We start from the raw sequence: 55830 nt of genomic DNA on the forward strand, positions 1-55830 counted from the left end.
GGCCTCGAACTCCTGCCGTAGTTGCAGGCCGTACTTCGATCCCTCGGTCAGTAGAGCCAGCAACGCATGTCGAATGCTCATGGTCCACCACCCAGCGTCAGTATACCGGGTATAATACTCAGTATTATCATGGCGTCCAGCCACTTCGGACATGAGTTGTCAGCTCACCGACGAGGGTCAGGCCGTCAGGGGATGGCGAAGAAACCGAGGAACCGGAAGGCCAGCCACGGCCTGCGACCCCACGCCCGCAGCCTCCCGCGCGCGATCAACAGCCACTGGCCACTCAGGCCCGCGCTCAACAGGAAGAAGGACACCGGGTCGACCGAGATGGTGCAGTCCACCCGCCCCGGCGCGGTGTCGCCGACCGCGGCGACCCCGTCGGTGAACCGCACCCAGAACCGGGAGACGCCGCGCAGTCGCAGCTCGTAGCACGCGCTCAGGCCTCGCACGGCGGCCTGGTCGACGAGGCGGGGCATCGTGGTGTGGATGAACGGCAGGATCAGCTCGACGTGCCGCGGCCGGACGATCGGCGGCTGCCGGAGGGCGGCGGCGATCGCGGTGCCGTGGCTCAACATGTGCGCCAGCAGGTAGCAGCCGAACACGCCCAGCGGCATCGGACCCATGGGCGTGTCGACGATCTCGGCGGCGGGCCGGACCCGAGCCGCCTCGACGAACGCGGCGGCCTGCCCGGCGATCCGCTGCGCGAGCACGGCCGGTTCGCGTTCGGTGTCCTCGCTCAGCGACCGGGCGTTCGCGGCGGCCAGCCCGGCCTTCGTCCCGTCGCCGTGCGTCGCCGGTCGGCCGGCGGCGATCGTCGCCATGAGCTCGTTTGCCATCGCCAGGTGGGCCGCCGCTTCGGCGACGGTCCAGTCCGCACCGGGGATGGGGACATCGGCGCGGGGCAGCCCGCCGATCAGGTCGGCCAGCCGCCCCGCCACGGCGAGGATCTCGTCGGGCAGTTCGCCGCGCTCGGTGGGGTCAGCCGTCGTGGGGGCCATGACGGCTGATCCTCACCGATCCCGAACCTCTTGTCCAGGGCGACGACCGGAGCCCTGAACACCCTCTGGCGGCGGACGCTCAGCGGGTCGCTCTCGCGATCAGCGGGATGCCCTCGCGGTAGGTCGGCACCGCCGGAGTCCAGCCCAGCTCGCGCTTGGCCTTGGCGTTGGAGACGCGCATCGAGGTGGTCATCATCGCGTGGGCGTACGGGATGGGCCGCAGCATCCAGCTCGGGACCCGCCACGGCCGGCGCGCCCCGAACGCGGCCGCCATGGTGTCCAGGTAGTCCCCCCAGCGCACCGGCTCGTCGTCGACGATGTTGTACGCCTGCCCGGCGCGTCCCTTCTCCAGGGCGGCCACGGTCGCCGCGGCGGCGTCCTCGAGGTAGATGAAGTTGGCGAAGCCGGCGGACGAGGGCACCGGCAACCGGCGCTTGCGCACCAGGTTGACCATCATCCTGGTCATGCTGTCCTGGCCGTAGAAGAAGCCGTAGCGCAGCGCGACGCCCTCCATCTCGTCGGCCGAGAAGGTCTGCTCCTCGGCCGAGCGCATCGCCGCGACGGCGCTGCCGAGCATGCCGCTCACGGGCTCGCCGAACGGGGCGTCCTCGGTGATCACCTGCGGGCCGTGGTCGCGGTATCCGTACCCGAGCATGATCGACTGGGTGACGAAGCGGTGGGCGCCGACCGCCCGGGCCGCCGCGAGGAGGTTGGTGGTTCCGGTGGTACGCAGGGCGTTCGTGCCCTGCAGCGCGTCCCGCATCTTCGTGGTGCCCAACGCGGTCAACTCGTGGATGACCGCGTCGGCCCGCACGTCCCGTACGGCGGCGAGCAGGTTCTCGCGGTTCATCACGTCGGCCACCACGGCCTCGGCGCCGGCGTTGCGCAGCCGCTCGGCGTTGGTCTGGCTGCGGCTGATGCCGACCACCTCGTGGCCGGCGGCGATGAGCTGGCGGGTCAGCGGTGTACCAACGGCGCCCGAGGCGCCGGCGAGCAGAACTCTCATGGTTTCGGTTCCTCTCTACAGGTCTGACCATGTAGACGGCGTACCGGTCGGGCGTGTGATGACCTGGCGGTGTGTTGTCCCGCACAGCCGAAAACGGGCTCGTGGCGTCCGGTGGTGGTGCATACGATCGGGCCATGGGCCGGACCTTCGACATCATCGCCCCGCCGCGCTCCTGAGCGGGGCGCTTCTGCTCATCGTGTCCAGCCGGTGCCGGCTGGCCGCGCGGTCCGTGCAGCGCTGAGTTCGGTACGCCCCGCTTCCGCGACCCTCATTCCTCTCGTCGCAGGAGCGACTTTTCATGCTTGTCTTCGAACAGCCGGTGGCTGCCGTCCGACGCCGCGCCGCCGGCCTGTGGTCGCTTGTTCTCGCCGGCGTGCTGTGGGGCACCGGTGGCCCCACCGGCAGCCTCCTCGCCCACGAAACGGGGCTGTCACCGCTGGCGGTGGCGGCCTACCGGCTCGCCGTCGCCGGCGTCCTCGTCATCAGCTGGCTCTGCGTGACCCGGCAACCGCTGCCACGCGGTGGGCACGCCTGGACCCGGATGGCCGTGAACGGGCTGCTCGCCGCGGTTTTCCAGGCCTGCTTCTTCGCCGCGGTGTCACTGACCAACGTCAGTCTCGCCACCCTGCTCACCATCGGCGCCGCACCAGCCCTGGTCGTGTCCGCGGAACGGGTCGCAGGCCGGCGGCGGGTCGGCGCGTCGGTGCTCGCCGCGGTGGCGCTGGCCGTGGGTGGTCTGGCCCTGCTGGTCGGCACGCCGGCCGGCGGCATCACCACCACGGGGGCGCTCACCGGGGGCGGGCTCGCGTTGCTGTCGGCAGCCGGCTTCGCCGCCATGACATTCATCGGCGCCCGGCCCGTCGCCGGCCTCGACGACCTCACCGCCACCGGCGTGAGCTTCGCGATCGGCGGTACCGTGCTCGCCGCCGCGTCCACAGTGACATCCGGCATGGCCTTCGTCCCCACCCCGAAATCAGTGGGATTGCTGCTCCTGCTGGGCGCCGTACCCACCGCGATCGCGTACGCCCTGTACTTCCGGGGCCTGCGCACCACCCCGGCCGGTACGGCAGCGCTGATCGCGCTGCTGGAACCACTCGTGGCCACCCTCCTGGCCATCCTGTTCCTCGGCGATCGACTGAGCTCGACCGGGCTCATCGGCGCCGGGCTGATCACCACCGCCATCGTGCTGAACGCCCGCGGCGCGCACCGCTGACGGGAGGGGCCCGGTCAGGACCAACAGGACCTGGCCGGGCCCACGGGTGTCGGGCGTCAGCGCTTCGCCCAACAGCAATCTTCAGGCGCCTGCCGTGGCCGGCCCGGGGGCCGGCTCGTCGTCCCAGGCCAGCGAGCTCATCTTCCAGCCCGACGGGGTCCTGACGAACTGGGTCGTCTTCATGCCCCGGCCCTCGAACCACTCGCCGTTGAGGTAGCCCGACTTGCGGTACTCGCTGAACCGGTGGGCGATCGAGCCGAAGATCTCGGTGGTCTCCGAGGTCTCCCACTCCTGGAACTCGGTCAGCGTCCCGTCGGTGAGGATCTTCTCGCGCGGTTCGACGAACCGGCGCAGGTCGTAGATCACCGGGGTGGTGCCGGCGCTGCTGATGATCATCCCTTCGGGGATGAACACCTCGTCGATCGCCTCGACGTTCGGTCTGGCGCCGCCCAGATTGGCGAAGGCGCCCAGGAAGGTGGCCATCAGGCCGTCGAGTTCGGCCTTCACCTCAGCGGACATGATGCCCTGGCTGGTGGCAGGGCCTGGCCGGCCGGCGCGGCGGGCCCGCCACTCGTCGGCCAGCACCGACCAGATCTCGAGATCGGTCCGGCCGCCCTCGCCGTCCGGGTAGACCTGACGTAGCGTGCCGTCGCGGCTCATGCCCAGCCGCCGCGCCACCGCGATGCTGCGCGCGTTGCGTGACTTGGTGCGCCACTCGACGCGAGCGATGCCGCGTTCCTCGACCGCCCAGTCGATGATCTGCTCCGCGGCGCGGGTGATCAGGCCTTGGCCCTCTGCGCCGGGCTCCAGCCAGCAGCCCGCCTCGCAGACGCCCTGCGCGGTGTCGAAGGAGACGAACATGACGCCGCCGACCAGGCGGCCGTCCAGCCAGATGCCCCAGATGCCGCCGCTGTCCTGAGCCCGCTTGTCCGCGTACCGCCGCAGGACCGCGCGGGCCTCGCCGATGTCGCGGGCGACGAACGCGGGGGAGACCCACGGCGCGATGTGCTCGCGCGCCCGGTCCAGGTGATAGAGGAACTCTTCGGCGTGCCACGGCTCGAGCGGGCGCAGCACGGCCGAGGGGGTGAGGGGCAGCGCGAACATCACGGACCTCCGTACATAACAAACGTTTGGCATGTACGCTAACAGACATGCCCCCCGCGCGAACCGACCACGACTCCCGCCGCCAGGACGTCTCCGAGGCGGTCTGGCAGGTCCTGGCCGAGCACGGCTTCGGCGGCCTCACCATGCGCGCCGTCGCGGCGGCCCTCGGCTCCTCGACCGGACTCGTCACCCACTACTTCGCGGGCAAGCGCGAACTGATCGCCCACGCCCTCGACATCCTCGAGGTACGCACCGCGCAGCGCCCCCGGCAGGCCGCCCCCGCGCCCGGGCTGGCCGCCCTGCGCACGCAGATGCTCAACATCCTCCCGCTGACGCCCGACGCGGCGGCGATGAACCGGATCTGGGTCGGCTCCTGGGACGTCGCCCTGTCCGACCCCGACCTGTTCGCCGCCCAGACCCTCCGCTACGAACGCATCCGGGCAGGCCTGCGCACCGCCATCGAGGAGGCGCAACGGCTGGGCGAGCTTCCCGACGGTGACCCGGGCCGGCTCGCGACGACCGTGCTGGCGTTCACCCACGGCCTGGTGGTGCAGGCGCTGTTCGACCCCGAGCGGCTGCCTGCCGCGACGCAGACCCGACTCGTCGACGACTTCCTCGCGACCCTCACCCGCTGAACCGTGACGGCCAGCGCGCTGGTGCCGCCACCGGTCAAGGCGTCGGTGCGACCAGATCCCGAGGCCGCGAGTCACGCGTCGCGCAGCTGCAACGAGAGCAGCCCCGCCAGCAGTGCACCCGCCGCCCACAGGGCGAGGACACCCAGCCCCTGCCACGGTCCGATCGTCAGCTCGTCCAGCGCCGTCGTCGCCTGGATCTTCAGCCCGGCGGACATCGGCGACACCCGCTCGATCCGCTGCAGCCACCTGGGATCCGACACGAATGAGGTCAGGATCGGACCGAGGTACAGCAGGAGGAGCATCGCGGCGATCGACCCGGCGCTGTCGCGCAGCACCGCGGCGACGCCGTAACTCAACAGCGCCACGAGGGCGAGGTAGAGCACGGTGCCGTACGTTGCCCGCAGCGTCGGTTCGTGTCCGAGCGAGAGACCGAGGTCGCCGTTGGCGGCGCTGAACGCGGTGCCGGGCAGGATCCGTCGGGCGAGGAGCAGCGAGCCGAGGACGCCGAGGGAACCGACGACGACCACCACTCCGGTGAGCACAACTGCCTTGCTCAGGTACAGCCGCCACCGGCCCGGCACCGCTGTCAGGCTCACGCCGATCGAGCGCGTGCCGTACTCCTCGCTCATCACGAGGACGCCGAGCACGACCACGAGGGCCTGCCCGTACTGGGCACCGGTAAGGCTGAGCTTCGGCAGGTCACCGAGGCAGGCCGACGTTACTGGGCAGGTGCGGTTGCTGGCCGCGTTCGTGACCGTCGCGCTGATGCCGGCGGTGACGGCGACGGCGGCGAACAGCAGCCACGGAGTGCTCACCACCGTCCGTAGCTTCGTCCACTCGGCGCGGATCGCGTGCACGGTGCTCACGCGTCCCTCCGGCGCAGTAGCCAGAGCGCCACGACCATCGTCACCAGCGCGTACACGCACACGACCGCGATCCCGGCCCACGGATGGTCGTAGACGCAGCCGTCCTCGGGTATGCAGATCCGCGGCACCTGTTCGTAGTGCGGGACCGTCTGCTGGACCGAGAACCCGGCAGCCGGGGTGAGCCGCATCAGCCACTGCCCGGTCGTCACCGGCAGAGCGCTGGCGAGGAGTTGCGGTAGGAGGATGAGCACGATGACGATGGTGACCGCGCCCGCGGCGCGACGCAGCACCGTGCCGAGGGCCAGGCTGAACACCGCGATCGCGGCCAGCGCGGCGGCGGTGCCGACGATCGCCCGCAGGACCGTGGGGTCGGCCAGTGACCAGTCCGGGTAGACGGGGGGCACGAAGCCGTTGTCGCGTGTGATCGGCAGGGTGATGAGCAGCGCGGCGACACTCGCCACCAATCCGATGACAAACGTGACCGCGCCGACGACCATCGCCTTGGCCACCAGGACCCGCCCACGTCTGGGGCTTGCCGTGAACGTCGTGCGGAGCATGCCGCGCCGGTACTCGGTGGTGACGAACAGGACCGCCACCGCGACGAGCGCCATCAGTCCGGCATACGCGCCAGTGAGGCCCAGCTTGATGACGTCCTCCGACCTCGTTCGCGGCGCGATGTCGCCGACACCGACCAGCGTGAGCCGGTCCCCCGCCCATTCGGCGGCGGGCGGCCCGGCCTGCGGCGTTTTGTCCGGCCGCGCGCCAGCGGGCAGTGGCGGGCCCGAGTGACCAGCTTCGTCGTTGACCTCGTCGTCCCACCAGCCGTCCTGCGGCTCGCCGGACGCGGCGCCCGTGGCTCTGGCCGGCTCCAGCGTGGGCCGCTCGAATACAGCTCGGGTCGTGGTCGGGTACCGCTCGGACTGGACGGTGCCGAACTGCCGCTCCCCCATCAGGATCCCGGCCGGCGAGGCGACAAAGGGCCCGACTTCGACAGTCTGCGGCAGGCCCGGAACGGTGACTGTTCCGACGGGTGTCCAGGAGACTCCGTCCGATGACTGGAAGGCGCTGATCGTCGAGTCGGCGCGAGTGAGCCTGAGCCAGGTCGGTGCGCCGACAGCTGGGCCGGCGATGTCGGTCGTGAAGTTCGACTGCAGCCGGACGCCGTGCCCGGGGGTGACCATCACCGCGGCATATCGCGAGCCGGGCCGTAGGCCGTCCTTGACCATCAGCCCGGCCTTGGACCAAACGGTGCGTTCGACGTCCTGCGCCCGTCCGTCGCCGTCATCCTGCTGCGGCACGCTCAACTCAAGCGTCGTCGAGGCGACCCGGGTCGTCACGCTGCCGTCGCCGGTGAGCGGGCGGTGGACGAAATGGAACCGGTCCTGCACCCAGGTGCCGTCCGGGCCGCTGACGGTCGAGTCGGGGTTGCCGGCTTGGCTGCTCGCGGCGGACAGGAGGCCGACGAGGATGGTCAACACGGGCGCGGCCAGCAGGGCGATCGTCCAGCGGCGGACCGAGCGCAACTTCGTCCATTCCGACAGCAGGAGCCGACCGAAGCCGGGGCGGCCGGTGTCCAGCCGAGGGGCGGCGGTCCGGTGCGCGGTCGCGGTCATCGGGCAGCCCACCCCTCGCCCCCGGCGACGCCGAACTCCACCGCGTCGCGAGTCAGCTCCATGTACGCCTCTTCCAGCGAGGCCCGGTGCGCGGACACGCCGGTGAACGTCACCTTGTGGCGGGTAAGCAGCTCGACGACGCGCTCGACGGGCAGGCCGGAGACGGTCACCGTCTCCCCGTCGGTGATGGTGGCCAGCGCGCCCGCGTTGGCGAGCGACGTGACCGCCTCGGTGCGCATGCCGGTACGGACGGCGACCCGGTCCCCGGACGCGGCGGCGACCAGCTCCCGGACGCTCGTGTCGGCCAGGAGCCGGCCGCGGCCGATGACCAGCAGGTGATCGGCGCTGCCCTCCAACTCGCTCATCAGGTGGCTGGAGACCAGGACCACTCGACCGTCGTCGGCCAGGGACCGCAGCAGGCCGCGGATCCACTGAATGCCCTCGATGTCGAGGCCGTTGATCGGTTCGTCGAAGATGACCACCGCGGGGCCCCCGAGCAGCGCGGCGGCGATGCCGAGCCGCTGCCGCATGCCGAGTGAGAATCCACCCACTGTCCGCTTTGCGACCGTCGCGAGCCCGGCGAGGTCGAGGACCTCGTCGACGCGGCGGCGCGGGATCCCGTTGGACTGGGCGAGCCAGAGCAGATGGTTGCGGGCGCTGCGGCCCGGGTGCACGGCGGAGGCATCCAGCAGCGCGCCAACCGTGCACAGCGGGCGGGCCAGCGCCCGGTACGGCCGGCCGCCGATCAGTGCGGTGCCCCCGTCGGCCGTGTCAAGCCCGAGGATGATCCGCATCGTGGTGGACTTGCCGGCGCCGTTCGGCCCGATGAACCCGGTCACCATGCCGGGCTCGACGGTGAACGACAGGTCGTCGAGAGCCACCGTCGAGCGGTACCGCTTGCGCAGCCCGCGCACCTCGATCGTCATGGCCCCGCCAGGTGGGGATTCGGTCATGGCAGCGACGCTAGGCGGCCGGCGACGCCTGGTCGTCCCGCCGCGGAGCGGTCTTCGGGTGCCGGGCCCCGGGTGACGACGCCACAGCGAATCCCCCGCGTGGGTGACGGGCGCCGGGGGACGCGGCCGACCTGCTGTGCCGCGAGAATGGCGACATGGCGGGGGATGCGCACGCCCGGCCGACCGGCGTCGGGCGGTTCGTCGGACGGGTCAGCGGTGTGCCCGAACTGCCGGCGGTCGTCGCGGCGCTGCTCGGGTTCGCCGCGATGGTGGAGACCGTCCTGTACGGGGTGGTCTCCGGTGCTCTGCTGCCCGCGGCGCTGCTCCTCGCCGTCTGCGCCACCGCGCCGGTGGCGCTGGTGCGCGCCCAGCCGGTGTGGGCCGCCGCGATGACGACGGCGGCGACGTCCCTCACCCTCGCGCTGCAACCCCGGCCGCCGCTCGCGGTGCTCGTCGCCGAGGCCGCCGTGCTCCACATGGTGGGGCGGCGTCGCCGGGCCACCGTGGCAGGTTGGTTCGCGCCACCGTTCGTGGCCTACGCGATCCTCGGTCCGCCCGGTGGTGGCCTGGCCGGGCGCATCTTCGCGCTGGTCGTCGCGGCGGCGACAGTCGGTGCGGCCGGCGCCGGCGCCGCGATGCGCGCCCGCGCGGAGGCCGCGGCCCGCGACAAGTCCCGCCAGGCGATGGAACGGACCCTGCTCGCGTACGCGGCGCGGGGCGAACGCGCCCGGATCGCCCGCGAGCTGCACGACGTCGTGGCCCACCACATCTCGATGATCGCGGTACAGGCCGAGACGGCCCGGTTGACCACGCCCGGGCTTCCAGCAGACGGGGCGAAGCGCCTGCTCGCGATCGGGGACACGGCGCGGGCGGCGCTCACCGAGATGCGACGGCTCCTCGGGGTCCTGCGCGAGGACGCCGAGGAGTCCGGCGTGACCGGCCCGAACCGCACACCACAGCCCGGCCTGCGGCAGCTCACCGACCTGCTCGACGAGGCGCGCGACTCGACTGGGGCGGGCGTCCGGCTGCTCGTGCGCGGCCGGGTCCTCCCGCTCGATCCGGGGGTGCAGCTCACCACGTACCGGATCGTGCAGGAGGCGCTGACCAACGTCCGCCGGCACGCCCCGGGCGCGGCGGTCGACGTCGAGCTGACGTACACGAGCGGGGTCCTGCGCGTACGCGTCCGCGACAACGGCCCTGGGCCCGTGCCGGGCCGGCCCGCCGGCGCGGGACACGGGCTGCTCGGCATGCGCGAGCGGGTCGCCACCCTGGGCGGCGAACTGTGGACCGGCCCCGCGCCGGGTGGCGGCTTCCTGGTCGACGCGGTGCTGCGCCTCCCTGCGGAGGCAGCGTCGGCGGCACCGGCCGGGGCCGCGACCGACGGTCAACCGTCCGGCCGTACGCTGGTCGGATCGAGCGAAACCACGGTGGACCAATGACCGGGCCGGTGCGGGTCGTCGTCGCTGACGACCAGGAGGTTGTCCGGGCCGGCTTTGCCGCGCTCCTCGACACGCAGCCGGACCTCGCCGTGGTGGGCAGCGCCGCGGACGGCGCCGAGGCGTTGCGGGTCTGCCGAGAGCAGCGGCCTGACGTGGTCCTGATGGACGTGCGCATGCCGGTGATGGACGGCATCGAGGCCACCCGGCATCTCGCCGCCGGCGACGGCCCTCGGATCCTCATCCTCACCACATTCGACCTGGACGAGCACGTCTACGACGCCCTCGGCGCTGGGGCGAGCGGCTTTCTTCTCAAGGACGTCACCGCCGAGCGGCTGTTCGACGCGGTCCGGGTCGTTGCGGCCGGCGAGGCGCTCCTCGCGCCCACGGTGACCCGGCGGCTGATCCAGGAGTTCGCCCGGCTGCGCCCACGACCGCCCCGGCACCCGGCCCCGCTCACGGTGCTCACCCCGCGGGAAACCGAGGTGCTGTGCCTGGTCGCGGAGGGCCTGTCCAACCCGGAGATCGCCGAGCGGCTCGTGGTCAGCGACGAGACCGTGAAGACGCACGTCAGCCGGCTGCTGAGCAAGCTCGGCCTGCGAGACCGGACGCAGGCGGTCGTCGTCGCCTACGAGACCGGGCTGGTCGTCCCGCGCGGCAACCGGAGCGAACGGTGAACGACGACGCCCTCGCCCCCGTCGCTGGCGGCGTACCTGGACCGGCTCACGTTTCTGGATCGGTCGACCGACGAGGTCACCGCGCTACTCGTCGACGCGGTCGCCGCGGGTGAGCCCGTCGAACTGCCGCTGACCAGGCACTGACCATCGGGCCCGTACGGCCGGCTCGAGCGGTAAGCCGGGTCCGGCCCTCCCCGATTACCTGGCCGAGGCTCCGACGATCGCTGCGAATGAGTCCGACTGGCTCGATGGATATTGCGCGGGGCGCTGCTGTTCGGGGGGCTTCGCCGCGACGTGGGGGCTTGTACCAGGCAACGGCCACCATCGCCGCGCTACTGCAATGGCTGTAGAACCGTTGAAGACATTGCCTAGCACGGAAATCTCGGCGGCAGTCTGCGACTCCGAGCAGGGGTCCCTCACGACTCCGGTTCGGCGGGCAGGCTGTCCATGAACGAGCTGACCGAGAAGACCGCGCGGCCGGGGCCGGCCGGGCCGTACCCGGGCGGGCTGGAGAGGCCGTTGGCCTTCATGGTCGCGGCGTAGGCCTCCAGCAGCCGGATGTGATATTCCAGCGGCGCGCCCTGCGGGTTGGTCCGGCCGAGCGGGGTGGTCGGCTCCGGGCACCAGGTGGTGAACCGCGGGGTGATGCCCCGGGACATGAAGTACTGCAGGCCCTCGGTGGTGGAGTCGATCGCCTCGTCCACGCTGGTGAAGCCGTACGGGGCGGCCATCTCCACACCCGCGACGAAGTTCGGGATGACGTTGCGCGGCCCGAAGATCTCGGCGGAGTCGAGGATCCGGCGGTGCCACTCCTCCCGGCCCACGTACCGCTCCTTGCCGGGGCAGTAGAGCTCGAACAGCCGCTTGTCCCACACCTCGTAGTTGGGGTGGTAGATCCGGATGCCGTAGTCGTGGAACCGCTGCACGTCCGCCCGGGGCAGCGCCTGCGCGACCACCTTGCCGATCCACCGGCCCGGGAACCGCTCCTCGATCGCCTGCGCGTACCGGCCGTAGAAGTCGGCCTCGGCCAGCCCGTCGACCTTCGAGGTGATGCTGCCGCCGGTCAGCGTGTACGCCTGCGACGCGCCGGTGGCGTCGTACCGGTCGATGATCTCCAGCGCCTCCAGCACCTCCTCGACCGGCTTGACCCCGGTGTACGGGCGGCCGGCCTGCTTGTGCTGGCGCCAGTTGTGGTTGATGTCGCAGTACTGGCACTCCTCCTTGGCGCCGAAGTACTGGCAGACCCGGAACACGGTCAGGTAGATCAGGTAGCCCCACTGGATCGTCGGCGCGACCTCCATCACCGACTTCCCGTTCGCCAGCGTGTGCCGGTAGTAGTCCGGCATCGGCGGCAGCCCCACATCGGCGATCGGCCGGCCGTCCAGGAACAACCGCAGGCGACCGTCGCCGTCGTCCTTCACCCGGTACGGCGAGTCGGGATTGGTGCGGACCGAGACGACCGTACGGCGCAGCCCGTACGGGCCGCCGGTGAGCACGATCTCCTCCGGCGGCCTGCGCAGCGCGGCGGTGCCCAGGTCCGGCAGGGTCCGGTGGTCGAAGGAGAAGATGAAGTACGACTTGGGCTTGACGGCCCCGCTCTCGTTGTCGGTCAACGCCGAGTCGTCGAAGGCCAGGCCGCCACGCAGCAGGTCCTCCTTGATGACCGCCTCTTTCGGCACATGGGGGAAGCGCCCCATCAGGTCCTCGATGAGATCGGTGCGCGACTGCATGCGCCCTCCCTGGGCGGTTGTGCACGAAGGCCCCGAGGTGGTGCGTGAGGCCTGAGGTGGGTCGGCGACTCCCTGCTGCCTCCAAGCTAGTCAGTCGGCGCGGGCCGGCAGGAGCGGCCGGCCGAAGGTTGTTCCCTACGTCACGTCTACCGCCGGGTCAGCCGGTGAAGGCCTGGGGGCCGAAGCGCCCCCAGGCCACGACGACGGCCAGGGCGAACAGGACCAGGGTCACCACGATTCCCTGGGCCTCGTGCCGGCGCAGGTGCGCGACGAACGCGCCGACCATCAGCAACACCAGACCGACGGCGGCCAGCGGCACCAGAACCGGCGCGATGCCGAGCGCGGCGGGCAGGATCAGGCCCACCGCAGCCAGGATCTCAAGGGCGCCGATGGCCTTGAGGCTGCCGGCGCCGAAGTCTTCGAGGACCGGCATGGAGCCGGCCAGCTTCTCCCTGGGCTGGATCAGCTTCATGACGCCGCTGGCCAGAAAGGTCAGGGCCAGCAGTCCCGCAATGATCCACAGCGCGATGTTCATGACGTTTCCCCTTGCCGAGTTGATCGCGTCTCAGCAGTCCGACGACATGACTCCCCGGAATGTGAGGTGCTGGACCCCTACTTCCCGTGCGGGTCGGCCCGGTTGAGGGTCGCGACGACCTGGTCGTAGTCGCCGCGCGCCTCGCCGTACCGGAGGAACTTCACCCGCTCGACCTGGATTTCGTTGGCGTCGGGCTGCGCCTCGATCAGCGCGACCACCTCCGCCACGAACTCGTCCAGCGGCATGGCGAACTCGCTGGTCTCCTGGCCGGGCAGCAGCGCGGTGCGCACGGCCGGCGGTTCCAGCTCCACGACCTTCACGCTGGTGTCGGCGAGCTGAAGCCGGATCGACTCGCTGAGCATGTGGATCGCGGCCTTCGACGCGTTGTAGCTCGGCGTGGCCTTGAGCGGCGCGAACGCGAGGCCCGAGGAGACGGTCATGATCGTGGCGTCCGGCTGCGCCCGCAGGTGCTCGATGAACGCGGCGATCAGGCGGATCGGGCCGAGCACGTTCGTCGTGATGATCGACTCGGCGGAGGCGAGGAACGACTCCGGCTGGTGCCAGTCCTCGACGCGCATGATGCCGGCCATCGTGACCAGCACGTTGAGGTCCGGGTGCTTGGCCAGCACCTGCTTCGCGGCCGAGTCGATGCTCGCGGGATCCGCCGTGTCGATCCGTACGGTGTCGATGCCGGGGTAGTCCGCGGCGATGATGTCGAGCAGGTCCGTGCGCCGGCCGCCGACGATGACGGTGTTGCCCTTCGCCTGCAGCTCCAGCGCGAGAGCGAGACCGATCCCGCTCGTGGAGCCAGGGATGAAGATGGTGTTCCCGGAGATGTTCATGCTCCGAGCTTCGCCGGTCACCCCAGGCCGGGGGCAGAGATCGGTTATCGGGGGATCGGCGATCCCTGGTTCGCGCCCGCCGCAGCCGGATACTGGGCGCATGGACCGTGCAGCCCTGGCCGACTTCCTGCGCCGCCGCCGCGAGGCGCTGCAGCCCGGCGACCTCGGGCTGGCCCCGGGTGCCCGCCGGCGGGCACCCGGCCTGCGCCGCGAAGAGGTCGCCGCCCTCGCCGCCATGTCCACCGACTACTACACCCGGCTGGAACAGCAGCGCGGCCCGCAGCCGAGCGCACAGATGCTCGCCTCGCTCGCCCGGGCGCTGCGGCTGAGCGGGCAGGAGCGCGACTACCTGTTCCGGGTGGCGGGACACAACCCGCCGACCCCCGTGTCCGCGGCGACGCACGTCGCCCCGGCGCTGCTGCGGGTGCTGGACCGCCTCGACGACACCCCGGCGCTGATCCTGTCCAACCTCGGCGAGACCCTCGTGCAGAACCGGATGGCGGAGGCCCTGTTCGGCGACAGGTCCGGCTACACCGGCCTCGCCCGCAGCGAGATCTACCGCTGGTTCACCCAACCCGCCGAGCGGCTGCGCTACCCGGAGGACGACCGTGACCGGCAGAGCCGCGCCCAGGTCGCCAACCTGCGCGCCGCGTACGGGTCGATGGGTCCGCAGTCACGGGCCGGCGAGCTGGTGCGCGCCCTGCAGAAACTGAGCCCGGAGTTCGCCGAGCTGTGGGAGCGCCACGAGGTCGCCCAGCGCTTCGCCGACCACAAGACGCTCGTCCACCCCGAGCTCGGCCCGATCGAGCTCGACTGCCAGGCACTGTTCACCGAGGACCAGTCCCAGGCGCTGCTGGTGCTCACCGCCCCGCCGCGCAGCGAGGGCTACGAGAAGCTGCGGCTGCTCGCCGTACTCGGGCACGAGCGTTTCCCGGCCGACCCGAGCCGCCTGTAGTTCCTGCTGTTGACCGCCTCGGTGGTCGGGATTGTGCGGCCGTAATACCTAGAGCTATTATGCATTGTAGTTCTAGGGTTGGGTGGTCACATGCGCATCACCAAGGACCTGGTCGCAGCGTCCGCGACACCGCTCGTGCTGGGGATCCTCGCCGATGGGGAGAGCTACGGCTACGCCATCCTCAAGCAGGTCAACGAGCTGTCGGGCGGGCAGTTGGAGTGGACCGACGGCCTGCTCTACCCGCTGCTGCACCGTCTGGAGCGGCTCGGCCACGTGGAGTCGGCCTGGGAGACCCCGCCCGGCGGGCGCCGCCGCAAGTACTACCGCATCACCGACCAGGGCCGGGCCGAGCTCGCCGAGCAGCGCCGCCAGTGGGCCGCGGTCGTCGATGCCCTGCACGGCATCTGGAGCACGACACAAGCCATCAAGCCGATCCCGGCACCGGCCTGGGAGGCGGGACGATGACCATCGAGCGCGACCACGATCTGGAGGGCCAGATCGCCGAGTGGCGGGCCTACATGCACCGCCGCCAGGAGCTGCACCACACCGACGTCGAGGAGCTGGAAGACCATCTCCGCAGCCGGATCACCGAACTGACCGAGGGTGGCCTGCGGGACGACGAGGCGTTCCTCATCGCCGTCAAACGCATGGGCAGCCTCGACGAGCTGTCCCGGGAGTTCGCCCGCGAGCATTCCGAACGGCTGTGGAAGCAACTCGTGCTGCCCGGCGAGCCCGACGCGCCCAGCGCCGCCCGTACCCGTCGGGAACTGCCGGTCATGGTGCTGTGCGCGGCCGTCGCGGCGCTCGCCATCAAGGTGCCGAGCTGGTTCGGGCTCGACCTGTCCGACGATGACGGCGCCTTCTACGCCCGCAACATCAGCCTCTTCGCGCTGCCCGCGCTGGCGGCGTACTTCGCCTGGCAACGCCGGGTGGGTCCGCGCGTCATCGGGGTGCTCGCCGCGCTGTTCGTGCTCGGCGCGGTCGCCGCGAACGCGTACCCGCTGGCCGATGACTCGCAGAGCATCGTGCTCACGGCGATCCACCTGCCGATCGCGTTGTGGCTGGTGGTCGGCGTCGCCTACGTGGGCGGTGACTGGCGCTCGGACCGGCGGCGGATGGACTTCATCCGGTTCACCGGGGAGTGGCTGATCTACTTCGCCCTCCTCGGGCTGGGCGGCGGCGTGCTCACCGCCTTCACGGCCGGCACCTTCAACGCCATCGGCCTCGACGCGGAGGGATTTATCCAATCGTGGCTGCTGCCGTGCGGCGCCATGGCCGCGGTCATCGTGTCCGCCTGGCTGGTGGAGGCCAAGCAGAGCGTCATCGAGAACATGGCGCCGGTGCTGACCCGCGTCTTCACCCCGCTGTTCGCGGCCACGCTGCTGGCCTTCCTGGCCGCCGTCATCTGGACCAACAGCGGCATCGACGTCGAGCGCAACGTGCTCATCCTCTTCGACCTGCTGCTCGTCGTCGTGCTGGGCCTGCTGCTGTACGCCATCTCCGCCCGTGACCTCACGACCCGGCCCGGCCTGTTCGACCGTCTGCAGCTCGCGCTGGTGGTCAGTGCTCTGATCATCGACGTCCTGGTGCTGCTGGCGATCACCGGTCGCATCACCGAATGGGGCTTCAGCCCCAACAAGACCGCGGCCCTGGGCGAGAACCTCGTCCTGCTCACCAACCTGGCGTGGTCGGCATGGCTGTTCCTCGGCTTCGTACGTGGCCGCCTGCCCTTCGCCCGCCTGGAACGCTGGCAGACCCGCTACGTGATCGTGTACGCGGTCTGGGCCTGGGCCGTCGTCCTCGCCTTCCCGCTCGTGTTCGACTTCGCCTGAGCGGGATCGGGTCCGCTCGTCCCGCCACCGACACCACGCCCGGTCAGCCCCGCTCCCACCTGGTTGCCATTCATTGCCATCATTTGAGTGTGGCGTGGAACGACATGGTTGATCACAGAGCAACCCAGCCGGAGCAGCTCGCGGCAGGCGCCCGGACGGACAACCGGACCAACCTGCTCATCGCCGAGTACAACTCGATCCGGGCCGTGGTGGCGCAGAAGTCGTCGGCGTCGCACGCGCTCGTCGGCGCGTACCTGACCGTGGTGGCCGTGCTCCTCGGATTCGTGGTGGCGAACCGCGCCGATCCACGGCTGCTGGTCAGCGTGCCCATCCTGGCCGCCGCCTCCGGCATCACCATCCTGCGACGCCGCCGGGACCGGGAGGCGGCGAACCGGTACATCATCGAGGTCCTGAGACCCATCGCCGTCGAGTGCACCGGCGACGAGCGGATCCTCACCTGGGAGGACTTCTACGCGCTGCACCGGGACGAGCGGTCCTTCCTGTACGAGTTCGGGTTGCAGCTGGTCTTCCCGCTCTCCGCGGCCGCCGCCCTGATCGCCACCCTGCCGCTGCTGGACTCGTTCGGCGACTGGCTGGCGTGGCTGGCCGGCTTGATCTTCCTCGGCGTGCTGCTCTCCACGTACGTCCGGCAGAACCGACCCCATCTCGGCCGGGCCGTCCGCGGCGCCCGCACCTCCTGCCTGAAGATCCTGCAAAGGCTGGGCGGGCGGTAGCACCGGATCCTCTGACTGACGGGGGCCAGCTCCCACGGAAATCCATTACATCTTGCCGCCACCTGTATAGGATTTCCGTGTGTCGTCTGCCGAGAGCCCAGACGCCGGGGGCCCCCTGCCTGACACGCTTCCGGCTACCTTCAGCTACTCCCAGGCACTCGCTGCGGGTCTCACCGAGTGGCAGCTCTACCGGTTGCGTGATCGGCGGCTCATCGAGCTTGTCGGCCGGGGCCTCTACCGGCGCCGCGAGGCTGAGGCGGCCGACCTCGACCTTGTCGAGATCGCTCGGCGCGCCCCGTACGCCACGCTCTGCCTGGCCACGGCGCTGGCCCGGCACGGCCTCACCGACGAGATCCCGTCCCGGATCGATGTCGCGCTGCCCCGCGGGCGGCACCGGCCCGTCACCACCGCGCCGGTCGCCTGGCATTCATTCGACCCCGCGACATTCGAGGTCGGGCGCACCAACCTGCCACTCGAAAACGAGACCTCGATCGGGATCTACAACGCCGAGCGCAGCATCATCGACGCCATCCGGCTCCGCCACCGTGAGGGCCCGGATCTGGCGTACGCGGCGCTCAAGCGATGGCTGAGGCAACGCGGCGGGGCACCGTCGAAGCTGCTGGCGATGGCTCGACACTTTCCACAGGCCGAGCGGCCACTCCGAGAGGCGCTGGAGATCCTGCTGTGACCACCCGACCGACCCGAGCCACCGTCGCCGGCCGTGCCTACCTCGATCTGCAGAACCTCGCCCGCCGCACCGGCCGGCCGACCGACGAGTTGCATCAGGTGTACGCCCTGGAGGGCTTTCTGGCTCGCCTGGCCCTGTCACCCAACGCGGACAGGCTCGTGCTCAAGGGCGGGGTCCTGATGGCCGCCTATGCCGCCCGCCGGCCCACCCGGGACGTCGACCTGCAGGGCCGATGGATCTCGAACGACACGGACCAGGTGCTCACTGTTGTCCGCGACGTGGCGAGCCAGCCTCTCGACGACGGCCTCGTCTTCGACCCGGCCACCGCGACTGCGGAGACGATCCGGGACGACGACGTCTACAGCGGGGTCCGGGTCAACCTCACCGGCAGCCTCTCCGTGGCACGACTGGCGTTTCACGTTGACGTCAACGTCGGCGACCCGATCTGGCCCGACCCGCAGCCCATCAAGCTGCCCCGCCTGCTCGACGGGGAAATCGTGGTCACCGGTTATCCGCTCCCCATGGTGTACGCGGAGAAGCTGGTGACGGCATTGCAGCGGGGCGAGGCGAACACCCGCTGGCGCGATTTTGCCGATGTGTACCTGCTGTCCGGCCAGCACGACGTGGACGGGGATGAACTCGCGACGGCCCTGCGACGGGTTGCTGAGTATCGAGAGGTGATGGTGACATCGCTGAGCGAGGTCCTCGACGGCTACGCAACGTTGGCCCAATCACGGTGGGCGGCCTGGCGACGCAAACATCGTCTTGAGGACCGGCTGCCGCAGGATTTCGGAGCGGTGTTGCAGCGTGTGTTCCTGCTTGCCGATGGGGCACTGTCTGGAGCCTCGCTAGGACAGACCTGGCACGCGGCATCCACCGCGTGGGTGGCGAGGTGACTCCGGTGTGAGGTGATCCTGGTGGGTTGTGGCCCGGTGACCGGTCACAACCCACCAGCAACCGCTCAGCTGATCGCGGCGGTTCACCCGGTCTTGCGGAGGCCGGCGAACTGCAGGACGGTGAAGCCGGCGACCACGACCGCCTGCACGATCACCAGTGCGGTGCCGAGTCCGGTCAACGGGAACCAGCCGGCGACGAGCAGTTCGGCGCTCGCGGCCACCCAGGCGATGTTGACCGCCATCACCGCGCTCACGGCCGCCCTGCTCACCGTCTCCCGCGAGGCGAGATAGAGCAGCGCGGCGGCCCAGGCGACCAGGAAGGCGCCGATCGGGTAGAGGAAGGCGGCGGGGAGGCCGAACAGCTCGCCGAAGATCGCTGCGGCGGCGACGTAGACGACCCCGTTGGCACCGGAGCCGATCGCATCCTGCTTCAGGGCGAAGCGGAGCAGCTTGGCGTCGGCGGCGGGGTGAACGGTGCTGGCGACGGTGGCCATCGTAGGGGTCCCTTCGTAGTGCTGACGTGCGGTTGATCACGAAGCTACGGAGGTCCACGCAGAGCCGAATCAGTCATCGTGACGGTAGCTTCCTGGCTGTGTTGCACGGACGAGCCGGGGAGCAGGCAGAGATCGAGCGGCTCCTGGCGGAGGCCGGGGCCGGCCGGAGCGGAACCCTGGTCATCCGAGGCCCGGCGGGGATCGGCAAGTCCGCGCTCCTGGACCACGCCGCCGAGCGGGCAGCGGGTCTGCGTGTGTTGCGCGGCGTCGGTGTCGAGTCCGAGGCCACGTTGCCCTTCGCCGCGCTCCACCTGCTCCTGCGCGCCGGTCTCGACCGGATCCACACGCTGCCCGCGGCGCAGGCCACCGCGCTCAACGCCGCCTTGGGGTTGGGTGACGTCGCTCCGGAGAGCCGATTCCTGGTGGGGCTGGCGACGCTGAGCTTGCTCGCCGAGCTTGCCGCGGACGGCGCGCTGCTGTGCCTCATCGACGACGCGCACTGGTTCGATCAGGCGTCCATCGACGCGCTCGTGTTCGCCGCCCGCCGCCTCGAGGCGGAAGGCGTCGTCATGATCTTCGCCGCCCGCACGGGTTTCCCTGCCGTAGGGCTCCCCGAACGCCGGCTGGGCAGGCTGGACAGGGCGGCCGCCGCCGCCCTGCTGCCCGCCGACCTTCCACCGCAGGTGCGCGAACGCCTCATCGAGGAATCGGACGGCAACCCGCTCGCGCTCGTCGAACTGCCCGCCGCGCTCAGCGCCGAGCAGCGGGCGGGACGACTGTCACCGGTGGGTGCGATACCCGTGGCCGATCGGGTCCAGGAGGCGTTCCAGGCACAGATCGCCGCTCTGCCCGAGCCGGCGCGAACCGCGCTGCTGGTCACGGCGGCGGACGGCCGTGGTGAGCTGGAGACGCTGACCGCCGCTGGCGCCACCCTCGACGGGCTGGGAGCGGCCGAGCGACACCGGCTGATCGAGATCAAGGGGAACGTCGTCGGCTTCCGTCACCCCCTGATCAGGGCAGCCGCCTACCAGAGTGCCCCGGCCACGCGACGTCTTGCCGTACACCGGGCCCTTGCCGGCGCTCTCACGCGCTCACCGTCCGCGGACGCGGCCGACCGGCGGGCGTGGCACCTGGCCGCCGCCGCGGTCGGGGCCGACGAGGACATCGCCCGGGAGTTGGCGGACGCGGCGGAACGCGCTCGCACCCGCGGTGGCCACGCCGCGACCGCGGCCGCCTACGAGCGCGCCGCCGAACTCACCCCCGATCCGGTACGACGGTCCGGGCGCCGGGCCGCCGCCGCGCTGGCGGCGAGCGACGCCGGACTGACGGTTCGGGCCGCCGCGCTCGCCGACCGCGTCACCCCCGACGTGGACGACCCGGACCTGGTCACCGCGCTCATCCAGGTACGCGCCCACCGCGAATTCGAGTTGGGCGCGCCGCTCGCGGCGGGCCGGGCCATCATGGACGGCGTCCCCCGCGTGGCGGCCCGATCCGCCGAGCAGGCCACCTGGCTGCTGGTGGAGGCCATCCGCTGCGCCTGGTTCGCCGGGGACACGCGGCTGGCGAAGGAGGCCGCCACCCGACTCCGCACGCTTCCCGAGCGGGACTCACCGCTGCCCGTCGGCGCACTCGGGCTGGCCCGCCTGATGGACGGTGACATCGGCGGCGGGATCACCCTCATGGCCGAGGCCGTGGCCGGACACGAGCAGGCTGGGCTGGGGATACCCGGCCTGACCTTCACCGCCTCGCTGTGTCTCGCGCTGGGCCGAGCCACCCTCGCCGAGGAGATCACCGGCCGCCTCGTGGCGGACTGCCAGAAGAGCGGGATGATCGGCTGGCTCGCCTACGCGCTCCAGGATCACGGGTTCGCGCAGGGATGGCTCGGCCGGTACGGCGAGGCCACGGCGACCCTGAACGCAGGGTTGCGGCTGGCCACGGACCTGGGTCACGAGCACCGGATCGGTCACCTCACGTGCTCGCTCGCCTGGGTGCTCGCGCACCTCGGCGACGTGCCGGGCTGCCGCGCGAAGGCCGAAGAAGGCGTGGCCAGAGCCGACAAGCAGGGCATGGTCCTTGCCGCAGCCATCGGCCGCTGGGCACTCGGCCTGCTCGAACTCGGCCTGGGCCGGACGGACGCCGCCCTGCGGCAGCTGCAGGCCATTCCGGTGACCGGAATCGCCGTCCTCTCCGCCCCCGACCAGGTCGAGGCAGCCGTCCGCAGCGGCCGGCCGGCGCAGGCAACCGAGCCGCTCGCCCGGTACGTGGCCTGGGCACGGCACGCCCGTCAGCCGTCGTCGGACGCGATCGCCCTGCGCTGCCGCGCGCTCGTCGAGGAGGACGAAGCGCACTTCGCGCAGGCCGTACGCCGGCATGAGGACGACCCCCAGCCGTATGAGCTGGCAAGGACGCGGCTCGTCTACGGCGAGTGGCTGCGGCGGGCGCGGCGCCGGGCCGACGCCCGGGCGCAACTGCGCGGCGCGTTGGAGATCTTCGACCGACTCGGTTCGCAACTGTGGGCCGAACGCGCTCGCGCGGAACTGCGCGCGAGCGGCGACGTGCCGGCGGCACCGCGCCAGGCCGGCGACCCGCTCAGCGTGCTCACCCCCCAGGAGCGGCAGGTCGTCCGGCTCGCGGCCGGTGGCGCCTCCAACCGCGACATCGCCGCGCAGCTCTTTCTCAGCCCACGGACCGTCGGCTACCACCTCTACAAGGCGTTCCCCAAGCTGGGTGTCACGTCCCGCGCCCAACTGGGAGCGATCGTCCGGCCCTCCACGGGGCGCGGCTGACGGTCAGTATTTGCCTGCAGGCACACCTGGCGGGTTGTGGCCAGGGTCGGCCACAACCCACCAAGGGCCCTCCTGAGCGCTGCTCAGGGCGTGGCGAGCGCCTCCGTCGGCGCGAGCCGGGCCGCCCGGATCGCCGGGTAGAGCCCGGCCAGCGCCCCGATCAGCAGCGTCGCCCCGATCCCGCCGGCCACCGCCCACACCGGCACCACCGTCGGCCACGCCTGGGAGAACGCGTACGCCGTTGTTACCCCGCTGCCGAGCAGCACCCCGCCGATCCCGCCGAGGGCGGACAGCAGCAGCGACTCGGCCAGGAACTGGGTGCGTACCTGGCCGCGGGTGGCGCCGAGCGACCGGCGCAGGCCGATCTCCGGGCGCCGCTCCAGCACCGAGATGACCATCGTGTTGGCCACCCCGACCCCACCGACCAGCAGGGCGACCGCGCCGAGGCCGAGCAGCAGCCCGGTGAACGCCTCATCGGTGGCCTGCTTCGCGGCGAGCGCGTCGGACGGCCGCGCCACCTTCACCTCGTCCGGCGCCTCCGGGTTGGCCGTGGCGCCGAGCACCGCGCGGACCGCCTCGACCGCCGTGTCCGACGTGCGGGCGTACACCGTGGTCGGGTGCCCGTCGAAGCCCAGGTACGAAGCGGCGGCGTCCCAGCCGACCAGCGCGGACAGGTCCAGCTCCGGGGCCAGCGGCGCGGGCGCCAGGATCCCCACCACGGTGAACCACCGGTTGCCGATCTGCACCTGCACATCCGGCCCGGCGGCGCCGACGCCGAGCCGCCGCGCCGTGGTGGCCCCGAGCACCACCGCCGGGAAGCGCGCGGTGGCGGCGTTCAGCCAGGTGCCGCTGGCCACCGCCAGCCCGACGGTGTCCCGCAGCTCCAGGCCGGTGGCCCGGGCGGCGATCCCGCCGCTCTCGCCCCGAGAGATCAGGTCCGACCGGTACACCCGCGCGTCGGCCAGCAGCCCGGTGGCGGCGACCTTCCGCACCGGCCCGATCCGCCCGATCATCGCCACCGACTCCGTCGGCAGCTGGGCGTTGTCGCCGAAGAGCGTGTTGCCCGGGCTGACGGTGAGCAGGTTGGTGCCGAGCCGGGCGAGCGTGCGGTCCAGCTCCGCCCGGGACGACGCGGAGATGCCGACCACCGCCACCATCGCGGCGATGCCGATCGCGATGCCCAGCGCGGACAGGAACGCCCGCAGCGGCCGGGTACGCAACCCGACCCCACCGACCCGTAGGACGTCCCTCGGCCGCAGCCGGGCCGGCACCAGCCGCGGCGGCCTGCGCCCGCCGTCCCCCCGATTCGCCGCGGGGGCGCCGTCCAGCACGCTGAGCTGGCTCATGCCGGCACCCCCACCGGGCGGTGGTCGGCCACGATCCGGCCGTCGCGCATCTGCACCCGGCGGGGCAGCCCGGCGGCGATCTCCAGATCGTGGGTGATCACCACGATCGTCGTCCCGGCCGCGTGCAGGTCATGCAGCAAAGCCAGCACCCCGGCACCGGACGCCGAGTCCAGGTTGCCGGTCGGCTCGTCCGCCAGCAGCAGCGCCGGCTCACCCACCACCGCCCGCGCGATCGCCACCCGCTGCCGCTCGCCGCCGGACAGCTCGTGCGGCCGGTGCTCGAGCCGGTGCCCCAGCCCCACCCGGGCCAGCGCGGCCTCCGCGCGCCGCCGCCGCTCCCGCAGGGGTACGCCCGCGTAGAGCAGCCCGTCGGCGACGTTGTCGCGCACCGGCACGTTCGGCGCGAGGTGGAACTGCTGGAAGACGAACCCGATCCGGGACGACCGGAGCGCCGACAGCTGCCGGTCGCCGAGCGTCGCCACGTCGTGCCCGTCGATGCGTACCCGTCCGGTGGACGGGCGGTCCAGGGTGCCGATCAGGTGCAGCATGGTCGACTTGCCCGAACCGGAGGGCCCGACGATGGCGACCAGCTCGCCGTACCCGATGGTCAGCGACACCCCGTCGAGGGCCCGTACGCCACCGGGGTAGGCCTTGGTCACCTCGGCCAGGTCGACGACCCCGGTCACGTCGGCATCCCCACGGTCGCGCCCTCGGCGAGCCCCGCACCGGAGACCTCCACCCGGCCGGCGGCGAACAGCCCGGTCTTCACCCCGACGATGCGGGTGGCGGAACCCTCGACCAGCTGCACGCCGTACCCGCCCTCGGCCAGGGCCAGCAGCGCGGCGACCGGCACGGTCAGCACGTCCCGGCGCTCGGCGGCGGTGAACGCCACCTTGGCCGAGGCCTGGTCGAAGCCGGTCAGCGCCTTCGGGTCGGCCACGGTCACGGTGACCTCGACGGTGGTCGTCGGCTCGTTCTGGCCGCCGGCCCCACCGCCGCCACTGCCGGTCTCGATCACCGTCTCCGTGGCGGCGACCGTCCCGGCGACCTCCTTGCCGTTGGGCAGGGTGACGGTCACCTTGGCGCCCTTCTTCGCCAGCCGCTCGTCGTCGACCTCCAGCGACACGGTCACCACCCGGGTGGTGCCGGTCCACGTCAGCACCGCCTGGCCGGGCTGCGCCGGGTCGCCGGCCTCCGCCTCGTGGCTCTCTACCCGCACCGGGCCGGTGGCGTAGACGACCCGACCCAGCTCGACCCGGCCGGTCTCCGGCAGGCCGAGATCCTCCTGCCAGTCGCGCACCGCGTCCGCGGTGGCCGAGGTGTACTCGTCGTCGACGGTGAACCCGGAGTAGCCGAGCGCGTCCAGGTTCCGTTCCAACTGCCGCACGTCCTCGCCGGACATCCCCGGCCCCAGCGTCCGATACGCCGGCAGCGACCCGTACAGCAGCACCACCTTCGCGTCGTCCACGGCGTACAACGGCTTGCCCCGGCCGACCTGGCTGCCGGTGTCCGCGAGCCAGGTGACCGTGCCGCCCGTGCGGGCCGCCGCCGTGTGGGTGGCGCCGTAGCCGAGTTCCCCGTCGAAGCTCTCCGAGTCGGTCAGGGTCTGCCGGGTGACCTGGGCGGTCGCCGGCGGCAGGCCGCCGCGCGCCGGCGTACCCCCGTCGCGGCCGCCGCTCGCGACCGCGGCCGTGACACCCGCCGCGGCGGCGACCACCACCGCGGAGGCGACCACGATCGGGGTACGCGCCCGGCGGTGCCGCCGGCGACCACGTTCACCGGCCGGCGCGGCGGGCGTCGCCCCCGTCGGCGCCGGATCGGTCGACCCGGCGGCCGTCGTGTCCGTCGGCGCCGTGGTGCCGGCACTCATGGCTTCCTCTTCATCATCAGCGGCGCGCCGTCCTGGCGGCACTTCTCCAGCGCGGCCCGCATCGTCGGGCTGTCCGGGTCGAGGCCGGCGCTGCCGCTGATCTCGATGCTGCCGTCCGGGCCCGGGTCGGGGAAGTTGGTCACCCCGTTCTCCCGCATGCACCTGGCCAGCTGCCGCACCTTCTCCACCTGCTCCGGGTTGAGCTTGATCTCCTTGCCGCCGTTGGGCAGCAGGCTGCGGCACTGCTCCATGGCCCCCTGGACCTTCGACTTGTCGGTCCCCTCGGGCAGGCGGATCTTGAAGCCACCGCCGTCGCCGGGTTCCGGGTCCGGGAAGTCGGGCAACCCGTTCTCCCGCATGCACTTGGCGAACTCGCGCTGCCGGTCCTCGTCCTTGACCGGGACCATGCTGGCGCTGGGCGAGGCGGCGCCGGCACCGCCGGCCGTGGCCACCTGGTCCCCGTCCCGGTCGGCGCCGCCGCAGCCGGCGACCGCCAGGCTCAGCAGCAGGGGCAGGACGAGCAGTGTGCCCGACATTCGTCGGCGCATGACACAACTCCTTCCTCGGGGCCGGCGCGGACCGCCGGCCGATACGGACCACTCGACCGCAGCGGCGGTATCCCGGGCGTAACCGCCGGCGTTAACGCCGCCGTTATCCACGGGCGCGGCACCATGGGAGGCGTGCGGGTGCTGGTGGTCGAGGACGAGACGTTGCTGGCCGACTCCATCGCGGAGTGGCTGCGCCGGGAGGCGTTCGCGGTGGACGTCGCCTACGACGGGGACGCGGCGCTGGAACGGCTCGGCGTCACCGACTACGACGTGGTGGTGCTCGACCGGGACCTGCCGGTCGTGCACGGCGACGACGTCTGCCGGGCGGTGGTGGACAGCGGCACCGAGACCCGGGTGCTGATGCTGACCGCCGCCGCGGCCGTCCGGGAACGGGTCTCCGGCCTGGCCCTCGGCGCCGACGACTACCTGGTCAAACCCTTCGCGCTGGTCGAGCTCTCCGCCCGGGTGCACGCGCTGGCCCGGCGGGCCCGGCCGGCGGTCCCGCCGAAGCTGAGCCGGGCCGGCATCGTGGTCGACCCGTCGCGGCGGGAGGTCTACCGCGACGGCCGGTACGTCGCGCTGTCCCGCAAGGAGTTCGCGGTGCTGGCCGAGCTGGTCCGCGCCGGCGGGGCGGTGGTCTCCGCCGAGGAACTGCTCGAACGGGCCTGGGACGAGCACATCGACCCGTTCACCAACGTGGTCCGGGTGACCGTGATGAAGCTGCGCCGCAAGCTCGGCGACCCGCAGGTGGTCGAGACGGTGCCGGGAGTGGGGTATCAGATCCGGTGAAAAGACTGACCATCCGCGCCCGCCTGACCCTGATCCACGGCGGCCTGCTGCTGCTCGCCGGCGTGGTCCTGCTCGGCGTCACCTACGTGCTGGTCGACCAGCGGATGCGCCAGCCGGTGACCGGGGTCAAGGCGCAGATCATCGAGAACCCCCTCGGCAAGCTGCCCGGCGTGGGCGCGGCCGACCAGCTGCGGATCCTGATCCAGGAGGCCCAGGACGAGGCGAAGCGCAACGCGCTGGAGTCGCTGCTCACCCAGGGCGCGGTCGCGCTGCTGCTGATCTCGGCGGTCGCCCTCGCCTTCGGCTGGCTGATCGCCGGCCGGGCGTTGCAGCCGCTGCACCGGATCACCGGCACCGCGCAGCGGATCGCCGCCGGTACGGCCGGGCGGGGCCTGCACGAGCGGATCGCGCTGGACGGCCCCCGGGACGAGGTGAAGGAACTGGCCGACACCTTCGACCTGATGCTGGAGCGGCTCGACCGGTCCTTCGACGGGCAGCGGCGGTTCGTGGCCAACGCCTCGCACGAGCTGCGTACCCCGCTGGCGCTCAACCGGTCGCTGCTGGAGGTGGCGGTGTCCCGGCCGGGCGCCTCCGCCGAGCTGCGGCAGCTCGGTGAGACCCTGCTGGCGATCAACGAACGCCACGAGCGGCTCATCGACGGGCTGCTCACCCTGGCCGACTCCGAGCAGCTGGTCGTCGACCGTGCCCCCGTCGACCTCGCGGAGATCGCCGGCCACGTCCTCGACCAGACGGCCGGCGCGCCGGAGCTGACCGTACGCCGGCACCTCGCGCCCGCCCCCACGGCCGGCGACCCGGTGCTGCTGGAACGGCTGGCGCAGAACCTGGTGGAGAACGCGGTCCGGCACAACCTGCCGGCCGGCGGCGAGATCGAGCTCAGCACCGGCACGGTCGACGGCCGCGCCACCCTGGTGGTCGCCAACACCGGGCCCGTGGTGCCCAGCTACGACATCGAAACGATCTTCCAGCCGTTCCGGCGGCTCCGCCAGGACCGGGTGGCCGGCCGCACCCAGGACAGGGCGGGCGCCGGGCGCGGCTTCGGACTCGGCCTGTCGATCGTGCGGGCGGTCGCCCAGGCGCACGGCGGTGGTGTGTACGCCCAGCCCCGCAGCGGCGGCGGGCTCGTCGTGACCGTGATCCTGCCGCTCGTGGGCGCCACGGTGCCCGCGCAGCCGGCGCGGACCCTGCCCGCCGCGGCCCGCGGCTGATCGACGTCGGGTCGGTGGTGCCGGCCGGTGCTCCGGCCGCCCGGGCTCGTATGGTGACGGGACCCCGCCCACCCCGGGCGGGGGCCGTGCCGGGAGGTGGTCCATGCGCGCCGGATTGGCGGTCCCACCCGCCGTCGAGGCGGAACGGGTCATCACCGCCGTGCTGTCCGACCTGCGCTCCGGAAACCACCGCGGCGTGGTCGTCGACTCCCCGCCCGGCGCCGGCAAGTCGACGCTCGTGGTCCGGGCCGCCACCGAGTTGGCCGCCACCGGCGAGCCGCTGATCATCGTCGCGCAGACCAACGAGCAGGTCGACGACCTCATCGACCGGCTGGTCCGCAAGGCCCCCGAGCTGCGTGTCGGCCGGCTCTCCGCGGCCGACTACCGGCCGTCGGACCGGGTCAAGGACCACGCCACGGTCCGGGTCGCCGCCAAGGTCGCCGACCTCGGCGGGCCGGCCGTCATCATCGGTACGGCCGCCAAGTGGGCCACGGTCGCCGAGGGCACCTGGCCGTGGGCGATCGTCGACGAGGCGTACCAGATGCGCTCGGACGCCCTGCTGCGGGTGGCCGGGCGGTTCGAGCGGGCGCTGTTCGTGGGGGACCCGGGCCAGCTCGACCCGTTCTCCACCGTCGAGACGGCCCGCTGGACCGGCCTGACCTGGGATCCGATGCAGTCGGCGGTGGCCACCCTGCTGCGGCACAACCCGGAGCTGCCCGTGCACCGGCTGCCGGTGTCCTGGCGGCTGCCGGCGACGGCGGCGCCGGTGGTGGCGGCGGCGTTCTACCCGTTCACCGGGTTCCGCGCCGGCACCGGGCCGGCCGACCGGGCGTTGACGTTCACCGAGCCGGGGTCGGGGGACCGGGTCGACGCGACCGTCGAGGTGGCGGCCCGTACCGGCTGGGGGCTCCACGAGCTGCCGGCCCGGCACACCCTGCGTACCGATGGGGAGGCCGCGGCGGCCTGCGCGGAGCTGGCGCTGCGGGTGCTGCGGCGCGGCGCGGTCGCGGTCTCCGAGCAGGCCCCCGGCGGCGCGCCGGTGACCGCGGACCGGATCGCCGTCGGGGCGGCGCACCGCGACCAGGCGGCGGCCATCCGGTCGCACCTCGGCGCGGCCGGTGCCGGCATCACCGTCGACACCGCCAACCGCCTCCAGGGCCGGGAGTACGACGTGACGATCGTGCTGCACCCGCTGTCCGGGCGGCGGGACGCGACCGCGTTCCACCTGGAGTCGGGGCGGCTGTGCGTGCTCGCGTCCCGGCACCGGCACGCCTGCGTCGTGGTGGCGCGGGCGGGGATCCCGGAGCTGCTGGACGCGCACCCGTCGACCGAGCGGGTGCACCTGGACGTGCCGGTGAAGTTCCCGGACGGCTGGGAGGCCAACCAGACGGTGCTCGCCCACCTCGCGGGGCATCGCGCCGGCTGACGAGGGGTCCGATGTGTCGGAGCGTGTCCGGTCGGTCACACCAGGCGCAATCGCGGGCCTGGGGGTGACCGGGCGACGCTCCCGTCGCAGGTGCCCGCCCCGCCGGAATTCTCGGCCGGCTGGCCTGTCGGCTGATCCTTTCCGGCAAGACATTCTCGCTGTTGGTGTGGGAAGAGTCGCCCCTTGGTCAGACATAGGGCAAATACCCACCTTCCACTTTGCACAGGTGGGGTATCCGGTCACCGGCCGGCGGCATCCGCGCGGGCTCCCGGACGCCTGTGCCATGTAACGGGGTTGCCGGCCGTCGGCGCTGTTGTTCGTGTGCATGACCAGACCAGGATCCGGCGGTCGGGGCAGGTGCGGTCGCGTGACCTGCGGAAATGCCGCGTCGAGGCGACGTCGGGTGCGGGAGCGGCTGTGCCGGGTGTCAGCTAGCTCACGTGCCGATGGTTGGGCCATCGATTAATTGACGCAGTGCACTGATTGCCACTACCGTGGCGCGTCGGCCGTGTTTGCCCAGCCAAAGGCTGCCGGGCGTTCCGAGTCCACCCCCAGGCATGAAGTCGGAGAACGAGGATGCCCGCCCGCAGCGCGCCCGTCACAAGGCTGCACCCATGAAGTCGGTGCAGGCGCCGCTGTGGCTGCTCGGTATCTGTATCGCCGTGCTGCTCGCCCACTTCGTGGTGGAGCGGGCGCGCCACCGACGGCAGCTCGCGCAACTGCCGACCCGGATCGTGATCAACGGCATCCGGGGGAAGTCCTCGGTGACCCGGCTGATCGCCGGCGCGCTGCGGGCCAACGAGCGACGCACCGTGTTCGCCAAGACCACCGGCACGGCGGCCAGACTGATCTACCCGAACGGCCGCGAAGTGCCGATCCGGCGGGGCCTGGGCGGCGTCAACGTCATCGAGCAGATCGGCGTGGTCCGGCGGGCCGTGCACGCGGGCGCCGACACCCTGGTCATCGAGTGCATGGCGGTCCTGCCCGAGTTGCAGCAGGTCAACCAGGAACTGCTCATCGAGGGCGACGTGGTGGTGATCACCAACGTGCGGGAGGACCATCTGGAGGAGATGGGGCCGACCCTCGACGACGTCGCCCGGTCGCTGAGCCGGTCCATGCCGTACCGGGGCACGGTGGTCACCGCGGAGCGTGAGCGGCTGCACATCCTGCGGGAAGAGGCCGATCGTCGCCGGAGCAAGGTGATCGCGGTCGATCCTGACACCGTCACCGACGCCGAGATGCGCCGCTTCCGGTGGATCACCTTCAAGGAGAACGTGGCGCTCGCGCTGGCGGTCGCGCAGCTGTGCGGCGTGGACCGCGCCACCGCGCTGAAGGGCATGTGGCAGGCCGCGCCGGATCCGGGGGTCCTCCGGGTGGACGCCTGCTCCCACAACGGGCGGCGGTTCGCCGCGGTGAACCTGTTCGCCGCCAACGACCCGGCCTCGACGTTGATGAACATCCAGCTGCTGCGGGAGCGGCGCCTGATCGGCGACCGGGTGGCCGTGGTGATCAACTGCCGGCCGGACCGGATCGAGCGCAACGGGCAGATGGGCAGCATCATCCCGGAGATCAACCCTCGCAAGGTCTTCCTCATCGGCGCGCCCACCCGAAGCGCGCTGCACCTGATACCCGAGCAGTGGCGTGACCGGGTGGTCGACCTCGACGGCGAGCACCGCACCGGCGCCGAGTTGCGCGACGCGATCGTGGCGGCGTTGGGCGCGGGCGAGACCGGCACCGCCCTGCTCATGATCGGCAACATCCACGGCCGCGGTGAGGAACTGCTCGAGGCGCTGCACCAGGTCACGGTCGCGGCGACGGCGGCAGCGCCGTTCGACGAGCTGTCCCACACCCTGGAGCGGATCTACAAGCTGGACAGCGCCCGCAAGGCCGGCGCGGGAAGCAAGGCTCCGGTCGTCGACCTGGACGCGACGGTGGTGTTGTCCCGCGCGGACCTGACCGCCACCACGGTGCTCAACTCTGCTCACATCGCCGTTCTGCACGCCGACCGCCGACGCGCGGCCCGCCCCTGAGCGAAGGAACAACCATGCCCATGTTCGACCTGTCCTCCGAACTCAGCGCCGTGATCATCGCTTCGGGGCTGCTGTTCGGGCTCGTTGGCTACCTGCTCACCAACGTCGCGCCGGCCGGGCTGATGGTGCCGGGTTGCCTGGTGCTCACCGTGCTGGAGGACGTCCGCAGCCTGATCACCGTCGTGGTGGTCACCACCATCACGGTCGGCCTGATGAAGGTGCTGCAGCGCATCACCATCCTCTACGGCAAGCGGCTGTTCGCCGTCGCGGTGCTGGTCTCCTGCTTCATGTCGATCACCGCGTTCGTGAGCCTGCATTTGCGCTACCCGTTCCTGTTCGGCGGGGACACGCTCTCGTTCATCATCCCGGGACTGATGACCTACCAGCTGGTGCGGCCGCGGGCACTGCAGACCCTCGCCGCCACGGGTGTGGTCAGCGCCGGCACCGGCGGTGTCGCCCTGCTGATGATCTCGCTGTGATGCGCCGCCCGCAGATCATCCTCGCCGCGGCCGTGGCCGCGGTCCTCGCCGTGGCCGGCCTCGTCGTCGTCCGGCTCACCCACGACGAGTCGCCGGCGCCCGGCTCCAACTGGACCGGGCCGGCGCAGGCGACCAGGGCGCCGCGCAACGACGTGGAGCGGTTGACGCAGCGGTACGAGCTGGTCGACCTGACCCGGCCGGACCGCACCGAGATGCGCCGGCGCGACGACCGGAGCGTCGCCGCCACCCTGACCGTCGGCGCCCGCACCGTCGTGTTCGCCGGCCCGCAGCGCCGCTTCGCCGAACCGTCGACCACCACCGCCGTGATCGATTCGACGTCCTGGGTACGTCTGGCCCCCCGCCCCTGGCAGCCCGAGCAACACCTCGACGACGATGTCGCCGGCTGGCTGCTCGACCAGGTCGAGGACCCTGACCCGCCGATCGACGTGCTCGGCGCCGCGATGCAGTACCTGCCCGACGCCCCGGACGGCAAGGACGAGGACGGCGTGCGCTACATCGGCGACGCCGGGTTCGGTTACGTGCACACCGCCGACGAGCGCGACGGCGCGGACTTCTACGACTACCTGGAGATCCCGTGGAAGTTCCCGGACAGCGGCCGGGTGAAGCCGTCCAAGCGGTGGGACCGTGAACTGGACTGCTCCGGCTTTCTCAGGCTGATCTACGGCTATCGATTCGGCATGAAACTGCTGAACGAACCCGTCAACACCACCGTCAACGCGCTGCCCCGCACCGCGTCGAGCATGGCCGCCTACACCCGTTCGGTGCTCGTCGCCGCCGGCCGCGCCCCCAGCCAGCGGCCGGCCACACTCTCCGCCGTGCAGCCCGGCGACCTGGTGTTCTTCGCACTGCACGACGACCCCAACCTCATCACCCACTCCGGGATCTATCTCGGCAAGGACCAGAACGGCGGGATGCGGTTCGTGTCGTCCCGCGGCACCGTCGACGGCCCCAGCTTCGGCGACGTACGCGGCGACGGTGTCATCGACTCCGGCTACTTCGGCCAGCGGCTGCGCCGGGTCATCCGTCTCTAGGGAGCCCTCATGCGTGCAGTCCGCATCATCCTCATCATCGCGCTCATCCTCTCGCCCGGCGTCGTGTGGCTGGTGCGCGGTGACGTCATCCGCGACCGCATGGCCGACGAACCCCGCGCCGCCGGCAACACGAGCGCACCCGAAGGGCCTCGGCAGATCACCATCGCCGGGTCCGGTGACATCCTCGTGCACCCACCCACCTGGCAGCAGGCCCACGCCGACGCCGTCAAGGCCGGCGGGACCGGCTACGAGTTCGACCCCTTCTTCGCCGATATCCGCCCGGTCGTCTCGGCCGCCGACCTCGCGATCTGCCACATGGAGGCGCCCATGGGCCCGGGCAGCCCGCAGGACTTCCCCCGCTTCCGCGCCCCCACCGAGCTCGCCGCCTCCGTCAAGACCGCCGGCTACGACACCTGCTCCACCTCCAGCAACCACGCCCTGGACCAGGGCGAGAAGGGCGTCTACGACAACCTCGATGCCCTCGACGCCGCCGGCCTGCGCCACACCGGCACGTTCCGCAGCGCCGCCGAACGCGCCCGACCGACGATCTACCAGGTCAACGGCGTCAAGGTCGGGCATCTGTCCTACGCGATGCACTTCAACGGGAACAAGCCCCCCGCCGGCAAGGAGTGGCTGGCCAACCGCATCGACGTCGCCGCCATCCGCGCGGCCGCCGCGGCCACCCGTAAGGCCGGCGCCCAGATCATCGTGCTCTCCGCCCACTGGGGCACCGAGTTGGTCCACGAACCCGACGGAGACCAGCTGTACTGGGCCCGCAAACTCATCGCCGACCCCAACATCGACCTGATCATCGGCCACCACGCCCACGTCGTGCAGCCCTTCGAGAAGGTCGGCGACAAGTGGATCGTCTACGGCGTCGGCAACACCCTCGCGCGCCACGACTTCCCGGTCGACGCCAACCGGGAAGGCGTCATCGTCACCTTCACCTTCACCGAACAGCCCAACCGCCGCTGGAAGGTCACCAACGCCCAGGCCACCCCGATCTGGCTGTCCCTCAAACCCACCATCCGCGTGGTGAACCTCCCTGCGGCCATCGAGCGCATGCCGACCATCGACCGCCGGCGTGCGCTCTACACCGCCGCGATGGACCGGATCAGCAGCTATCTCGACCAGCGAGGCGCCGTCAAGGCCGGCCTGCACATCGTCCGGTAGCGGGGCGGAGCCGTTCCGCGGGTAGTGAAAAGAGACGGCGGGGGCAGCGGAGCCTGAGCCGGCCACTGCCCCCGCCTTCGTCCGGCTATCGGGCCAGCAGGACCACGATCGTGGCGAGGCAGCCGATCAGCACAGTGGTGCCACCGAGGATGGCGTACGGCCACCAGTCGTGCGGCTGCGGCACCTGCTGGTTCCGACGGGTCGGCTGGTTCCACGAGGCAGCTTCCGGCCGGCTGTTCTGGACCGGCCAGCGGGATGGCGGTGTGCGGGTGGTCGATTCGGCGATCACGGGGCCTCCGGCAGCGTCAGGGGGGTCGCTGTTGCAGGTCGTACCTGGGAAGACCGGGCGGGACCGCAGGGAGGTGGGGGCTGCCGCCCCACCCGGTCGAGGGGACGGCCGACGCACCACGACTGTCCCCTGTGGACAGCGCCGGTTCTGCGGCGGCCGTTACGCAGACCGTTGCGGGGATCGCCGGCCGGCGCTCCGGCCGGCGCGTGGTCAGGGCGCGAAGGCGGTTCGGCGCAGCCGGCGGTTCCACCACCCGGGGTTGGTCCGCGCCTGCCGGCGCAGCCGCCCGTGCTCCCAGTGCTGGAACGCGACGAGTCCCGGTACGAGTGCGAGCATCAGCGCCGGCAGGTGCCGGCGGGCCGTGCGGTTCTCGAGCGCGACGGCGAGCAGGCCGGTGGCGCCCGAGAGGTAGAGGATCGGGTTGTAGTAGCGCATCAACTCCGGTCCCAGTCCCTCGCAGTCCTCCAGCCAGGGCAGGCCGACCCTGGTGCGGCGGGTCGGCCAGCCGGCCAGATGCGCCGAGACCGCGGCGAGCCCGAAGCCGTTCGCCGCCGCCAGCAGCGAGTCGGCGGCCTCGTCGCCGGTGGTCGCGGCCAGCACGCCGCCGGTGACGAGGCTCCAGAAGCCGGCAGCGCCGTACGGCCCGATCACCGAGGCGAGCGGCATGCCGACGCCGGCCCCCAACTCGAACACCACATGTCCGGCGAGGCTGACCACGGTCAGCCGGGTCAGCGGTCGCCGTCCCGCAGGCCGGCCGCCGGCCCTCGATCTGGTCCGCCGCGATCCCGTCATAATGTGCCCGAGTTTACGCGATGTGCGGCAGTCGTCCGGAAACATCCGCAAGCGGAGGTGGCCTACCGGCTGGCAGTCGGCGCGACGCTGTGTGCTTCACCATCAGCAGCGTGTCCGTCAAGGTCAGTCACGATTCCGGCGCGACCGCCTCAGTTGGCTGGTGCCGGGCTCACCGCCGCGCAGGCGGTCAGCGCCGCCTTCGTCTTCGCGTCGGATGCGTCGATCTTGTCGAGGTCGACCCCGCGTCCGCTGAGGCAGGTGCGGTAGGCGGTCTGCCGCCCGTCGTCCTGTCCGCCGCCCGGCGCGGCCGAACCCTCGGGGCCGTCCCACCTGCCGGGCCGTCCGCTCGGTCGCAGCGCCGAGCACGCCTCCTGCGCCTTCTGCCAGGTGGCCTCGTCGACACCGTCCGGGCGGCCCATGCCGGGAAATCCGCGGCCCGGCCCCGCGGACCCGGACGGCCGCGCAGTGGGAAATCCCGATGGACGACCGGTCGGGAATCCGGACGGTCGGGAGGTCGGGAAGCCCGACGGGCGGGCCCCGCGGGAGCGGGACGGGTCGGCGGACGGCAGGGCCACGCCGTTCCCGCGCAGGCAGTTCTGGTACGCCGCGAAGGCGTTGTCGCCCTGCCCGCCCCCGCTCGCCGCCGTGCCGGTGGTGCCGTCAGCGCCGCAGGCGGCCAGCAACAACGAGGCGGCGGCGGTCAGCACGGCCGCCAGCAGGCGGCCCTTACCAGTCTTCGACACGGAGACTCCTCGGCCGGTTCCGGGACCCGCCCAGGTAACCGGCCACAGCTCCGGGCCGCCTCGGACCGGACTGGGAGTTGCCTCGGAGCTTCCACGGCGGCGGCGGGTCGACCTGCCGGTGGGCCGCTGCTTTGAGGCAACTCCGAGCTGGGACCGAGCCCGTGGAAAGGAGCGACCCGCAGACTGACCCGTCATGGGAAACGGCCCGACCCGACTGTGGCGTACCCGGCGGGTCCGCTGGAGCGCCGTCGCCGCCGGCGTGCTCGCGCTCGGCGCCGTGGGCGCCGTCGCCCTGCGCTCGGACGCGGGCGTGCCCTCCGCCAGGCCGGTCACCGTGGCAGTGGACCGGGGACCGGTGCAGGTCGACGTCGCCACCACGGGCACCGTCCAGCCGGCGAGCACCCGGGCGTTGAGCTTCGCCGTCGCGGGCACGGTGGCGGAGGTCGCCGTCCGGCCCGGCACCGTGGTGCAGGCCGGGCAGCAACTCGCCACGCTCTCCGAGGCCGACGTCGCCGCGGCGGCGGACGCGGTGGAACAGGCCCGGACGGCACTCAACGATGCCCAGGACGCGCTAACGCAGGCCCGGGAGCCTTCCGGCACCACGACGAACTGCGCGACCGGCGCCGTCCGGCCGGTCGCCTGGACGTCACCACAACCCACCGCGACACCCACCCCGACTCCGTCCGCCGCTGCCAGCGGCACGCCGGCCGCCTCCCCCTCCCGCCCCGTCGGCACCCGCTCCGCCCCCACCTCCACCGGGAGCCAGCAGGAGCCCCACGGGACGACACCGTCCGGCGGCACCACCTGCTCCGGCGGGTCCCGCGGCGGCAGCGACCCGATCCTCGACGCGCAGCGCAAGGTCAACCAGGCGGAGACGGCGCTGGAGGAGGCGGAGAGCGCGCACTCCGGGGTGACCGTCACCGCGCCGATCCGCGGCACCGTCCTGACCGTCAGCGGCAAGGTCGGCAGCAAGGTCGGTGAGGGCGCCACCTTCATCACCCTGGCCGACACCTTCGCCATGCAGGTCGAGGCGAAGTTCCCGGAAGCGGACGCCGCCGCCGTCACCGTCGGACAGGACGCCACGGTGGGCCTGGCCGACCAGCCGGGCCGGACCTTCCCGGCGACCGTCGTGCAGGTGGACCCCGCCGGCACGACGGACGGCACGATGGTCCGCTACGGCGTGCTCCTCTCGTTCACCGACGCCCCGGAGCACCTGCTGCTGGGACAGACCGCGGCGGTCACGGTACGGACCGGCTCCGTCGCCGACGCGCTGCGCGTGCCCAGCACCGCCGTGCACGACGTGGCCGACGGCCGGGGCACCGTGCGGCTCGGCGCCAGCGGGGAGCCGCGTACGGTCACGCTCGGCCTGCGCGGCGACCAGTACACCCAGATCACCGGCGGGCTGGTCACCGGTGATCTGGTCCTGCGGTCGTGGTGACAGCTGGGACACAGGTTCCGCACAGGCCGTCCCGAGACAGAACCGGTACGCAGTGTCGGTGCGAACCGACATCCTCCGGCCGCCGGGCGATGGCCCGCCGCCGGCCCTCGACGGCCTGACCGGCACCGCCCGCGTGCTGGTGGTGGACGACGAGCCGAACATCTCCGCGCTGCTGGCCGCCACGCTCCGTCTGGTCGCGTACGACGCCCGGGTGGTTGCCACCGGGCGGGCGGCGCTGGCCTGCGTCGAGGAGTTCGATCCCCACCTGGTCGTCCTCGACGTGATGCTGCCGGACCTCGACGGGTTCGAGGTGGCCCGGCGGCTGCGCGCCGCCGGCCGGCCGGTGCCGGTGCTCTTTCTCACCGCCCGGGACAGCGTGGAGGACCGGGTCACCGGCCTGGTCGTCGGGGCCGACGACTACGTCGCCAAGCCGTTCAGCCTCGAAGAGGTGGTGCTGCGGATCCGGGCCATCCTGCGGCGCAGCCGGCCGGAGACGCCGGCCGCACCGGAAAATCCGATCCTGCGCTACGACGACCTGGAACTGGACGACGACGCGCACCAGGTACGCCGGGCCGGACAACTGGTGGAGCTGTCGCCGACCGAGTTCCGCCTGCTGCGCTACCTCCTGGTCAACGCCGGCCGGGTGGTGAGCAAGGCGCAGATCCTGGACCGGGTGTGGCACTACGACTTCGGCGGCGACGGGCGGATCGTCGAGTCCTACGTCTACTACCTGCGCCGCAAGATAGACGTCCTCGGTCCACCGCTCATCCACACGGTCCGCGGCGTCGGGTACACCCTGCGCCTGCCGCACGGGGACGAGTGAACGGCCGGCTGCCGCGGCTGCGCCCGTGGGCACGCTGGACCCTGCGTGCACGGCTCGTCCTGGTGGTCGGCGCGCTCACCACCGTCGCCCTGCTCGGCGCGAACACCGCGGGTTTCATCCTGCTCCGCGGCTACCTGCTGGAACGGGTCGACGACCAGCTCGCCGCCCAGGCCCGGCCGTTGCGCGGACCACGACCGGGAACGCCGTCCAGCGCCGGTGGCACCACACCGTCGGCCGCCGAGTCGTCCGCCCGTCCGGCCGCCACCGGCGAACCTCAGTCCGCCGCCGGCCGGAGCCTGCCCGGACGGTTCGCCCGCCTCGGTCAGGACCAACTGGTCGTGCTCTACCGCGCCGACGGCACCCGGGACAACGACCGCAGCACTCCGCACACCGCAGCCGATCCGGATCCCGGCACGTTCGCCCAGGCCAGGGCTCGAGCGGCGACGGAACGGCCGTACACGGCGTCCGGCGGGGACGGAGCGGCCGACTGGCGGCTGCTGGCCGTGCCGGTCGGGCGGGACGGCGCGATCGCGGTCCTCGGGGTGTCGCTGGGCGAGGTGGACCGCACCGCCGACCGGTTGCTCCTCATCGACGCGGCGGTCACCGGCATCGCGCTGCTCGCGCTGGGCCTGCTCGCCGCCTCGGTGGTGCGGCTGGGACTGCGTCCGCTGACCCGGATGGAGGGCGTCGTCGCGGGCATCACCGGGGGTGACCTCACGCACCGGGTCGACGGAGCCGACCCGCACACCGAGCCGGGCCGGCTGGGTGCCGCGGTGAACCTGATGCTAGACCGGATCGCCGCCGAGATGTCCGCCCGCGCCGCGTCCGAACGGCGGCTGCGCCAGTTCGTCGCGGACGCCTCACACGAACTGCGTACCCCGCTCACCTCCATCCGCGGCTTCGCCGAGCTGTACCGGCGCGGCGGCGCACCGACCGGGCCGCTGCTCGACGAGACGATGAGCCGGATCGAGGGCGAGGCGGCCCGGATGGGCGTGCTGGTCGACGACCTGCTCCTACTCGCCCGGCTGGACCAGCAGCGGATCCCCGCGCTTCGCCCGGTGGACCTGCTGGAGATCGCCGCCGACACCATCCGTGACGCGCACGCGCGCACGCCGGACCGGCCGGTCCGGCTGACCACCCTCGCCGACCGCGACGACACGTTCGAGCCGCCGAGCGTGCTCGGCGACGAGCACCGGCTGCGTCAGGTCGCGGCGAACCTGGTCGGCAACGCGCTCCAGCACACCGGGCCGGACGCCCCGGTCACCGTCCGGGTCGGGCGGCTGCCCGCGCCGCCGGCCGACCCGGCCGTCCGGTCCGGCCCGCCACCCGCGCCGACCGCTGGTGGCCTCGCCGTTCTGGAGGTGCACGACGACGGGCCGGGGATACCAACAGAGCACGCGAACCGGGTGTTCGAACGGCTCTATCGGGTGGATCCAAGCCGGGGGCGGGCCAACGGTGGCGGCTCCGGTCTGGGACTGTCCATCGCCGCCTCGATCGTGCACGCCCACGGCGGCTGCATCGAACTGCACAGCGGTCCCGGGGCGGGCACCACCTTCCGGGTGCTGCTGCCCGCCGTCCCCGAGCGGCCCGCGGCCGACGCCACGCCACCGACCGGCGGCGGCGATCCGGGGGAGCGGGCGAGGATGCGGAGCGCGATTCCAAGCCAGCTCTGAGCTTGTCTGGACTCTCCTCCCAGCCGGCCGGGCGAGGCTGTCGGCCATGCGAGTGCGCCCACCGGCCGTCCTGCACCGACCTCCCGTGCTGGTGAACGCCGCCCTGGTTCTACTGCTCGCCGGCGGCGGCTACTGGGCCTGGTCATCGGTGTCCGCCGGCTCGGCACAGGCGGAGCCGGCCCGCGGCGCCCGGACCGTCCAGGTGTCGCGGGGAACGGTGACCGCCACCGTCACCGCCGACGGCTCGGTCGAGAGCGCCACCACGGCGAGCGCCAGCTTCGCCACCGCGGGCACCGTCACCGACATCCGGGTACGCGTCGGCCAGCAGGTCAAGAAGGGGCAGTTGCTGGCGACGGTGGACCCGGCCGCCGCCGAGCGGGCGCTCACCGCGGCCGAGGCGAACCTGGACGCCGCCGAGGACGCGCTGGACCGGGCCCGCGCCGCCGACAGCGACACGTCGTCCGCCGAGAGCGCGGTGACTCAGGCGCGGCTCGCGGTCGACGAGGCCGAAGCCGGCGTCGCCGGGACGAGACTGACCGCGCCGATGGCCGGTACCGTCGTCGCCGTCAACGGCACGGTGGGCAGCTCCTCCGGTGGTACCTCGGGCGGCCAGCAGGGGAGCGGCTCCGGGCAGAGCGGTGGCACCGCGACCACCTCCTCGGGCTTCGTGGACCTCGCCGACCTCACCCATCTCCAGGTCAGCGCGGCCGTCGCGGAGGCGGACGCCACGCGGCTCAAGAACGGCCAGGCGGCCACCGTCACCTGGAACGCACTCTCCGGAGCCCGGGCCACCGGCAAGGTGGCGGCAATCGATCCACAGGCCACCACCAGCAACAACGTGGTCACCTACGGAGTGACGGTCGGCCTGGACGACCTGCCAGCGGGCGCGAAACCGGGGCAGACGGTCACCGTCTCCGTGGTCACCGGCACCGCCCAGGACGTGTTGCTGGTCAACTCGGCCGCGGTCAGCGGCACCGGCGAGCGGCACACCGTCACCGTGGTCACCGAGACCGGCCAGGAGACCCGGCGGATCGAGGTCGGCCTCGCCGGTGACCAGGCGTACGAGGTCACCTCAGGGCTGGCCGAGGGCGAACGGGTCCTCCTGCCCGAGACCAGCACCGGCACCGGTGGCACCGGCAACGGCACCCGGGGCGGGGCGGGTTTCCCGGGCGGCGGCGGGTTCCCGGGCGGCGGCGGATTCCCCGGCGGTGGCGTCCAGGGCGGGCGGCGGACCGGGAACGGAGGCGGCTGATGGAATCGCTGTCCATCCCGCGCCGTCCAGTGCTGGACGTCCGCGGGCTCACAAAGGTGTACGGCGAGGGCGACGCGGCGGTGCATGCGCTGCGCGGTGTCGATCTGTCGGTCGAGGCGGGCGACTACGTGGCGATCATGGGCTCGTCCGGTTCCGGCAAGTCCACCCTGATGAACATCCTCGGCTGCCTCGACGCCCCGACCGGGGGCCGGTACCTGCTCGACGGGGTCGACGTGGGCAGTCTCGCCGACCGGCAGCTCGCGCTGGTCCGCAACCGCCTGATCGGGTTCGTCTTCCAGGCGTTCAACCTCATTCCACGCACCAGCGCCCTATCCAACGTGGAGCTTCCGCTCGCGTACGCGGGGGTCCCGGCGGCGCAGCGGCGGCGGCGGGCGCTGGCGGCGCTGGACGCGGTCGGTCTGGCCGAGCGTGCCCACCACCACCCCAACCAGCTCTCCGGCGGCCAGCAGCAACGGGTCGCGGTGGCCCGGGCGCTGGTCACCGAACCGGCCCTGGTGCTGGCCGACGAACCGACCGGCAACCTGGACAGCCACTCCACGGAAGACATCCTGGCGATGCTCGACCAGCTGAACGCGGCCGGACGGACGATCGTCCTGATCACCCACGAGCCGGAGGTCGCCGCCCGCGCCCGCCGGCTGGTCCGGCTCTTCGACGGCCAGGTCCGTACCGACGAACGGCAGGACGTGCTCGGCCGGCACGCCGCGGGGGTGTGGCGGTGACGTCGGCCGAGACCCTCCGCTTCGCCCTGCGCGGGGTGACCGCGAACAAACTCCGCTCGGCGCTGACGATGCTCGGCATCCTGATCGGCGTCGCCGCGGTGATCCTGCTGGTCGCGGTGGGCAACGGTTCCGCGCAGGCGATCACGCGCCGGATCGAGGCACTGGGCACCAACACCCTCACGGTCACCGGCACCAACCGCCAGGCCGGCACCGGCGGGCTCACCCTGGAGGTGGCCGACGCGCTGCTCGACCCGGTGCTGGCCCCCGACGTACGGTCGGTCTCGCCGCTGGTCACCACCTCGGCCGTCGTCACCTGGCAGGGCGCCGAACACGAGGTCGGCCAGTTCGTCGGCACCCGGCCGAGCTGGTTCGACGCCTCGAACTCGCCGATCGCCAACGGTGCCGCGTTCAGCGCCGACGACGAGGCGCAGGGCCGGCGGGTCCTGGTCATCGGGCGCACCGTCGCCGACGAACTGTTCCCCGGCGCCGATCCCGTCGGGCAGCGGGTCACCGTCGGCGGCGCGCTGTTCACCGTCGTCGGCGTGCTGGCGGCGAAATCCGGCACGGGATTCCAGGACGCCAACGACGTCGCGGTCGCGCCGCTGCGGGCGGTACGCGAGGTCCTGACCGGCTACGGCGCGCTCAGCTCGATCCTGGTGGAGGCGGCGAACCCGCAGCGGGTGGACGCGGCCCAGGCGGAGATCGCCACGGTGCTCGCCCAGCGCCTGCCCAGCACCGGCACGGGCAGCACCCCCTACCGCATCCAGAACGCCGCCCAACTGCTCCAGACGCAGACCGAGACCGCCGACACCTTCACCGTGCTGCTCGGCGCGGTCGCCGCGATCAGCCTGCTGGTGGGTGGCATCGGCATCACCAACATCATGCTGGTCACGGTCACCGAGCGGACCCGGGAGATCGGCATCCGCAAGGCGTTGGGCGCCCGGCGGCGAACCGTGCTGACCCAGTTCCTCACCGAGGCGACCATGCTGAGCCTGATCGGCGGGGTGCTGGGCGTGGCTGCCGCGCTGGTCGGGTCCCGGTTCACCATCGTGGGCGTCCGACCGGTGATCGTGCCCAGCTCCGTCGTGCTGGCGCTCGGCGTCTCGGTCGCGATCGGGCTCTTCTTCGGCGGCCTGCCCGCGGCCCGTGCCGCCCGGCTGCGCCCCATCGACGCCCTGCGCTACGAGTAGCTCCCGGAGAGACGAGGACATGGACAACACCGACACCGTCATCTTCGACCGGGTCGAGGACGAACCACCGGGGACACCGACCGGGACGACGGAAGCGGACGGGGACCTCACCGCGGCACTCGCGGCCGCCGCGCCACGCCGCTGGTGGAACCGGGGCACGCTGGTGCTGACCGCGTTGCTGCTGGTGCTGGCCGGCTTCCTCGGCGGCGCGCAGGTGCAGAAGCGGTGGGGGGAGACGCCGACCGCGACGGGGACCAGCCGGGTGGGCGGTTTCCCGGGCGGCCTGCCCAACGCGTTTCCCAGCGCCGGTGCCGGCCGGAGCGAGCCGGGCGCCGGAGCGGGCCCGACCGCCGCCGGGTCGGCCACCACCGGAAAGGTGAAACTCGTCGACGGCGGCGTCCTCTACCTGGAGACGGCCGACGGCAGCGTGGTCACCGTCCGCACCAACGATCGCACCACGGTGCGCACCAGCCGGGCCACCGACCTGGCGAAACTCAGGGCCGGCCAGACCGTCAGCGTGCAGGGTGCCCGGGCGGCGGACGGCACGGTCACCGCCGCCGCGGTCACCGCCGCCGGTTGACCGGTCGTCCCACATCGAGCCGTCCGGGGAACACCCCCGCATGGGGCCGGGTCGGCGCGCTGCGGACGGCGAACCCGAAGTGCGGTGTTCCACCCCTTGTGAATCCCAGCAAGCTTGATGCCGATCGATCTACTGCTCTACTCTTCCGAAGGGGGCGGCAAGTGAACAATCACTAGAGAGGAGCGTCGATGAGTCGGCGAGCGCTCGTGGCGGGCGTGGGCATGGTCCCGTTCGCCACGCCCAGGACCAGCCAGCCGTACGACGTGCTGGGTGAGCTGGCGACGCGGGCCGCGCTCGCGGACGCCGGCCTCGACTACGCCCGGATCCGGCAGGCCTACGTCGGCTATGTGTACGGCGACTCGACCTGCGGGCAGGCGGCGCTGTACCGCGTCGGGCGGACCGGCATCCCGATCGTGAACGTCAACAACAACTGCTCCACCGGCTCCACCGCGCTGTTCCTGGCCCGCCAGGCCGTCGAGTCCGGCGCGGTCGACTGCGTCCTCGCCCTGGGTTTCGAGCAGATGCAGCGCGGGGCACTGACCACGCACTGGTCCGACCGGCCCACCCCGTTCGACCGGTTCCACGAGGTCTCCGACCGGATCCAGGGCGCCGGTGACGCCCCGCTGGCCGCCCGCTGGTTCGGCGGCGCCGGCGCCGCCCACGCCGAGCGGTACGGCACCCGGCCGGAGACCTTCGCCGCGATCGCGGTCAAGGCCCGCCGGCACGCCGCGCACAACCCGTACGCGGTGTTCCGGGATCCGGTCACCGTCGAGGAGGTGCTCGCCTCGCCGCACCTGCACGGCCCGCTGACCCGCCTGCAGTGCTGCCCGCCGACCTGCGGCGCGGCGGCCGCGGTGCTGTGCAGCGAGGACTTCGCCCGCGCGCACGGCCTGCGCACCGACGTGGCGATCCGGGCGCAGGCCATGGTCACCGACCACCCGTCGACGTTCGACAGCGGCGACCTGCGCACGCTCGTCGGCTACGACATGTCCCGGGACGCCGCCCGGCAGGTCTACGAGGACTCCGGCGTCGGCCCCGAGGACCTGCGCGTGGTGGAGCTGCACGACTGCTTCACCACCAACGAGCTGATCAGCTACGAGGCGCTCGGACTCACCCCGGAGGGCACCGCCGAGAAGTTCATCGCCGACGGCGACAACACCTACGGCGGCCGGGTGGTCACCAACCCGTCCGGCGGCCTGCTGTCGAAGGGGCATCCGTTGGGCGCGACCGGGCTGGCCCAGTGCGCCGAGCTGGTCTGGCAGCTGCGCGGCGACGCCGAGGCGCGGCAGGTCGACGGCGTCACCGTCGCGTTGCAGCACAACATCGGCCTCGGCGGCGCCGCCGTGGTCACCCTCTACGAGAAGCGGAGCTGAGGCGATGCCCGTCGACCCCGACAAGGCCCGGGCGCTGGCCTTCCCCCCGGTCACCGTCCCGGTGGAGCGCGGCCGGCTGCGGCTCTTCGCCCAGGTCATCGGCGAGACCGACCCGGTGTACGTGGACCTGGCCGCCGCCCGCGCGGCGGGCCACCCGGACCTGCCAGTGCCGCCCACGTTCTTCTTCAGCCTCGAGATGGAGTCCCCGGACCCGTGGGGATACCTCGCCGACCTCGGCGTGGACCTGCGCCGGGTGCTGCACGGCGAGCAGGAGTTCGACTACCACTCGATGGTGTACGCCGGGGACACCGTCGAGCTCCGGCCCAGGATCGTCGACGTCTACACCCGCAAGGCCGGTGCGCTGGAGTTCCTGGTCAAGCGGACCGACGTCCGGCGCGACGACCGCCTGGTGGCCGAGGCGACCGCCGTCATCGTCGTACGCAATCCGGAGGCGGCCTCGTGACCACGGTGGACGACCTGCGGGAGGGCGCGGAGCTGCCGCCGCTGCGGCTCCCGCCGATCACCCGCACCACGCTGGCGCTCTTCGCCGGTGCCTCCGGCGACCACAACCCGATCCACATCGACCTGGACGTGGCCCGCTCCGCCGGCCTCGACGACGTGTTCGCCCACGGGATGCTCTCCATGGCGTACCTCGGCCGGCTGCTGACCGGGTGGGTGCCGCAGCACCGGATCCGCACCTACCGGGTCCGGTTCGTCGCCATCACCCCGGTGCACGCCGAGCCGACCTGCACCGGGCGGGTGGTCTCGGTCGCGGACGGGCGGGCCACCGTCGCGGTCGCCGTCACCCTCGCCGACGGCACCACCACGCTGACCGGCGAAGCGGTCATCGACCTCACCTGACCACCGCGCACGAAAGGCTCGCAGCCCATGGCAAAGCTCGACGGCAAGGTCGCCATCGTCTCCGGCTCCGGGCGCGGCATCGGCCGGGAGATCGCCCGCAAGCTCGCCGCCGAGGGCGCGGCGGTCGTGGTCAACGACCTCGACGAGGAACCCGCCGCGCAGACCGTCGCCGACATCGAGACCGCCGGCGGCCGGGCGGTCGCCTGCGCCGGCAGCGTCACCGACGGCGACTTCGCGCAGCGGTTCGTCGGCACCGCGGTGGACCGCTTCGGCGGCCTGGACGTCATCGTCAACAACGCCGGCTACACCTGGGACACCGTCATCCAGAAGATGACCGACGAACAGTGGGACGCCATCCTCGACGTGCACCTCAAGGCGCCGTTCCGGATCCTGCGCGCCGCCCAGCCGGTGATCTCCGCCGCCGTCAGGCAGGCCCGGGCGGCCGGGGATCCGGTGCCGGTGCGCAAGGTTGTCAACATCTCCTCCGTCGCCGGCCTGCACGGCAACGCCGGCCAGGTCAACTACGCCGCGGCCAAGGCCGGCGTCACCGGCCTGACCCGGGCCCTGGCCAAGGAGTGGGGGCGCTACCAGGTCACCGTGAACACGGTCGCGTTCGGGCTGATCAGGACCCGGCTCACCGACGCGTCCGCCGCCGGGGACAGCACCATCGACGTGCAGGGCCGGCAGATCAAGGTCGGCGTCAACCCGGACCTGCTCGCGGCGGCGGAACACGCGATCCCGCTCGGCCGGGCCGGCACCCCGGCCGACGCCGCCAACGCGGTCTACCTGCTGACCATCCCCGAGTCCGACTACGTCACCGGCCAGACCCTGGTCTGCGACGGTGGCTTCCTTATGTGAGCGCCCGCCATGCGACGGAACCTGTTCGAGGCGGAGCACCAGGCGTACCGGGCCGGCGTGCGGGTCCTGCTGGAGAAGGAGGTCGTGCCGCACTACGCGCAGTGGGAGCGGGCGGGCATCACCCCGCGCGAGCTGTTCACCAAGCTCGGCGCGCTCGGCGCGCTCGGCTTCGGGGCGCCCGAGCGGTTCGGCGGGACCGGCATCACCGACTTCCGGTACAACGCCGTCCTGCAGGAGGAGGGGGCCCGGCTCGCCGTGGCGCCGGCCGTCCTGGCCGCCAGCGTGCAGGCCGACGTCTGCCTGCCGTACCTGCTCGACCTGGCCGACGACGCGCAGCGCGCGCGCTGGCTGCCGGGCATCACCTCCGGCCGGCTCGTCACCGCTGTCGCGATGACCGAGCCGGACGCCGGCTCCGACCTGTCCGGCATCCGCACGACGGCGGTCCGCGAGGGTGACCACTACGTGCTCGACGGCGCGAAGACGTTCATCTCCAACGGCGTCGACGCCGACCTGGTGATCGTGGCGGTCCGCACCGGCGAGCACCCGCACCGGGGGCTCAGCCTGATCGTGGTCGGACGGGACACTCCCGGCTCCGCCCGCAGCCGCCGGCTGAGGAAGGTCGGCCGGCACACCCGGGACACCGTCGAAGTCTCCTTCACCGGGGCCCGCGTCCCGGTGACCGACCTGCTCGGCGGCGAGGGTGCGGGCTTCGCCGGGCTGACCCGCAACCTCGCCCGGGAGCGGCTGTCCGGCGCCGTGGCGGCGATCGCCCAGGCCGCGGCGGCCCTGCGGTGGACCACCGAGTACGTCCGCGAGCGCCGGGCCTTCGGCAACCCGATCGGCGCCCGGCAGCACACCCGGTCCACGCTCGCGGAACTGGCCACCGAGATCGACATCACCCAGGCGTACGTCGACCTCTGTGTGCTCGCCCTCAACGCGGGCGAGTTGGACCCGGTCGACGCGGCCAAGGCCAGGTGGTGGAGCACCGAACTGCAGGGCCGGGTCATGGACACCTGCGTCCAACTGCACGGCGGCTACACCTACCTGACCGCGTACTGCATCGCCCGCGCCTGGCTGGACTCCCGAGTCGCGCGCAGCTCCGCCGGCAGCACCACCAGGATCATGAAGGAGATCATCGGCCGGTCCATGCAGCTGGGCGCGTCGTGACGGCGTACACCGCCCCGCCGCGCGGCACCCGGCCCCGCAACCGTCGGGAGCTGATCCTCGCTGCCGCCACCGACCTGTTCCACCGCCGTGGCTACGGGCAGCTCACCATGGGCGACCTGGCCGAGGCCGTCGGCGTCGGCCCGTCCGCCCTCTACCGGCACGTCACCGGCAAGCAGCACCTCCTGCGCGAGGTGCTCACCGGCGGCCTTGGACCGGTACGCGCGCTGCTGACCGACCTCGACCTGACCGACCGGGCGACCGCCCTGCGCCGGCTCGGCGCCCTCGCCCTCGACCACCGGCAGCTCGGCCTGCTCTGGCAGCGGGAGGCCCGGCACCTGACCCCGGAGGACCGCACCGCGTTCCGCGCCGAGCTGCACGAGGTCGGCGCGCTGCTCACCCGCCGGGTGCGGGTCGTCCGTCCGGCGCTCGACCCGGCCGCCGCCGAGCTGATCGCGTGGGCCATGATCAGTGTGTTGACCAGCGTCTCCTTCCACCGGCTCGACCTGCCCCGCCCCGACTACGACGACCTGATCGCCGAGATGTGCGGGGCGGTGCTGGACACGCCGCTGCCGGACCCCGGCACGCTGCCGCCCCGACCGGAGCCGGCCGGTCTGGTGCCGGCCTCGCGGCGCGAGGCGCTGCTCCTTCAGGCGGTGCGGATGTTCGCCGCGCACGGCTACACGGAGGTCGGCATCGAGGAGATCGCCGCCGCCGTGGGCATCGCCGGGCCGAGCGTCTACCACCACTTCCCGAGCAAGATCGACCTGCTGGTCACCGCCCTGCGGCGCGGTGCGGGTGTGCTGCTCACCGACGTCGCCACCGCCTACCGCACGGCCGGCGACGCCGCCGACGGGCTGCGGGTGCTCGTCCGCGGCTACGTGGGCTTCACCCAGGCCCACCACGACCTCGTCGACCTGTTGATCACCGAGGTCGAGCACCTGCCGGAGGTCGAACGTGGGAACAGCCGGCAGGCCCAGCACGAGTACATCGGCGAGTGGGTGCACCTGTTGCGCGCCAACCGTCCCGGGCTCGACCCCACCGCCGCCCGGGTCCGGGTGCAGGCCGTGCTGAGCGTCGCGAACGACGCCGCCCGCACCCCACGGGTCCGCGCGTACCCGGCGCTGCCGGCGGCGCTGGAGGCCATCGCCGGGCACCTGCTCGGGCTGCCCTGAGGAGGGGTGTCAACTGCTGCCAAGAGAGTGTTCTTGAGGCGTCTCTGGCGTGTTGTGGTGTCGCCGGGTGAGGGGTTACGGGAGTGTCGTACCCGTCGTCGACACTGATGCCGAGTGGGGGTGGGTGTGCGCACCGTGCAGGGGTATCGTTTCGCGCTTGATCTGACCCCGGCTCAGCAGCGGTCGGTGCTGGCGCATGCTGGTGCGGCCCGGGTGGCGCACAACTGGGCGTTGGCTCGGGTGAAGGCGGTGTGGGATCAGCGGGCCGCGGAACGCTCCTACGGCGTCCCCGAGGAGGTGCTCACGCCTGCGGTGGGGTGGTCGTTGCCGGCGTTGCGTAAGGCGTGGAACGCGGTCAAGGACGAGGTCGCGCCGTGGTGGCGGGAATGCTCGAAGGAGGCGTTCAACACCGGCCTGGACGCGCTGGCGCGCGCGTTGAAGAACTGGTCGGACTCGCGCGCCGGCAAGCGGGCTGGGCGTCGGGTCGGTTTTCCGCGGTTCAAGTCCAAGCATCGCTCGACGCCGTCGGTGCGGTTCACCACCGGCCGCGATCCGGGTCGACCCCGATCGTCGGCATGTGGTGCTGCCCCGGCTGGGCCGGCTGAAGTTGCACGAGTCTGCCCGTAAGCTCGCTCGCCGCCTTGAGGCTGGCACGGCGCGGATCATGTCGGCGACCGTCCGCCGTGAGGGTGGCCGCTGGTTCGTGTCGTTCACCGTCGAGGTCGACCGCACCGTCGGTTGCCCCGTGCGGCCGGACACGGTCGTTGGCGTTGACGTCGGCATCAAACATTTGGCGGTGCTGTCGACCGGGGAGTGTGTTCCCAACCCTCGCCATCTGGACGCCGCCCGGGCGAGGCTGCGGGCGCTCGGGCGTGCGGTGTCGCGGAAACAGGGCCCGGACCGCAAGGCGGGCGTGAACCCGTCGAAGCGGTGGCTGCGGGCAGCCGGTCGGCTTCGCGGGGCGCATGCGCGGGTGGCGAATCTGCGTCGCGACGGTCTGCACAAACTCACCACCCGTCTCGCCCGTGCGCACGCGACGATTGTGGTCGAGGACCTCAACGTGAGCGGCATGCTCACCAACCGGCGCCTGGCCCGGCACATCGCCGACGCCGGGTTCGGTGAGCTGCGCCGCCAGCTGTCGTACAAGGCTGCGTGGAACGGCGGCCGGCTCGTGGTGGCCGACCGCTGGTATCCCTCCAGCAAAACCTGCTCGGGTTGCGGTGCGGTGAAAACCAAACTCACCCTGACCCAGCGCACCTACCGTTGCACCACCTGCGGCCTCACCCTCGACCGGGATGTGAACGCCGCGCGTAACCTCGCCGCACTCGTCATCACCGCGGCCGCACAAACCGCCGGGAGTGGCCCGGTGGCAGGACGTGGAGCCACCCAGAAGACCCACCCCGGTGGGCAGGAGGCTGTGAAACGTCAACCCGGCCCCGCGCTCTGCGCAGGTAAGACCGGGACCGTTGTGCCGCAAGGCAGAACTGCCACATGAGCGCCACAAAGCGCTCACTGGCAACGGGTCGCCCGGTCACCGCGGCACCCGGTGACCGGGCAGACGCATCAGCGCGAGATCTCCTCCAGCGGCCGCTGGCGGGTCTCGATGCCCGCCACCACGACCACCGCGAGCGCGACGGCGCAGGCAAGCGCGAAGGACAGGAAGACCGCCCCGGCCCCCAGTCTGGTGCCGAGCAGCCCGCCGACCAGGAGCGGGGAGAGGATGCTGGCGAGCCGGTTGACGCTGCTGCAGGTCGAGGTCGCCCAGGCCCGCATCCGGGTCGGATACAGCTCGGCGGTGTAGAGGTAGAGGGCGCTGGTCGGGGCGGTGGCGCCGACGGCGAACAGCGCCGCCGTGGCGAGCAGCATCGGCCAGGCGTGCACCCCGAGCACGCCGACGCCGACGAAGCCCACCAGCGCGCCGGCCGTCATGATGACGAAGCCCCAGGTCAGCAGCGGCTTGCGGCCGATCCGGTCGGCGAGGAAGGCGGTCACGTAGACCATCGCCAGTTGCAGCACGCCGACCAGCACGGTCAACCCCAGCGCCCGGGTGGTGGCCAGGCCGCCGACCCGCACGTACAGCGTCGGCATCCACACCGCGTACCCGTAGCCGACGAAGAAGGTCAGGAACCAGATCGCCGCCAGCATCAGCGTGCGCCGCCGGTACGCGGGCGCGAACAGCTCGCCCAGCCGCAGCCGGCCGCCGGTGGCCGGCGGCGAGGCCGGCGGCGGCGCCAGGTCCACCCCGCGTGCCGTCGCCTCCTGCTCCATCCGGGTCACATACCCCTCGGCCTCCGCGCGGCGGCCCCGCTCGGCCAGCCAGCGCGCCGACTCGGGCAGCCGGAACCAGGCGTACGCGGCGACGAGGACCGGCAGCGCGCCGATCGCGAGCAGCACCCGCCAGCCCGCGTCCTCGCCGAAGCCGCGCAGCGCGACGATCCCGACGACCGGGGCCGCGAGCAGGCCCCAGTTGAAGGTGGACTGGTAGGCGACGGCGATCCGGCCCCGGTTGCGGGCGCCCAGGTACTCGTTGATGAGGGTCGCCGCCACCGGCACCTCGGCGCCGAGGCCGATGCCCTGCACGGCGCGGAGCACGCCGAGGCTGGGGGCGCTCCAGGCGAGGGCGCACGCCGCGGAGAGGACGCCGAAGGTGAGCAGCGACAGCAGGAACGCCGGCCGGCGGCCGAACCGGTCGGCCAGCGCCCCGATGACCAGCGCGCCGAGGAACTGGCCCAGGTAGCCGGCGGCGACCAGGATGCCGGCCTGCCCGGTGCTGATGTCGAAGTACGCGATGAGCACGGTCAGGATGACCGCGATGCTGGTCGAGTCGAATCCGTCGAAGAAGGTGCCGACACCGAGCGTGCCGGCGAGCCGGTAGTGGAACCGGCCCACCGGGATGCGCTCGATGCGGGCCGGGATGTCGTTGGCCGCCGGCGCCGGGACGGCCGGCTCAGTCTGTCGAAGCTGACCTCTCTGTGTCATCGGGGACTCCTCGTGCTGGCATTGCACTAGACCCGCCGCGCCTGCCCGGCCCAGTACTCCTCGCGCAGCTCGCGCTTGAGCACCTTGCCGACGGCGGACCGGGGAAGTTGACGGAACAGGACCTCCTTCGGGGCTTTGACGCTGCCGACCCGCTCCCTGCACAGTGCGATGAGGTCCGCGGCGCCGACCTCGGCGCCGGACTTGACCTCGACGACCGCGGTGACGCGCTCGCCCCACTTCTCGTCCGGCAGCCCGATCACGGCGCAGTCCTTGACCGCCGGATGGGCCCAGATGACCTGCTCGACCTCGCTGGGGAAGACGTTGAAGCCGCCGGAGATGATCAGGTCTCGCTTGCGGTCCACGATGTACAGGAACCCGTCGTCGTCCAGGTGGCCGACGTCCCCGGTGGCCTGCCAGCCGCCGTCGAGCTGGACCGCGGCGGTCTGCTCGGGCTCGTGCAGGTAGCCGCTCATCCGCAGCGAGCTGCGCACCACGATCTCGCCCGGCTCGCCCGTCGCGGCGGGGCCGTCCTCGCCCAGCACGGCGACGTTCGCGACGACGGTCTGCCGCCCGCAACTGGCCAGCCGCCGGTGCAGCGCGGGGTCGGCCGCCGCCTCGGCGTGCTCTCCCGGGCTGAGGAAGGTGCACATCATCGGCAGCTCGGTCTGGCCGTAGAACTGGGCCATCACCGGTCCGAAGACGTCCAGCGCCTCCTTCAGCTTCTCCACCGACATCGGCGCCGCGCCGTAGAGGAACCAGCGCAGGCTCGACAGGTCCCGCCGACGTACGTCGGGGTCGGCGAGCAGGGCGTAGACCGCCGTCGGCGGCAGGAACAGCCGGGTGACCCGGTGCCGTTCGATCGACGCCAGGATCTCGCCGGGGACCACCGTGTCGTGCACCACGTTGGTGCCGCCCACGCTGAGCACCGGGAACACCATGGCGCCGGCGGCGTGGGTCATCGGCGCGGCGACCAGGTGCACCGGGGCCTGTTCCGGCATGTGCGCGTGGAACCCGGCGAGCATCGTGGCGAAGGCGCGGTGCGAGACCTGGACCACCTTCGACCGGCCGGTGGTGCCGCCGGTGCCGATCAGCGCGGCGATCGCCTCCTCGTCGAGCGGGGGCAGCGGCACCCGGATGCCGGCCGGCGCCAGCCAGCTTCCCAGCGTCGGGTCGTCGCCGGCCGGCTCGTCCATCGCCACGAAGTGCTCGATGGACGGGACCGCCTCGCGGATCTGGTCCACGGCGGTCCCGGCCGCGTAGAGCAGGGCACGCGCCTCGACGGTACGCAGCAGCGTGGCGATCTCCTGCGGCGTGGACCGGGCGTTGACCGCCACCCAGGTGCAGCCGGCCCGCAGCACCCCGAGCACGCACGGGAAGACGATCGGCGAGTTGGGGCTGGCCACCGCGACGGGGGCGCCCGGCGGCAGGCCCGCCCGGCGCAGCGCCGCCGCCACCCGGTGGGTGATCGCCTCCGCCTCGGCGTACGTCACCGCGCCGGTCCCGTCCGGGCGGACGAACGCGACCCCGTCGGGGTTGATCCGGACCCCGCGGTCGAAGAACTCGATCAGGTGCATCGGGCCTCCCCTCGGCTCAGCCGGCGACGCACCGGTTGGCCTGCTCGCCGAGGCCGGTGATCGCGGTCCGCAGGGTCTGGCCGGCGGCGAGGAAGACCGGCGGCTTGCGGGCCGCGCCGATCCCGGCCGGCGTGCCGGTGGCGATCAGGTCACCGGGCACCAGGGTGATGATCGAGCTGACGTACGCGATGATCTCGCCGACCGGGAAGAGCAGCTCGCCGGTGCTGGCCTTCTGCATGACGGTGTCGTCCACGGCGCAGGTCATGTCCAGGGCCTGGGCGTGGTCGACCTCGTCGGGCGTGACCAGGTACGGCCCCACCGGGGTGGACGCCTCGAACGTCTTGCCCTGCAGGAACTGCGAGGTGCGCAGCTGCCAGTCGCGCATGGTGACGTCGTTGACGATGGTGTAGCCGGCCACCGCGGCCAGCGCCTCCTCGGCGTCCGCGTGCCGGACCGGGCTGCCGATGACCACTCCGAGTTCGACCTCCCAGTCGACCGCGTGGGACTGCGGTGGCAGCACGATGTCGTCGTACGGGCCGATCAGGCTGCGGCTGTACTTGGCGAAGATGGTCAGGTGCTTCGGCGTCGGCAGCCCCACCTCGGCGATGTGCGAGGCGTAGTTGACGCCGACACAGATGATCTTCTCCGGCCGGGGCGTGAGCGGGGCGACGTCGGCCTCGGCCAGCGGCACCGACGGCGAGGTCGGCCCGGCGGCCCGCTCGCGCCAGTCGGCGCCGGAGGCGAGGAGTTCCCCGACGTCCCGGAACGGCAGGAGGACCACCTCACCGCCCTCCACCCGGCCCGCGTGCGTCTCCCCGTCCCGGCGGAGCGTCGTCAGGCGCATGCTCTGTCCTTTCTGGCCGCCGGACGGCAGCAGCGCCGGCGACGGGCGAAGATTGATCGATGTCTACACATGCTTGAGGGTGAACTGTAGACTACGAAGCGTGATCTGGATACAGTTGCGGCGCGATCGGATGCAAGCTACGACGCCAGCGCCGACTGTCGAAGGAGACGACATGCCGATCAGGGCGGCGGTCGACATCGGAGGGACCTTCACCGATGTGGTCGCGTACCACGAACAGACCGGCGAACTGCTGCTGGGCAAGGCGCTCAGCACCCCCCGCGACCTGATCCAGGGGGTGTTCGACGGGCTCACCGCCGCCGACGTCCCGCTCGACGAGCTCGCCTTCCTCATCCACGGCAGCACGATCGTGGTGAACGCGCTGATCGAGCGCCGGGGCGCCCGGACCGCCCTGGTCACCACGGCGGGGTTCCGGGACGTCTACGAGATCGGCCGGATCAACCGTCCGGACGCCTTCAACCTCTCCTTCACCCGGCACCGGCCGCTCGTACCCCGGGAGATGGTCTTCGAGGTCCCGGAGCGGATCGCGGCGGACGGCACGGTCATGCGCCCGCTGGACGAGCAGCGCGCCCGGGTGGTTGCCCGCAAGCTGGCCGCCCTGGGTGTCGAGGCGGTGGCCGTCGCCCTCCTGCACGCCTACCGCAACCCGGCGCACGAGCGCCGGCTCGGCCAGATCCTCCGCGACGAACTGCCCGGCGCCTACGTGACGCTGTCGCACGAGATCAGCCGCGAGTACCGCGAGTTCGAACGCACCTCGACCGTCGTCGCCAACGCCTTCGTCGGGCCGATCGTCAGCGACTACCTCGGCCGCCTCGACGAGCGGCTACGCCAAGGCGGCGCCCGGACGTCGGTGGCGGTCATGCAGTCCAACGGCGGCGTCTCCGACGTGGCCACCGCCTCGGCACAGTGCGTGCAGATGCTGGAATCCGGGCCAGCCGGGGGAGTGGTGGGCACCATCGCGCTCTGCGAAGCCCTCGGCTACCGCGAGGCGATCGCCTTCGACATGGGCGGCACCACCGCCAAGTCCGCCGTCATCCGGGACCTCACCTTCCCGGTCGCCAGCGACTACTTCCTGGGCGGCTACCGCACCGGACTGCCCATCCGCATCCCCTGCCTGGACATCGTCGAGGTGGGCACCGGCGGCGGCAGCGTCGCCTGGCTCGACGAGGCGGGCGGCATCCACGTCGGCCCGCGCAGCGCGGGCGCCGAGCCCGGCCCGGCCTGCTTCGGGCGCGGCGGCACCGAACCCACCATCACCGACGCCGCCGTGGTCCTCGGCCACCTGGCACCGGACGGCCGGCTCTCCGGCGACCTGCCGATCGACGGGGACGCCGCGCACCGGGTGGTCCGGGCGCTCGCGGACCGGCTCGGCCTGGACACCGTCACCGCCGCCGCCGGGATCACCGCCATCGGCGCCGCCGCAATGGCCAACTCGGTCCGCGCGGTCACCAGCGAGCGGGGCCTGGACCCGCGCGACTTCGCCCTGTTCGCCTACGGCGGCAACGGGCCGCTGCACATCTCCCTGGTCGCCC

Annotated in this window: 54 protein-coding genes and 1 pseudogene (2 of these 55 running past the window's edge); 34 read left to right on the forward strand and 21 right to left on the reverse strand. The window is 72.4% G+C overall.

What is annotated here, in order from left to right; translation table 11 throughout:
- The 3 genes from ACZ6S5_RS12885 to ACZ6S5_RS12895 form a co-directional block, all read right to left on the reverse strand.
- Positions 1 to 81, reverse strand: partial view of a PadR family transcriptional regulator gene (locus ACZ6S5_RS12885; RefSeq protein WP_466000175.1) — the 5' end (the start) only. 534 nt of this gene lie to the left of the window's left edge; the window shows 81 of its 615 coding nt (coding positions 1-81); its start codon is at positions 79 to 81; the stop codon falls past the left edge of the window.
- 104 nt (positions 82 to 185) lie between these two features.
- Positions 186 to 998: a maleylpyruvate isomerase N-terminal domain-containing protein gene (locus tag ACZ6S5_RS12890; protein ID WP_466000176.1), complete on the reverse strand. Its 813-nt coding sequence runs from the start codon at positions 996 to 998 to the stop codon at positions 186 to 188.
- 79 nt (positions 999 to 1077) lie between these two features.
- Entirely contained in the window at positions 1078 to 2004 is a 927-nt protein-coding gene (locus ACZ6S5_RS12895; protein ID WP_466000177.1) for an NAD-dependent epimerase/dehydratase family protein, read from the reverse strand.
- Between the two features lie 298 nt (positions 2005 to 2302).
- Here ACZ6S5_RS12895 and ACZ6S5_RS12900 point away from each other — a divergent pair, with 298 nt between their 5' ends.
- Positions 2303 to 3217, forward strand: a complete 915-nt coding sequence (locus tag ACZ6S5_RS12900) for a DMT family transporter (protein WP_466000178.1) — start codon at positions 2303 to 2305, stop codon at positions 3215 to 3217.
- A gap of 555 nt (positions 3218 to 3772) precedes the next feature.
- On the opposite strand, the pseudogene ACZ6S5_RS12905 reads toward ACZ6S5_RS12900, so the two are convergent.
- Positions 3773 to 4321: pseudogene (locus ACZ6S5_RS12905) on the reverse strand (GNAT family N-acetyltransferase); the annotation flags it as partial.
- 47 nt (positions 4322 to 4368) lie between these two features.
- Between ACZ6S5_RS12905 and ACZ6S5_RS12910 the strand changes: the two are divergent.
- The gene (locus ACZ6S5_RS12910; RefSeq protein WP_466000179.1) at positions 4369 to 4956 is read left to right on the forward strand and encodes a TetR/AcrR family transcriptional regulator; all 588 of its coding nucleotides are present in this window, start codon (positions 4369 to 4371) and stop codon (positions 4954 to 4956) included.
- 71 nt (positions 4957 to 5027) lie between these two features.
- Here the strand turns inward: ACZ6S5_RS12910 and ACZ6S5_RS12915 are convergent, their stop codons facing one another.
- The 3 genes from ACZ6S5_RS12915 to ACZ6S5_RS12925 are packed head-to-tail and all read right to left on the reverse strand — an operon-like array spanning position 5028 to position 8388.
- Positions 5028 to 5822 (reverse strand): ABC transporter permease, encoded by a 795-nt coding sequence (locus tag ACZ6S5_RS12915; protein WP_466000180.1) that lies wholly within the window; start codon positions 5820 to 5822, stop codon positions 5028 to 5030.
- Complete coding sequence (locus ACZ6S5_RS12920; protein WP_466000181.1) at positions 5819 to 7435, reverse strand: DUF1349 domain-containing protein; 1617 nt, start codon at positions 7433 to 7435, stop codon at positions 5819 to 5821. Before ACZ6S5_RS12920 ends, ACZ6S5_RS12915 begins: the two co-directional genes overlap by 4 nt.
- Positions 7432 to 8388, reverse strand: a complete 957-nt coding sequence (locus ACZ6S5_RS12925; RefSeq protein WP_466000182.1) for an ABC transporter ATP-binding protein — start codon at positions 8386 to 8388, stop codon at positions 7432 to 7434. The genes ACZ6S5_RS12920 and ACZ6S5_RS12925 overlap by 4 nt, the downstream gene beginning before the upstream one ends.
- 155 nt (positions 8389 to 8543) lie before the next feature.
- Here ACZ6S5_RS12925 and ACZ6S5_RS12930 point away from each other — a divergent pair, with 155 nt between their 5' ends.
- Both ACZ6S5_RS12930 and ACZ6S5_RS12935 read left to right on the forward strand, forming a co-directional pair.
- Positions 8544 to 9827 (forward strand): sensor histidine kinase, encoded by a 1284-nt coding sequence (locus tag ACZ6S5_RS12930; protein ID WP_466000183.1) that lies wholly within the window; start codon positions 8544 to 8546, stop codon positions 9825 to 9827.
- Entirely contained in the window at positions 9824 to 10501 is a 678-nt protein-coding gene (locus ACZ6S5_RS12935; protein WP_466000184.1) for a response regulator, read from the forward strand. The genes ACZ6S5_RS12930 and ACZ6S5_RS12935 overlap by 4 nt, the downstream gene beginning before the upstream one ends.
- A 416-nt stretch (positions 10502 to 10917) precedes the next feature.
- On the opposite strand, the gene ACZ6S5_RS12940 is transcribed toward ACZ6S5_RS12935, so the two are convergent.
- The 3 genes from ACZ6S5_RS12940 to ACZ6S5_RS12950 form a co-directional block, all read right to left on the reverse strand.
- Positions 10918 to 12231 carry a radical SAM protein gene (locus ACZ6S5_RS12940; RefSeq protein WP_466000185.1) on the reverse strand — a complete coding sequence of 438 codons (1314 nt, stop codon included), beginning with the start codon at positions 12229 to 12231 and terminating at the stop codon, positions 10918 to 10920.
- 157 nt (positions 12232 to 12388) lie between these two features.
- Complete coding sequence (locus ACZ6S5_RS12945) at positions 12389 to 12766, reverse strand: DoxX family protein (RefSeq protein WP_466000186.1); 378 nt, start codon at positions 12764 to 12766, stop codon at positions 12389 to 12391.
- Between the two features lie 77 nt (positions 12767 to 12843).
- The gene (locus ACZ6S5_RS12950) at positions 12844 to 13608 is read right to left on the reverse strand and encodes an SDR family oxidoreductase (protein ID WP_466000187.1); all 765 of its coding nucleotides are present in this window, start codon (positions 13606 to 13608) and stop codon (positions 12844 to 12846) included.
- Positions 13609 to 13708: 100 nt separating this feature from the next.
- On the opposite strand from ACZ6S5_RS12950, the gene ACZ6S5_RS12955 reads away from it, so the two are divergent.
- The 6 genes from ACZ6S5_RS12955 (at position 13709) to ACZ6S5_RS12980 (ending at position 18713) form a co-directional block, all read left to right on the forward strand.
- Entirely contained in the window at positions 13709 to 14563 is an 855-nt protein-coding gene (locus ACZ6S5_RS12955; RefSeq protein ID WP_466000188.1) for a helix-turn-helix transcriptional regulator, read from the forward strand.
- 90 nt (positions 14564 to 14653) lie between these two features.
- Entirely contained in the window at positions 14654 to 15028 is a 375-nt protein-coding gene (locus tag ACZ6S5_RS12960) for a PadR family transcriptional regulator (RefSeq protein WP_466000189.1), read from the forward strand.
- Positions 15025 to 16395 carry a permease prefix domain 1-containing protein gene (locus ACZ6S5_RS12965; protein WP_466000190.1) on the forward strand — a complete coding sequence of 457 codons (1371 nt, stop codon included), beginning with the start codon at positions 15025 to 15027 and terminating at the stop codon, positions 16393 to 16395. Before ACZ6S5_RS12960 ends, ACZ6S5_RS12965 begins: the two co-directional genes overlap by 4 nt.
- 104 nt (positions 16396 to 16499) lie before the next feature.
- Complete coding sequence (locus tag ACZ6S5_RS12970) at positions 16500 to 17129, forward strand: hypothetical protein (protein WP_466000191.1); 630 nt, start codon at positions 16500 to 16502, stop codon at positions 17127 to 17129.
- A gap of 79 nt (positions 17130 to 17208) precedes the next feature.
- Positions 17209 to 17817 carry a type IV toxin-antitoxin system AbiEi family antitoxin domain-containing protein gene (locus ACZ6S5_RS12975; RefSeq protein ID WP_466000192.1) on the forward strand — a complete coding sequence of 203 codons (609 nt, stop codon included), beginning with the start codon at positions 17209 to 17211 and terminating at the stop codon, positions 17815 to 17817.
- Positions 17814 to 18713: a nucleotidyl transferase AbiEii/AbiGii toxin family protein gene (locus ACZ6S5_RS12980; RefSeq protein WP_466000193.1), complete on the forward strand. Its 900-nt coding sequence runs from the start codon at positions 17814 to 17816 to the stop codon at positions 18711 to 18713. Before ACZ6S5_RS12975 ends, ACZ6S5_RS12980 begins: the two co-directional genes overlap by 4 nt.
- 83 nt (positions 18714 to 18796) lie before the next feature.
- On the opposite strand, the gene ACZ6S5_RS12985 is transcribed toward ACZ6S5_RS12980, so the two are convergent.
- Positions 18797 to 19207 carry a hypothetical protein gene (locus tag ACZ6S5_RS12985; protein ID WP_466000194.1) on the reverse strand — a complete coding sequence of 137 codons (411 nt, stop codon included), beginning with the start codon at positions 19205 to 19207 and terminating at the stop codon, positions 18797 to 18799.
- A gap of 98 nt (positions 19208 to 19305) precedes the next feature.
- Here ACZ6S5_RS12985 and ACZ6S5_RS12990 point away from each other — a divergent pair, with 98 nt between their 5' ends.
- A complete protein-coding gene (locus tag ACZ6S5_RS12990; RefSeq protein WP_466000195.1) occupies positions 19306 to 21993 on the forward strand; it encodes an ATP-binding protein in 2688 nt (895 codons plus the stop codon).
- Positions 21994 to 22076: 83 nt separating this feature from the next.
- Here the strand turns inward: ACZ6S5_RS12990 and ACZ6S5_RS12995 are convergent, their stop codons facing one another.
- The 4 genes from ACZ6S5_RS12995 to ACZ6S5_RS13010 are packed head-to-tail and all read right to left on the reverse strand — an operon-like array spanning position 22077 to position 25757.
- The gene (locus tag ACZ6S5_RS12995) at positions 22077 to 23339 is read right to left on the reverse strand and encodes an ABC transporter permease (protein WP_466000196.1); all 1263 of its coding nucleotides are present in this window, start codon (positions 23337 to 23339) and stop codon (positions 22077 to 22079) included.
- Positions 23336 to 24025 (reverse strand): ABC transporter ATP-binding protein, encoded by a 690-nt coding sequence (locus tag ACZ6S5_RS13000; RefSeq protein ID WP_466000197.1) that lies wholly within the window; start codon positions 24023 to 24025, stop codon positions 23336 to 23338. Before ACZ6S5_RS13000 ends, ACZ6S5_RS12995 begins: the two co-directional genes overlap by 4 nt.
- Positions 24022 to 25209 (reverse strand): peptidoglycan-binding protein, encoded by a 1188-nt coding sequence (locus tag ACZ6S5_RS13005; protein ID WP_466000198.1) that lies wholly within the window; start codon positions 25207 to 25209, stop codon positions 24022 to 24024. Before ACZ6S5_RS13005 ends, ACZ6S5_RS13000 begins: the two co-directional genes overlap by 4 nt.
- Positions 25206 to 25757 carry a hypothetical protein gene (locus ACZ6S5_RS13010; RefSeq protein WP_466000199.1) on the reverse strand — a complete coding sequence of 184 codons (552 nt, stop codon included), beginning with the start codon at positions 25755 to 25757 and terminating at the stop codon, positions 25206 to 25208. Before ACZ6S5_RS13010 ends, ACZ6S5_RS13005 begins: the two co-directional genes overlap by 4 nt.
- Positions 25758 to 25889: 132 nt before the next feature.
- Here ACZ6S5_RS13010 and ACZ6S5_RS13015 point away from each other — a divergent pair, with 132 nt between their 5' ends.
- From ACZ6S5_RS13015 to ACZ6S5_RS13045, 7 genes are all read left to right on the forward strand, one after another.
- Positions 25890 to 26546 carry a response regulator transcription factor gene (locus ACZ6S5_RS13015; protein ID WP_466000200.1) on the forward strand — a complete coding sequence of 219 codons (657 nt, stop codon included), beginning with the start codon at positions 25890 to 25892 and terminating at the stop codon, positions 26544 to 26546.
- Positions 26543 to 27772 carry a sensor histidine kinase gene (locus tag ACZ6S5_RS13020; protein WP_466000201.1) on the forward strand — a complete coding sequence of 410 codons (1230 nt, stop codon included), beginning with the start codon at positions 26543 to 26545 and terminating at the stop codon, positions 27770 to 27772. Before ACZ6S5_RS13015 ends, ACZ6S5_RS13020 begins: the two co-directional genes overlap by 4 nt.
- 103 nt (positions 27773 to 27875) lie before the next feature.
- Positions 27876 to 29198 carry an AAA domain-containing protein gene (locus ACZ6S5_RS13025; RefSeq protein WP_466000202.1) on the forward strand — a complete coding sequence of 441 codons (1323 nt, stop codon included), beginning with the start codon at positions 27876 to 27878 and terminating at the stop codon, positions 29196 to 29198.
- A gap of 614 nt (positions 29199 to 29812) precedes the next feature.
- Complete coding sequence (gene pgsB, locus ACZ6S5_RS13030) at positions 29813 to 31228, forward strand: poly-gamma-glutamate synthase PgsB (protein WP_466000203.1); 1416 nt, start codon at positions 29813 to 29815, stop codon at positions 31226 to 31228.
- A 14-nt stretch (positions 31229 to 31242) separates the two neighbouring features.
- Positions 31243 to 31707, forward strand: coding sequence for a poly-gamma-glutamate biosynthesis protein PgsC/CapC (locus ACZ6S5_RS13035; RefSeq protein ID WP_466000204.1), 465 nt, complete (start codon positions 31243 to 31245; stop codon positions 31705 to 31707).
- Entirely contained in the window at positions 31707 to 32759 is a 1053-nt protein-coding gene (locus tag ACZ6S5_RS13040; protein WP_466000205.1) for an NlpC/P60 family protein, read from the forward strand. Before ACZ6S5_RS13035 ends, ACZ6S5_RS13040 begins: the two co-directional genes overlap by 1 nt.
- Before the next feature lie 9 nt (positions 32760 to 32768).
- Positions 32769 to 33932, forward strand: a complete 1164-nt coding sequence (locus tag ACZ6S5_RS13045) for a CapA family protein (protein WP_466000206.1) — start codon at positions 32769 to 32771, stop codon at positions 33930 to 33932.
- 85 nt (positions 33933 to 34017) lie between these two features.
- On the opposite strand, the gene ACZ6S5_RS13050 is transcribed toward ACZ6S5_RS13045, so the two are convergent.
- From ACZ6S5_RS13050 to ACZ6S5_RS13060, 3 genes are all read right to left on the reverse strand, one after another.
- A complete protein-coding gene (locus ACZ6S5_RS13050; RefSeq protein WP_466000207.1) occupies positions 34018 to 34221 on the reverse strand; it encodes a hypothetical protein in 204 nt (67 codons plus the stop codon).
- A gap of 210 nt (positions 34222 to 34431) precedes the next feature.
- Positions 34432 to 35013 (reverse strand): hypothetical protein, encoded by a 582-nt coding sequence (locus ACZ6S5_RS13055; RefSeq protein ID WP_466000208.1) that lies wholly within the window; start codon positions 35011 to 35013, stop codon positions 34432 to 34434.
- Positions 35014 to 35162: 149 nt separating this feature from the next.
- Complete coding sequence (locus ACZ6S5_RS13060; RefSeq protein ID WP_466000209.1) at positions 35163 to 35756, reverse strand: hypothetical protein; 594 nt, start codon at positions 35754 to 35756, stop codon at positions 35163 to 35165.
- A 193-nt stretch (positions 35757 to 35949) separates the two neighbouring features.
- On the opposite strand from ACZ6S5_RS13060, the gene ACZ6S5_RS13065 reads away from it, so the two are divergent.
- From ACZ6S5_RS13065 to ACZ6S5_RS13135, 15 genes are all read left to right on the forward strand, one after another.
- Positions 35950 to 37194: an efflux RND transporter periplasmic adaptor subunit gene (locus ACZ6S5_RS13065; protein ID WP_466000210.1), complete on the forward strand. Its 1245-nt coding sequence runs from the start codon at positions 35950 to 35952 to the stop codon at positions 37192 to 37194.
- Between the two features lie 70 nt (positions 37195 to 37264).
- Positions 37265 to 38017, forward strand: a complete 753-nt coding sequence (locus ACZ6S5_RS13070) for a response regulator transcription factor (RefSeq protein WP_466000311.1) — start codon at positions 37265 to 37267, stop codon at positions 38015 to 38017.
- Positions 38014 to 39690: a sensor histidine kinase gene (locus tag ACZ6S5_RS13075; RefSeq protein WP_466000211.1), complete on the forward strand. Its 1677-nt coding sequence runs from the start codon at positions 38014 to 38016 to the stop codon at positions 39688 to 39690. The genes ACZ6S5_RS13070 and ACZ6S5_RS13075 overlap by 4 nt, the downstream gene beginning before the upstream one ends.
- A 46-nt stretch (positions 39691 to 39736) precedes the next feature.
- The gene (locus ACZ6S5_RS13080; RefSeq protein ID WP_466000212.1) at positions 39737 to 40942 is read left to right on the forward strand and encodes an efflux RND transporter periplasmic adaptor subunit; all 1206 of its coding nucleotides are present in this window, start codon (positions 39737 to 39739) and stop codon (positions 40940 to 40942) included.
- Positions 40942 to 41682, forward strand: a complete 741-nt coding sequence (locus tag ACZ6S5_RS13085; RefSeq protein ID WP_466000213.1) for an ABC transporter ATP-binding protein — start codon at positions 40942 to 40944, stop codon at positions 41680 to 41682. Before ACZ6S5_RS13080 ends, ACZ6S5_RS13085 begins: the two co-directional genes overlap by 1 nt.
- Complete coding sequence (locus tag ACZ6S5_RS13090; RefSeq protein WP_466000214.1) at positions 41679 to 42872, forward strand: ABC transporter permease; 1194 nt, start codon at positions 41679 to 41681, stop codon at positions 42870 to 42872. Before ACZ6S5_RS13085 ends, ACZ6S5_RS13090 begins: the two co-directional genes overlap by 4 nt.
- 19 nt (positions 42873 to 42891) lie before the next feature.
- Positions 42892 to 43452, forward strand: coding sequence for a hypothetical protein (locus ACZ6S5_RS13095; RefSeq protein ID WP_466000215.1), 561 nt, complete (start codon positions 42892 to 42894; stop codon positions 43450 to 43452).
- Positions 43453 to 43640: 188 nt separating this feature from the next.
- Entirely contained in the window at positions 43641 to 44825 is a 1185-nt protein-coding gene (locus ACZ6S5_RS13100) for a lipid-transfer protein (RefSeq protein WP_466000216.1), read from the forward strand.
- Between the two features lie 4 nt (positions 44826 to 44829).
- Positions 44830 to 45288: a MaoC family dehydratase N-terminal domain-containing protein gene (locus ACZ6S5_RS13105; protein ID WP_466000217.1), complete on the forward strand. Its 459-nt coding sequence runs from the start codon at positions 44830 to 44832 to the stop codon at positions 45286 to 45288.
- Positions 45285 to 45686: a MaoC/PaaZ C-terminal domain-containing protein gene (locus tag ACZ6S5_RS13110; RefSeq protein ID WP_466000218.1), complete on the forward strand. Its 402-nt coding sequence runs from the start codon at positions 45285 to 45287 to the stop codon at positions 45684 to 45686. The genes ACZ6S5_RS13105 and ACZ6S5_RS13110 overlap by 4 nt, the downstream gene beginning before the upstream one ends.
- A 27-nt stretch (positions 45687 to 45713) precedes the next feature.
- Positions 45714 to 46544 (forward strand): SDR family NAD(P)-dependent oxidoreductase, encoded by an 831-nt coding sequence (locus ACZ6S5_RS13115; RefSeq protein ID WP_466000219.1) that lies wholly within the window; start codon positions 45714 to 45716, stop codon positions 46542 to 46544.
- A 9-nt stretch (positions 46545 to 46553) separates the two neighbouring features.
- A complete protein-coding gene (locus tag ACZ6S5_RS13120; protein ID WP_466000220.1) occupies positions 46554 to 47711 on the forward strand; it encodes an acyl-CoA dehydrogenase family protein in 1158 nt (385 codons plus the stop codon).
- Complete coding sequence (locus tag ACZ6S5_RS13125) at positions 47708 to 48883, forward strand: TetR/AcrR family transcriptional regulator (protein WP_466000221.1); 1176 nt, start codon at positions 47708 to 47710, stop codon at positions 48881 to 48883. The genes ACZ6S5_RS13120 and ACZ6S5_RS13125 overlap by 4 nt, the downstream gene beginning before the upstream one ends.
- Before the next feature lie 126 nt (positions 48884 to 49009).
- Positions 49010 to 49510 (forward strand): helix-turn-helix domain-containing protein, encoded by a 501-nt coding sequence (locus tag ACZ6S5_RS13130; RefSeq protein ID WP_466000222.1) that lies wholly within the window; start codon positions 49010 to 49012, stop codon positions 49508 to 49510.
- A complete protein-coding gene (locus ACZ6S5_RS13135; RefSeq protein ID WP_466000313.1) occupies positions 49464 to 50378 on the forward strand; it encodes an RNA-guided endonuclease TnpB family protein in 915 nt (304 codons plus the stop codon). Before ACZ6S5_RS13130 ends, ACZ6S5_RS13135 begins: the two co-directional genes overlap by 47 nt.
- Positions 50379 to 50446: 68 nt before the next feature.
- On the opposite strand, the gene ACZ6S5_RS13140 is transcribed toward ACZ6S5_RS13135, so the two are convergent.
- The 3 genes from ACZ6S5_RS13140 to ACZ6S5_RS13150 are packed head-to-tail and all read right to left on the reverse strand — an operon-like array spanning position 50447 to position 54280.
- Positions 50447 to 51862, reverse strand: coding sequence for an MFS transporter (locus ACZ6S5_RS13140; protein ID WP_466000223.1), 1416 nt, complete (start codon positions 51860 to 51862; stop codon positions 50447 to 50449).
- Positions 51863 to 51888: 26 nt separating this feature from the next.
- Complete coding sequence (locus ACZ6S5_RS13145; protein ID WP_466000224.1) at positions 51889 to 53436, reverse strand: AMP-binding protein; 1548 nt, start codon at positions 53434 to 53436, stop codon at positions 51889 to 51891.
- 16 nt (positions 53437 to 53452) lie between these two features.
- Complete coding sequence (locus ACZ6S5_RS13150; protein ID WP_466000225.1) at positions 53453 to 54280, reverse strand: fumarylacetoacetate hydrolase family protein; 828 nt, start codon at positions 54278 to 54280, stop codon at positions 53453 to 53455.
- 172 nt (positions 54281 to 54452) lie between these two features.
- Between ACZ6S5_RS13150 and ACZ6S5_RS13155 the strand changes: the two genes are divergently transcribed.
- Positions 54453 to 55830, forward strand: the 5' portion of a protein-coding gene (locus tag ACZ6S5_RS13155) for a hydantoinase/oxoprolinase family protein (protein WP_466000226.1). It continues 677 nt past the right edge of the window; 1378 of the gene's 2055 nt are visible here — the first part of the coding sequence; the start codon lies at positions 54453 to 54455; its stop codon lies off the right edge, out of view.

This window comes from Micromonospora sp. NPDC051924 (assembly GCF_055586005.1).

What these genes read in the sequence shown, in the direction of transcription:
- ACZ6S5_RS12890 (WP_466000176.1), bottom strand. Translation starts at nt 998, where the DNA reads ATGGCCCCCACGACGGCTGACCCCACCGAGCGCGGCGAACTGCCCGAC.
- ACZ6S5_RS12895 (WP_466000177.1), bottom strand. Translation starts at nt 2,004, where the DNA reads ATGAGAGTTCTGCTCGCCGGCGCCTCGGGCGCCGTTGGTACACCGCTG.
- ACZ6S5_RS12900 (WP_466000178.1), top strand. Translation starts at nt 2,303, where the DNA reads ATGCTTGTCTTCGAACAGCCGGTGGCTGCCGTCCGACGCCGCGCCGCC.
- ACZ6S5_RS12910 (WP_466000179.1), top strand. Translation starts at nt 4,369, where the DNA reads ATGCCCCCCGCGCGAACCGACCACGACTCCCGCCGCCAGGACGTCTCC.
- ACZ6S5_RS12920 (WP_466000181.1), bottom strand. Translation starts at nt 7,435, where the DNA reads ATGACCGCGACCGCGCACCGGACCGCCGCCCCTCGGCTGGACACCGGC.
- ACZ6S5_RS12925 (WP_466000182.1), bottom strand. Translation starts at nt 8,388, where the DNA reads ATGACCGAATCCCCACCTGGCGGGGCCATGACGATCGAGGTGCGCGGG.
- ACZ6S5_RS12930 (WP_466000183.1), top strand. Translation starts at nt 8,544, where the DNA reads ATGGCGGGGGATGCGCACGCCCGGCCGACCGGCGTCGGGCGGTTCGTC.
- ACZ6S5_RS12935 (WP_466000184.1), top strand. Translation starts at nt 9,824, where the DNA reads ATGACCGGGCCGGTGCGGGTCGTCGTCGCTGACGACCAGGAGGTTGTC.
- ACZ6S5_RS12940 (WP_466000185.1), bottom strand. Translation starts at nt 12,231, where the DNA reads ATGCAGTCGCGCACCGATCTCATCGAGGACCTGATGGGGCGCTTCCCC.
- ACZ6S5_RS12945 (WP_466000186.1), bottom strand. Translation starts at nt 12,766, where the DNA reads ATGAACATCGCGCTGTGGATCATTGCGGGACTGCTGGCCCTGACCTTT.
- ACZ6S5_RS12950 (WP_466000187.1), bottom strand. Translation starts at nt 13,608, where the DNA reads ATGAACATCTCCGGGAACACCATCTTCATCCCTGGCTCCACGAGCGGG.
- ACZ6S5_RS12955 (WP_466000188.1), top strand. Translation starts at nt 13,709, where the DNA reads ATGGACCGTGCAGCCCTGGCCGACTTCCTGCGCCGCCGCCGCGAGGCG.
- ACZ6S5_RS12960 (WP_466000189.1), top strand. Translation starts at nt 14,654, where the DNA reads ATGCGCATCACCAAGGACCTGGTCGCAGCGTCCGCGACACCGCTCGTG.
- ACZ6S5_RS12965 (WP_466000190.1), top strand. Translation starts at nt 15,025, where the DNA reads ATGACCATCGAGCGCGACCACGATCTGGAGGGCCAGATCGCCGAGTGG.
- ACZ6S5_RS12970 (WP_466000191.1), top strand. Translation starts at nt 16,500, where the DNA reads ATGGTTGATCACAGAGCAACCCAGCCGGAGCAGCTCGCGGCAGGCGCC.
- ACZ6S5_RS12985 (WP_466000194.1), bottom strand. Translation starts at nt 19,207, where the DNA reads ATGGCCACCGTCGCCAGCACCGTTCACCCCGCCGCCGACGCCAAGCTG.
- ACZ6S5_RS12995 (WP_466000196.1), bottom strand. Translation starts at nt 23,339, where the DNA reads ATGAGCCAGCTCAGCGTGCTGGACGGCGCCCCCGCGGCGAATCGGGGG.
- ACZ6S5_RS13005 (WP_466000198.1), bottom strand. Translation starts at nt 25,209, where the DNA reads ATGAGTGCCGGCACCACGGCGCCGACGGACACGACGGCCGCCGGGTCG.
- ACZ6S5_RS13010 (WP_466000199.1), bottom strand. Translation starts at nt 25,757, where the DNA reads ATGCGCCGACGAATGTCGGGCACACTGCTCGTCCTGCCCCTGCTGCTG.
- ACZ6S5_RS13025 (WP_466000202.1), top strand. Translation starts at nt 27,876, where the DNA reads ATGCGCGCCGGATTGGCGGTCCCACCCGCCGTCGAGGCGGAACGGGTC.
- pgsB (WP_466000203.1), top strand. Translation starts at nt 29,813, where the DNA reads ATGAAGTCGGTGCAGGCGCCGCTGTGGCTGCTCGGTATCTGTATCGCC.
- ACZ6S5_RS13035 (WP_466000204.1), top strand. Translation starts at nt 31,243, where the DNA reads ATGCCCATGTTCGACCTGTCCTCCGAACTCAGCGCCGTGATCATCGCT.
- ACZ6S5_RS13040 (WP_466000205.1), top strand. Translation starts at nt 31,707, where the DNA reads ATGCGCCGCCCGCAGATCATCCTCGCCGCGGCCGTGGCCGCGGTCCTC.
- ACZ6S5_RS13045 (WP_466000206.1), top strand. Translation starts at nt 32,769, where the DNA reads ATGCGTGCAGTCCGCATCATCCTCATCATCGCGCTCATCCTCTCGCCC.
- ACZ6S5_RS13055 (WP_466000208.1), bottom strand. Translation starts at nt 35,013, where the DNA reads ATGACGGGATCGCGGCGGACCAGATCGAGGGCCGGCGGCCGGCCTGCG.
- ACZ6S5_RS13065 (WP_466000210.1), top strand. Translation starts at nt 35,950, where the DNA reads ATGGGAAACGGCCCGACCCGACTGTGGCGTACCCGGCGGGTCCGCTGG.
- ACZ6S5_RS13080 (WP_466000212.1), top strand. Translation starts at nt 39,737, where the DNA reads ATGCGAGTGCGCCCACCGGCCGTCCTGCACCGACCTCCCGTGCTGGTG.
- ACZ6S5_RS13085 (WP_466000213.1), top strand. Translation starts at nt 40,942, where the DNA reads ATGGAATCGCTGTCCATCCCGCGCCGTCCAGTGCTGGACGTCCGCGGG.
- ACZ6S5_RS13095 (WP_466000215.1), top strand. Translation starts at nt 42,892, where the DNA reads ATGGACAACACCGACACCGTCATCTTCGACCGGGTCGAGGACGAACCA.
- ACZ6S5_RS13100 (WP_466000216.1), top strand. Translation starts at nt 43,641, where the DNA reads ATGAGTCGGCGAGCGCTCGTGGCGGGCGTGGGCATGGTCCCGTTCGCC.
- ACZ6S5_RS13105 (WP_466000217.1), top strand. Translation starts at nt 44,830, where the DNA reads ATGCCCGTCGACCCCGACAAGGCCCGGGCGCTGGCCTTCCCCCCGGTC.
- ACZ6S5_RS13115 (WP_466000219.1), top strand. Translation starts at nt 45,714, where the DNA reads ATGGCAAAGCTCGACGGCAAGGTCGCCATCGTCTCCGGCTCCGGGCGC.
- ACZ6S5_RS13120 (WP_466000220.1), top strand. Translation starts at nt 46,554, where the DNA reads ATGCGACGGAACCTGTTCGAGGCGGAGCACCAGGCGTACCGGGCCGGC.
- ACZ6S5_RS13140 (WP_466000223.1), bottom strand. Translation starts at nt 51,862, where the DNA reads ATGACACAGAGAGGTCAGCTTCGACAGACTGAGCCGGCCGTCCCGGCG.
- ACZ6S5_RS13145 (WP_466000224.1), bottom strand. Translation starts at nt 53,436, where the DNA reads ATGCACCTGATCGAGTTCTTCGACCGCGGGGTCCGGATCAACCCCGAC.
- ACZ6S5_RS13150 (WP_466000225.1), bottom strand. Translation starts at nt 54,280, where the DNA reads ATGCGCCTGACGACGCTCCGCCGGGACGGGGAGACGCACGCGGGCCGG.